The sequence below is a fragment of the Ensifer sp. VA4 genome (assembly GCF_055710065.1).
Map to the genome: position 1 here is coordinate 278576 of NZ_JBVQPO010000002.1, position 55991 is coordinate 334566.

The 55991-nt window shown below is 63.5% G+C and carries 54 protein-coding genes, 2 tRNA genes and 1 other RNA gene (1 of these 57 cut by a window edge); 22 read left to right on the forward strand and 35 right to left on the reverse strand.

Annotated features, from left to right (window positions below; all coding sequences use genetic code 11):
* Window positions 1-89 precede the first annotated feature (89 nt).
* Both AC0C6X_RS04320 and AC0C6X_RS04325 read right to left on the reverse strand, forming a co-directional pair.
* Window positions 90-623, reverse strand: a complete 534-nt coding sequence (locus AC0C6X_RS04320; protein WP_173515205.1) for a GNAT family N-acetyltransferase — start codon at window positions 621-623, stop codon at window positions 90-92.
* 2 nt (window positions 624-625) lie between these two features.
* Window positions 626-1204 carry a helix-turn-helix domain-containing protein gene (locus AC0C6X_RS04325; RefSeq protein WP_173515204.1) on the reverse strand — a complete coding sequence of 193 codons (579 nt, stop codon included), beginning with the start codon at window positions 1202-1204 and terminating at the stop codon, window positions 626-628.
* Window positions 1205-1422: 218 nt separating this feature from the next.
* Here AC0C6X_RS04325 and AC0C6X_RS04330 point away from each other — a divergent pair, with 218 nt between their 5' ends.
* Entirely contained in the window at window positions 1423-2664 is a 1242-nt protein-coding gene (locus AC0C6X_RS04330; protein WP_173515203.1) for an MFS transporter, read from the forward strand.
* 70 nt (window positions 2665-2734) lie between these two features.
* Entirely contained in the window at window positions 2735-4561 is a 1827-nt protein-coding gene (gene lepA / locus AC0C6X_RS04335) for a translation elongation factor 4 (protein ID WP_376741612.1), read from the forward strand.
* Window positions 4562-4671: 110 nt separating this feature from the next.
* On the opposite strand, the gene AC0C6X_RS04340 is transcribed toward lepA, so the two are convergent.
* The 4 genes from AC0C6X_RS04340 to AC0C6X_RS04355 all read right to left on the reverse strand — a co-directional run bounded on the left by AC0C6X_RS04340 (window position 4672) and on the right by AC0C6X_RS04355 (window position 7081).
* Window positions 4672-5175, reverse strand: coding sequence for a GNAT family N-acetyltransferase (locus AC0C6X_RS04340; protein WP_472952017.1), 504 nt, complete (start codon window positions 5173-5175; stop codon window positions 4672-4674).
* Window positions 5176-5277: 102 nt separating this feature from the next.
* The gene (locus tag AC0C6X_RS04345) at window positions 5278-5853 is read right to left on the reverse strand and encodes a sugar O-acetyltransferase (RefSeq protein ID WP_472952018.1); all 576 of its coding nucleotides are present in this window, start codon (window positions 5851-5853) and stop codon (window positions 5278-5280) included.
* Complete coding sequence (locus tag AC0C6X_RS04350) at window positions 5850-6329, reverse strand: GFA family protein (protein WP_247960292.1); 480 nt, start codon at window positions 6327-6329, stop codon at window positions 5850-5852. Before AC0C6X_RS04350 ends, AC0C6X_RS04345 begins: the two co-directional genes overlap by 4 nt.
* Window positions 6326-7081, reverse strand: a complete 756-nt coding sequence (locus tag AC0C6X_RS04355; protein ID WP_472952020.1) for a type 1 glutamine amidotransferase — start codon at window positions 7079-7081, stop codon at window positions 6326-6328. Before AC0C6X_RS04355 ends, AC0C6X_RS04350 begins: the two co-directional genes overlap by 4 nt.
* Before the next feature lie 356 nt (window positions 7082-7437).
* On the opposite strand from AC0C6X_RS04355, the gene rnk reads away from it, so the two are divergent.
* Window positions 7438-7851: a nucleoside diphosphate kinase regulator gene (gene rnk, locus AC0C6X_RS04360; RefSeq protein ID WP_173515198.1), complete on the forward strand. Its 414-nt coding sequence runs from the start codon at window positions 7438-7440 to the stop codon at window positions 7849-7851.
* Between the two features lie 122 nt (window positions 7852-7973).
* Here the strand turns inward: rnk and AC0C6X_RS04365 are convergent, their stop codons facing one another.
* Window positions 7974-8429 (reverse strand): DoxX family protein, encoded by a 456-nt coding sequence (locus AC0C6X_RS04365; RefSeq protein ID WP_173515197.1) that lies wholly within the window; start codon window positions 8427-8429, stop codon window positions 7974-7976.
* A gap of 219 nt (window positions 8430-8648) precedes the next feature.
* Here AC0C6X_RS04365 and AC0C6X_RS04370 point away from each other — a divergent pair, with 219 nt between their 5' ends.
* The gene (locus tag AC0C6X_RS04370) at window positions 8649-8930 is read left to right on the forward strand and encodes an Rdx family protein (protein WP_173515196.1); all 282 of its coding nucleotides are present in this window, start codon (window positions 8649-8651) and stop codon (window positions 8928-8930) included.
* A 68-nt stretch (window positions 8931-8998) separates the two neighbouring features.
* A complete protein-coding gene (locus tag AC0C6X_RS04375; protein WP_472952021.1) occupies window positions 8999-9358 on the forward strand; it encodes a YqaA family protein in 360 nt (119 codons plus the stop codon).
* A gap of 32 nt (window positions 9359-9390) precedes the next feature.
* Here AC0C6X_RS04375 and AC0C6X_RS04380 read toward each other — a convergent pair whose 3' ends face one another.
* Complete coding sequence (locus AC0C6X_RS04380; protein WP_472952022.1) at window positions 9391-10017, reverse strand: ribonuclease D; 627 nt, start codon at window positions 10015-10017, stop codon at window positions 9391-9393.
* A gap of 108 nt (window positions 10018-10125) precedes the next feature.
* Between AC0C6X_RS04380 and AC0C6X_RS04385 the strand changes: the two genes are divergently transcribed.
* From AC0C6X_RS04385 to AC0C6X_RS04395, 3 genes are all read left to right on the forward strand, one after another.
* Window positions 10126-10437 carry a hypothetical protein gene (locus AC0C6X_RS04385; protein ID WP_472952023.1) on the forward strand — a complete coding sequence of 104 codons (312 nt, stop codon included), beginning with the start codon at window positions 10126-10128 and terminating at the stop codon, window positions 10435-10437.
* A gap of 181 nt (window positions 10438-10618) precedes the next feature.
* A complete protein-coding gene (locus AC0C6X_RS04390; protein WP_472952024.1) occupies window positions 10619-11647 on the forward strand; it encodes a hydroxyacid dehydrogenase in 1029 nt (342 codons plus the stop codon).
* A 152-nt stretch (window positions 11648-11799) separates the two neighbouring features.
* Window positions 11800-13806 (forward strand): adenylate/guanylate cyclase domain-containing protein, encoded by a 2007-nt coding sequence (locus AC0C6X_RS04395; RefSeq protein ID WP_472952025.1) that lies wholly within the window; start codon window positions 11800-11802, stop codon window positions 13804-13806.
* Window positions 13807-13812: 6 nt separating this feature from the next.
* Here the strand turns inward: AC0C6X_RS04395 and AC0C6X_RS04400 are convergent, their stop codons facing one another.
* The 3 genes from AC0C6X_RS04400 to AC0C6X_RS04410 form a co-directional block, all read right to left on the reverse strand.
* Window positions 13813-14769 (reverse strand): adenylate/guanylate cyclase domain-containing protein, encoded by a 957-nt coding sequence (locus AC0C6X_RS04400; RefSeq protein ID WP_173515190.1) that lies wholly within the window; start codon window positions 14767-14769, stop codon window positions 13813-13815.
* A gap of 280 nt (window positions 14770-15049) precedes the next feature.
* Window positions 15050-15134, reverse strand: a tRNA-Leu gene (locus tag AC0C6X_RS04405).
* A 77-nt stretch (window positions 15135-15211) separates the two neighbouring features.
* Window positions 15212-16645, reverse strand: coding sequence for a phosphomannomutase (locus tag AC0C6X_RS04410; RefSeq protein ID WP_472952026.1), 1434 nt, complete (start codon window positions 16643-16645; stop codon window positions 15212-15214).
* Between the two features lie 215 nt (window positions 16646-16860).
* Between AC0C6X_RS04410 and AC0C6X_RS04415 the strand changes: the two genes are divergently transcribed.
* On the forward strand, window positions 16861-17391 hold the full coding sequence (locus tag AC0C6X_RS04415) for a BA14K family protein (protein ID WP_173515188.1): 531 nt from the start codon (window positions 16861-16863) through the stop codon (window positions 17389-17391).
* Between the two features lie 180 nt (window positions 17392-17571).
* Window positions 17572-18330, forward strand: coding sequence for a hypothetical protein (locus tag AC0C6X_RS04420; protein WP_472952027.1), 759 nt, complete (start codon window positions 17572-17574; stop codon window positions 18328-18330).
* On the opposite strand, the gene AC0C6X_RS04425 is transcribed toward AC0C6X_RS04420, so the two are convergent.
* Entirely contained in the window at window positions 18331-18660 is a 330-nt protein-coding gene (locus AC0C6X_RS04425) for a DUF6665 family protein (RefSeq protein ID WP_173515186.1), read from the reverse strand.
* 400 nt (window positions 18661-19060) lie between these two features.
* On the opposite strand from AC0C6X_RS04425, the gene AC0C6X_RS04430 reads away from it, so the two are divergent.
* The gene (locus AC0C6X_RS04430; protein WP_472952029.1) at window positions 19061-20653 is read left to right on the forward strand and encodes a hypothetical protein; all 1593 of its coding nucleotides are present in this window, start codon (window positions 19061-19063) and stop codon (window positions 20651-20653) included.
* An 87-nt stretch (window positions 20654-20740) separates the two neighbouring features.
* Here AC0C6X_RS04430 and rpsA read toward each other — a convergent pair whose 3' ends face one another.
* From rpsA to aroA, 4 genes are all read right to left on the reverse strand, one after another.
* Entirely contained in the window at window positions 20741-22447 is a 1707-nt protein-coding gene (rpsA, locus tag AC0C6X_RS04435; RefSeq protein WP_246304235.1) for a 30S ribosomal protein S1, read from the reverse strand.
* 165 nt (window positions 22448-22612) lie between these two features.
* Window positions 22613-23251 carry a (d)CMP kinase gene (cmk, locus tag AC0C6X_RS04440; RefSeq protein ID WP_173515184.1) on the reverse strand — a complete coding sequence of 213 codons (639 nt, stop codon included), beginning with the start codon at window positions 23249-23251 and terminating at the stop codon, window positions 22613-22615.
* On the reverse strand, window positions 23248-24081 hold the full coding sequence (locus AC0C6X_RS04445) for a hypothetical protein (protein WP_472952030.1): 834 nt from the start codon (window positions 24079-24081) through the stop codon (window positions 23248-23250). Before AC0C6X_RS04445 ends, cmk begins: the two co-directional genes overlap by 4 nt.
* A complete protein-coding gene (gene aroA / locus AC0C6X_RS04450; RefSeq protein ID WP_472952031.1) occupies window positions 24078-25424 on the reverse strand; it encodes a 3-phosphoshikimate 1-carboxyvinyltransferase in 1347 nt (448 codons plus the stop codon). The genes AC0C6X_RS04445 and aroA overlap by 4 nt, the downstream gene beginning before the upstream one ends.
* A 294-nt stretch (window positions 25425-25718) precedes the next feature.
* On the opposite strand from aroA, the gene AC0C6X_RS04455 reads away from it, so the two are divergent.
* Entirely contained in the window at window positions 25719-26108 is a 390-nt protein-coding gene (locus AC0C6X_RS04455) for a TIGR02300 family protein (protein WP_173515181.1), read from the forward strand.
* 200 nt (window positions 26109-26308) lie between these two features.
* A tRNA-Ala gene (locus AC0C6X_RS04460) sits at window positions 26309-26384 on the forward strand.
* A gap of 32 nt (window positions 26385-26416) precedes the next feature.
* Here AC0C6X_RS04460 and AC0C6X_RS04465 read toward each other — a convergent pair.
* Window positions 26417-26731 carry a hypothetical protein gene (locus AC0C6X_RS04465; RefSeq protein ID WP_247960307.1) on the reverse strand — a complete coding sequence of 105 codons (315 nt, stop codon included), beginning with the start codon at window positions 26729-26731 and terminating at the stop codon, window positions 26417-26419.
* Between the two features lie 199 nt (window positions 26732-26930).
* On the opposite strand from AC0C6X_RS04465, the gene AC0C6X_RS04470 reads away from it, so the two are divergent.
* Both AC0C6X_RS04470 and AC0C6X_RS04475 read left to right on the forward strand, forming a co-directional pair.
* The gene (locus tag AC0C6X_RS04470; protein ID WP_247960378.1) at window positions 26931-27719 is read left to right on the forward strand and encodes a YdcF family protein; all 789 of its coding nucleotides are present in this window, start codon (window positions 26931-26933) and stop codon (window positions 27717-27719) included.
* Between the two features lie 66 nt (window positions 27720-27785).
* Window positions 27786-28421, forward strand: a complete 636-nt coding sequence (locus AC0C6X_RS04475; RefSeq protein ID WP_472952033.1) for a trimeric intracellular cation channel family protein — start codon at window positions 27786-27788, stop codon at window positions 28419-28421.
* Between the two features lie 127 nt (window positions 28422-28548).
* Here AC0C6X_RS04475 and irrA read toward each other — a convergent pair whose 3' ends face one another.
* Window positions 28549-28971, reverse strand: a complete 423-nt coding sequence (gene irrA / locus AC0C6X_RS04480) for an iron response transcriptional regulator IrrA (RefSeq protein ID WP_093234322.1) — start codon at window positions 28969-28971, stop codon at window positions 28549-28551.
* Window positions 28972-29293: 322 nt separating this feature from the next.
* Here irrA and fabA point away from each other — a divergent pair, with 322 nt between their 5' ends.
* From fabA to fabI, 3 genes are read left to right on the forward strand one after another with little or no spacing between them, the layout of a single operon-like run.
* On the forward strand, window positions 29294-29809 hold the full coding sequence (fabA, locus tag AC0C6X_RS04485; RefSeq protein WP_173515178.1) for a 3-hydroxyacyl-[acyl-carrier-protein] dehydratase FabA: 516 nt from the start codon (window positions 29294-29296) through the stop codon (window positions 29807-29809).
* A gap of 47 nt (window positions 29810-29856) precedes the next feature.
* Window positions 29857-31080, forward strand: coding sequence for a beta-ketoacyl-ACP synthase I (gene fabB / locus AC0C6X_RS04490; protein ID WP_173515177.1), 1224 nt, complete (start codon window positions 29857-29859; stop codon window positions 31078-31080).
* Window positions 31081-31084: 4 nt separating this feature from the next.
* Window positions 31085-31891: an enoyl-ACP reductase FabI gene (gene fabI / locus AC0C6X_RS04495; protein WP_472952035.1), complete on the forward strand. Its 807-nt coding sequence runs from the start codon at window positions 31085-31087 to the stop codon at window positions 31889-31891.
* A 182-nt stretch (window positions 31892-32073) separates the two neighbouring features.
* Here fabI and AC0C6X_RS04500 read toward each other — a convergent pair whose 3' ends face one another.
* The 12 genes from AC0C6X_RS04500 to rimP form a co-directional block, all read right to left on the reverse strand.
* The gene (locus AC0C6X_RS04500; RefSeq protein WP_173515175.1) at window positions 32074-32295 is read right to left on the reverse strand and encodes a hypothetical protein; all 222 of its coding nucleotides are present in this window, start codon (window positions 32293-32295) and stop codon (window positions 32074-32076) included.
* 264 nt (window positions 32296-32559) lie between these two features.
* Window positions 32560-33576, reverse strand: coding sequence for a class I SAM-dependent methyltransferase (locus AC0C6X_RS04505; protein ID WP_472952036.1), 1017 nt, complete (start codon window positions 33574-33576; stop codon window positions 32560-32562).
* 80 nt (window positions 33577-33656) lie between these two features.
* A complete protein-coding gene (gene pnp / locus AC0C6X_RS04510) occupies window positions 33657-35810 on the reverse strand; it encodes a polyribonucleotide nucleotidyltransferase (RefSeq protein WP_173515173.1) in 2154 nt (717 codons plus the stop codon).
* A gap of 351 nt (window positions 35811-36161) precedes the next feature.
* Window positions 36162-36431, reverse strand: coding sequence for a 30S ribosomal protein S15 (gene rpsO / locus AC0C6X_RS04515; protein WP_173515172.1), 270 nt, complete (start codon window positions 36429-36431; stop codon window positions 36162-36164).
* Window positions 36432-36600: 169 nt separating this feature from the next.
* On the reverse strand, window positions 36601-36948 hold the full coding sequence (locus AC0C6X_RS04520) for an SH3 domain-containing protein (RefSeq protein ID WP_173515171.1): 348 nt from the start codon (window positions 36946-36948) through the stop codon (window positions 36601-36603).
* 25 nt (window positions 36949-36973) lie between these two features.
* Window positions 36974-38683 (reverse strand): sensor histidine kinase, encoded by a 1710-nt coding sequence (locus tag AC0C6X_RS04525; protein ID WP_173515170.1) that lies wholly within the window; start codon window positions 38681-38683, stop codon window positions 36974-36976.
* Window positions 38684-38868: 185 nt separating this feature from the next.
* Complete coding sequence (gene truB, locus AC0C6X_RS04530; protein ID WP_173515169.1) at window positions 38869-39804, reverse strand: tRNA pseudouridine(55) synthase TruB; 936 nt, start codon at window positions 39802-39804, stop codon at window positions 38869-38871.
* Between the two features lie 8 nt (window positions 39805-39812).
* Window positions 39813-40220, reverse strand: a complete 408-nt coding sequence (rbfA, locus tag AC0C6X_RS04535; RefSeq protein WP_173515168.1) for a 30S ribosome-binding factor RbfA — start codon at window positions 40218-40220, stop codon at window positions 39813-39815.
* Window positions 40221-40292: 72 nt separating this feature from the next.
* Window positions 40293-42980, reverse strand: a complete 2688-nt coding sequence (gene infB, locus AC0C6X_RS04540; RefSeq protein WP_472952040.1) for a translation initiation factor IF-2 — start codon at window positions 42978-42980, stop codon at window positions 40293-40295.
* 105 nt (window positions 42981-43085) lie between these two features.
* Entirely contained in the window at window positions 43086-43778 is a 693-nt protein-coding gene (locus tag AC0C6X_RS04545; RefSeq protein WP_173515166.1) for an RNA-binding protein, read from the reverse strand.
* Between the two features lie 5 nt (window positions 43779-43783).
* Complete coding sequence (nusA, locus tag AC0C6X_RS04550) at window positions 43784-45403, reverse strand: transcription termination factor NusA (RefSeq protein WP_247960314.1); 1620 nt, start codon at window positions 45401-45403, stop codon at window positions 43784-43786.
* Window positions 45404-45449: 46 nt separating this feature from the next.
* Window positions 45450-46070, reverse strand: coding sequence for a ribosome maturation factor RimP (gene rimP, locus AC0C6X_RS04555; protein WP_173515164.1), 621 nt, complete (start codon window positions 46068-46070; stop codon window positions 45450-45452).
* A 271-nt stretch (window positions 46071-46341) separates the two neighbouring features.
* On the opposite strand from rimP, the gene AC0C6X_RS04560 reads away from it, so the two are divergent.
* A complete protein-coding gene (locus AC0C6X_RS04560; protein WP_472952042.1) occupies window positions 46342-47976 on the forward strand; it encodes an MFS transporter in 1635 nt (544 codons plus the stop codon).
* A 103-nt stretch (window positions 47977-48079) separates the two neighbouring features.
* On the opposite strand, the gene AC0C6X_RS04565 is transcribed toward AC0C6X_RS04560, so the two are convergent.
* Both AC0C6X_RS04565 and recR read right to left on the reverse strand, forming a co-directional pair.
* A complete protein-coding gene (locus AC0C6X_RS04565) occupies window positions 48080-49345 on the reverse strand; it encodes a lytic murein transglycosylase (protein ID WP_247960316.1) in 1266 nt (421 codons plus the stop codon).
* Between the two features lie 214 nt (window positions 49346-49559).
* The gene (gene recR, locus AC0C6X_RS04570; protein WP_173515161.1) at window positions 49560-50165 is read right to left on the reverse strand and encodes a recombination mediator RecR; all 606 of its coding nucleotides are present in this window, start codon (window positions 50163-50165) and stop codon (window positions 49560-49562) included.
* Between the two features lie 254 nt (window positions 50166-50419).
* Here recR and AC0C6X_RS04575 point away from each other — a divergent pair, with 254 nt between their 5' ends.
* Complete coding sequence (locus AC0C6X_RS04575) at window positions 50420-52246, forward strand: hypothetical protein (protein WP_472952044.1); 1827 nt, start codon at window positions 50420-50422, stop codon at window positions 52244-52246.
* Between the two features lie 64 nt (window positions 52247-52310).
* Here AC0C6X_RS04575 and AC0C6X_RS04580 read toward each other — a convergent pair whose 3' ends face one another.
* The 3 genes from AC0C6X_RS04580 to ffs form a co-directional block, all read right to left on the reverse strand.
* Window positions 52311-52634, reverse strand: a complete 324-nt coding sequence (locus AC0C6X_RS04580; RefSeq protein ID WP_472952045.1) for a YbaB/EbfC family nucleoid-associated protein — start codon at window positions 52632-52634, stop codon at window positions 52311-52313.
* 39 nt (window positions 52635-52673) lie between these two features.
* On the reverse strand, window positions 52674-54542 hold the full coding sequence (locus AC0C6X_RS04585) for a DNA polymerase III subunit gamma/tau (RefSeq protein ID WP_472952046.1): 1869 nt from the start codon (window positions 54540-54542) through the stop codon (window positions 52674-52676).
* Between the two features lie 45 nt (window positions 54543-54587).
* An RNA gene (gene ffs, locus AC0C6X_RS04590) (signal recognition particle sRNA small type) lies at window positions 54588-54685 on the reverse strand.
* Between the two features lie 64 nt (window positions 54686-54749).
* Between ffs and AC0C6X_RS04595 the strand changes: the two genes are divergently transcribed.
* Both AC0C6X_RS04595 and nudC read left to right on the forward strand, forming a co-directional pair.
* Window positions 54750-55199 (forward strand): HIT family protein, encoded by a 450-nt coding sequence (locus AC0C6X_RS04595; RefSeq protein WP_247960318.1) that lies wholly within the window; start codon window positions 54750-54752, stop codon window positions 55197-55199.
* Between the two features lie 2 nt (window positions 55200-55201).
* Window positions 55202-55991, forward strand: partial view of an NAD(+) diphosphatase gene (nudC, locus tag AC0C6X_RS04600; RefSeq protein ID WP_247960319.1) — the 5' portion only. 191 nt of this gene lie beyond the right edge of the window; only the first 790 of its 981 coding nucleotides appear in the window; the start codon lies at window positions 55202-55204; its stop codon lies off the right edge, out of view.

Here is a 55991-nt window from a genome sequence, read left to right on the forward strand (position 1 = left end):
TTGAACAAGAGCAGGCGTACGACCTCAAGCATAGTTGAGGTCAATAGGGAGCATCGCTCTTTTCTAGGGTGAGCGGCGCGATCACGCAATCACCCTTGGAGCGCGATCCGCTTGTAGAAGAAGGTCGTGGCGCAAAGGCCGCCTTCGGGCCACATGGCATAATCGGGGATGACACCGACGCGCTCCCAGCCGAGGCGGGGATAGATCGTCTCCGCCTCGCTGCCGGTTGCCGTATCGAGCACCAGCAGCGTCTTGCCACGGGCCGCGGCCTCGCGCTCGGCCGCCTCCATCAGCCGCCGCGCCAGCCCCTTGCCGCGGGCGGCGCGATGGACGAGCAATTTCTTGAGGTCGCCGCGATGCGGCTGATTCGGCATTTGCGCGACACCCACCTGAACGGTGCCGAGAATGCGGCCCGCTTCCTCCGCCACCATCAGCAGCGTTTCGTTCGCGGCGACCGCTTCGACGACGCCACTCCAATAGGCGAGCGCGCTTTCCGGCGGATAGGGTTGCATGAAACCGACAGAAGCGCCCCCCTCGACGCAGTCGGAAAGCACCTCGGCAAGTGCCGGGATGGCGAGGCGGGCCTGGGTTTCATCGAGCAGGCGGATCTGGAAATCGGACATGTTCAAACCTTGGTGCGGCAGAGGATGACGGCATAGTGAGCCGGCTCATCATAGGGGTTGTGGAAGATGTGGCCTGCCCCCAGAGCCATGAACAGGCAGTCGCCTGGCTCGAGCGAGTGGGAGCCGGATTCGGTTGTCAGTTCCAGCCGGCCGGAAAACAGCCAGAGATGCTGGGTGATGCCCCGGTCGGACGGTTGGCGCTCGAACACGACACGGGCGCCCGGCGGAAACTCGACCTCGACGATATCGACGGGCGAGCCGAGACCATCGGGCGAAACCGAGCGGCGCAAATAGCCGGACTCAGGATCACGCCAGAGCCGCTGGTCGACACGTTTCGCAAGCGGCGACGCCTCCTTGGTGTCGAAGGCAAAAAGGGCTGAGAGCGTCGTGCTGAGCGCGCTGCAGAGCTTGGCGAGAAGCTGGGCGGTCGGGCTCGCCTCGCCGCGCTCGATGCGCGAGATCATCGCGCGGCTGACGCCGGAACTGCTGGCAAGCTCGTCGAGCGTCAGGTTCTGTTCGGTGCGCAGCGTGCGGATCCGCTCGCCGATGGCATATTCGAGAGGGTCGGTGACGTTTTCCATTATTTGAGATTGCATTTCTCATATAGTGGAGTCAAGACTGAGAAAGATTAAAATACGGGCATGCGATGCCGCTTTGGCGACAGCACGACAAAGGTCTTTCTGCTATGGTCGCGGTTTCGCGAACGGAAACGAGAAAAGCTTACACTTCAATACTTTAGACGGTTCTCATTGATCACGCCCGTGCGCCCTTCAGGTGCGCCTTCATCGACAGGTTGGACATGACAAAGCAGCCCTCCTCGCTGACCTCGATCGCCAGCATCGTCACCTCGATGACGGCGGTGGCGATCGGCAACGGCATGATGCTCGCCTATGTGCCCTTCGCGCTGACGCGCTCGGACGCGCCGGACTGGGTGCCGGGTGCGGCCGTCACCATGATCGCCTTCGGCGGGCTGATCGGCTGCGTCATCGCCGGGCCGATGATCCGCCGGGTCGGCCATGCCCGCGCCTTTTCCTGCTCGATGGCGCTCGTCATCCTCTCGGCGCTGACGATCGCGCTCGGCGTGCATCCGCTCTTGTGGGTGCTTGCCCGCGGCCTTTACGGCGCATCCGGCAACACCAATTTCATCATCGCCCAGAGCTGGCTCAACCATGCGAGCGAGAACCACTGGCGCGGCAAGGCGATGGCGCTGTTCTACATGGCCTATGTCATCGGGCTCGGTACCGGCGCCTGGCTGTTCGGGCAGATCCCGGCCGACGGCAACCTGCCGCCACTCGTCACCATCTTCTTCACTGCGCTTGCGCTGCTGCCGATCGGGCTGACGCGACTGCCGACGCCGCCGGCGCCCGCCAAGGTCAGCATCGACATCCCGATGGTCTGGCGCAATTCCCCCGTCGCCTTCATCGGCGTGCTGGCCGCCGGCGGCCTGTCGATGGTGGTGCAGGGCTTCACCCCGATCTATGCGGCCGCCAACGACGTCAGCCAGAGCGATGTCGCCAACCTCATGTTCGTGATGCAGTTCGGGCTCATCGCCATCCAGTACCCGATGGGAACGCTGTCCGACCGGATCGACCGACGGCTCGTGTTAATCGGCACCTGCCTGTTGATCCTCGCCGCCGGTTTCTTTGCGCTTTCGGCCTCCTTCGGCAATCTGATCCTGCTGATGCTGGTCTTCGCGCTCTTTGCCGGCGCGGTCGAGACCGTCTATTCGATCGCCAATGCGCACGCCAACGACCGCACGGACCCCGCGGATTTCGTGCCACTTGCCAGCACCATGCTGGTTGCCTGGTCGATCGCCGCGACCGTCGTGCCGATGCTGGTGACGCTGCTGACACCGGTGTTCGGGCAGCGCACCTTCATCTATGCGGCGATGGCCGTTGCCGCCCTCTACGCCCTCTTCGTGCTCATGCGGCTGAGGAAACGCGACGAGGTGCCGGCGGCCGAGCGCGAGAGCTTCGAGATCAGGAGCGCGCAGGTGCCGAATGCCGGCGCGCTCGTCGATGCCGAGGCGGGCGCCGAATAGGCCGATTTATAGTGAACGAAGCCTTCATTTCCCGCTTTGCGGCGGTTGAAGGCGCTGCTATATGCGGCCCATGAGCACAACATCTTCGAAGACGCCCCTTTCGCATATTCGCAACTTCTCGATCGTGGCCCACATCGACCACGGCAAGTCGACGCTTGCCGACCGGCTGATCCAGTCCACCGGCGGCCTCGCCGAGCGGGAAATGTCCGAGCAGGTGCTCGACAGCATGGATATCGAGCGCGAGCGCGGCATCACCATCAAGGCCCAGACGGTGCGCCTGCACTACAAGGCCAATGACGGCGAAACCTATGTGCTGAACCTGATCGACACCCCCGGCCACGTCGACTTCGCCTACGAAGTCTCGCGTTCGCTGTCGGCCTGCGAAGGCTCGCTGCTCGTCGTCGACGCCTCCCAGGGCGTCGAGGCCCAGACGCTCGCCAACGTCTATCAGGCGATCGACAACAACCACGAGCTCGTCACCGTGCTCAACAAGATCGACCTGCCGGCGGCCGAACCCGACCGCATCAAGGAGCAGATCGAGGAAGTGATCGGCATCGACGCCTCCGACGCCGTGCTGATCTCGGCCAAGACCGGCCTCGGCATCCCTGATGTGCTCGAAGCGATCGTCACCAAGCTGCCGGCGCCGAAGAGCGAAGGCGGCGATGCGGCTCCCTTGAAGGCGTTGCTGGTCGATAGCTGGTACGACACCTATCTCGGCGTCATGGTTCTCGTGCGCATCATCGACGGCACGCTCAAGAAGGGCATGACCATCCGCATGATGGGCACCGACGCCAAGTACACGATCGAACGTGTCGGCGTGCTGACGCCGAAGATGGTCAACATGGACGCGCTGGGGCCGGGCGAGATCGGCTTCATCACCGCTTCGATCAAGGAAGTGGCCGATACCCGCGTCGGCGATACCATCACCGAGGACAAGCGCCCGACCGACAAGGCCCTGCCGGGCTTCAAGCCGGCGCAGCCGGTGGTCTTCTGCGGCCTCTTCCCGGTCGACGCCGCCGACTTCGAGGATCTGCGCTCGGCGATGGGCAAGCTGCGCCTCAACGACGCGTCGTTCTCCTTCGAAATGGAATCGTCGGCAGCGCTCGGCTTCGGCTTCCGCTGCGGCTTCCTCGGCCTCCTGCACCTCGAAATCATCCAGGAGCGCCTGGAGCGCGAGTTCGACCTCGACCTGATCGCAACCGCGCCTTCGGTCGTCTACAAGCTGTTCATGACCGACGGCACGGAGCGCGAGCTGCACAACCCGGCCGACATGCCCGATGTCGTCAAGATCGCCGAGATCCACGAGCCGTGGATCCGCGCGACGATCCTGACGCCCGACGACTATCTCGGCGGCATCCTCAAACTCTGCCAGGACCGCCGCGGCATCCAGATCGAGCTGACCTATGTCGGCACCCGCGCGATGCTGACCTACGACCTGCCGCTCAACGAAGTCGTGTTCGACTTCTACGACCGGCTGAAGTCGATCTCCAAGGGCTATGCCTCGTTCGACTACCAGATCACCGAGCACAAGGAAGGCAACCTCGTGAAGATGTCGATCCTCGTCAACGGCGAGCCGGTCGACGCGCTGTCGATGATGGTGCATCGGATGGCGGCCGAAAAGCGCGGCCGCGAAATGTGCGAGAAGCTCAAGGAGCTGATCCCGAAGCACATGTTCAAGATCCCGATCCAGGCGGCGATCGGCGGCAACGTCATCGCCCGCGAAACCATCTCGGCCCTGCGCAAGGACGTGACGGCCAAGTGCTACGGCGGCGACGCCACCCGCAAGCGCAAGCTCTTGGAAAAGCAGAAGGCCGGCAAGAAGCGCATGCGCCAGTTCGGCAAGGTGGAGATCCCGCAGGAAGCCTTCATCGCCGCGCTGAAGATGGGCGACGAGTAAAGAGCGCGTTGCACGGCAATAGCCCTCGGGTCGGCTTGCGACTGGATCCTCGGGTCAAGCCCGAGGATGACCGTGGGCGGTTTGGCCCGCCCAGCGACAGATCTCACCCCTCAAAGCAGATACCGCTTCGAGATCCGATCCACCAAGCGCCCATCGTTCAGCGGCACGGCCTTGTCGACCTTGTAGTCGACGAAGCCCATCTTGCCGTAATAGGTGAGGCCGCCCAGGTTGTCGGCGCGGATGGTGGCGTTGAGCGCCTTGAGGCCGATCGAGCGGGCGTGGTCGCAAGTGGCCTTGAAGAGCGCGGTGCCGGCGCCGGGCACCTTGTTGCCGGGGCGGGAGAAGGTGCCGATGTCGGCCCAGTCCTCGGGTATTCCGTCCCAGCGATCCAGCGCCTGGAAGGCGCAAGGTTCACCATTCTCGTCCTCGGCGACGAAGCAGCTCACAAAGCCGGGGCCGGCGAGATAGTGGGCCACGAAGCTTTCGGGCGTGAACGGCGTCTGGTGGGCGGTGGTGCCGCCGATCCGGATGATCTCGTTCAGGAAGGCGCAGAGTGCCGGTGCGTCGTCGGGTCGCGCCGGGCGTACATGGATCGTCTTCATCGCATTCGTCATCGAAAATTGTCCTCCTGAAATCGCCCGGATCATTTCATCCGTCCGCTGGAACGATGAGGCTGATCCGGCCCTTGCAATCACGCAGTTCCGGACGGAGCCGGTTCACGCCTCTCCCGATATAGGGGCGCTGGGCAGCGGGCGCGCCGGGTTGCCGACGACGATCGCGCCGGCGGGCACGTCCTTCGTCACCACCGAACCCGCGCCGACGATCGCGCCGTCGCTGATTGTGACCCCACCGAGAATGATCGCGCCGCCGCCGATCCAGACATCCGAGCCGATCGTCACAGGGCGAGCGACTTCGAGGCCCTGCCCCCGGAGCGCGGCATCCTTGTGGTGTTCGGCGCAATAGATCTGCACGCTTGGCCCGAGCATCGTCCCCTCGCCGATCGTCACCCGACCGCTATCGAGGATGGTGCAGCCGGCGTTGAGATAGACGCGGGCGCCGAGATGGATGTTGATGCCGTAGGAACAATGGAACGGCGCCTCGATGAAGACGTCATCGGCGACCGCACCGAACAGCGCGCGCAAGGCAGGCGCCATGCTTCCACGCTCCGCCGGCGGCATGGTGTTGTGCTGGTGGACCGCTTCACGCGCCGTGAGGCGAAGCGCGTCGAGTTCGTCGTCGAGGCACGAGTACCACTCGCCAGCGGCCATCTTGTCGCGTTCGCTGGCGGTCACGCCTTTGCCTTTGCTTCCGCCGCCTCGCGTCGTGCCAGGCTTTCGGCCGGCCACATGGTCTTCATGTCGTAATAGACCTCGAAGGCCGGGGCGCCGCCCTCGAGCGACAGCCACTTCACCTTGGAGCGAGTGAAAATGTGCGCATCCGGCGGGAAGTCCGAGGGCCGATCGAGGCTGGCAATGCGAAGGAAGGAGAGCCAGCCGCGCCGGCCGTAGTCGCTCCAGAGCGCCGTCTGGCATTCGGCGCAACGATAGACGTCGTGTGGGCGGCCGCTGTCGGTGGGGAGCGTGACGACGACGGGCTCGCCCTCGGTGAGCTCGATGTTTTCGCGCTCGATGACGCCGTTGACGACGAAAGCGCTGCCGACCTGGCGCTGGCAATCGCTGCAGTGACAGCAGTTGACGAACATCGGCGCGGCCTTCAGCCGATAGCGGATCTTGCCGCAGAAGCAGCCGCCGTTCAGTGTTTCACTCATCCGCCTACCTCCTCCAGAACCGGATCCTTATTCATCCCGACGCCCTCCCGGCGTCCGATCGTCGCTACCCAGGCGCGCGCCAGCGCCAGGCCGGCAGCATCGGCCGCTCGGCCATGGCGGGCAGCGTGCTCGCGATAGCGGGCAAGCCAGGTGGGGTCGAGCCGGTTGATCGTATCCGGGAAGGCGCGGTTCCAATCCTCGACCAGGTGCGTGTCCGCCTCGAAATGGAATTGAGTGCCATAGGCGGCGCGGCCGATGCGGAAGGCCTGATGGGTGGTGACAGCGTTTTCGGCGAGGTGCACAGCGCCATCAGGCAACGAGAAGGTATCGCCGTGCCATTGGAAGATCGGGAAGCTCTGGCCGACGCTGGAGAGCACCGGGTCCTCGGCGCCTTCGCTGCGCACCTGGACCTGGCACCAGCCGAACTCCCTGGCGGCGCCCAGCAGATTTTCGGCGCCATAGGCCCGCGCGAGAAGCTGGCTTCCGAGGCAGATGCCAAGCACGGAGCGGCCGCTGTCGCCGAAAGCACGCATCAGCGCGGCCAGGTCAGGCAGATAGGGATAGGCAGCATCATCGAGCGCGCTCTGCTCGCCACCGAGCACGACGAGCGCATCATAACCCTCGGGCGTTGCAGGAATGGTATCGCCAAGATAGGCGCGATGGATCTCGATCTGCGCCTTGACCTCGCGAAGCGCCGTGCCGACCTGGCCGAGCTCGGTCTTCGCCATGTTTTCAACCACCAAAACCCGCATCGTCACCTTCCCTTCGCCGTCGCGAACCGAGATTGATCACGAGCGCGGCCGCTGTTCAAGAGGCGCGATGATCCGCACCCCGCGCTTTGCCGCGCCCCGGTACGGGTCTTGACTTCCTGGTCAAACTTTCCGACCCTTGCGGCATCATGATGTCGACGACTTCTTCCTATCACTGCTTCCGGGTGTGCCCGATCGCAGGAACCTGACCCCGGCCCGGATGTTTGCGCTCTCCGGGTGAGGGGAGCCTTTCGCGTCGACAGAAGAAATTTCAGACGCGGCTGAACAGCGCCGAATTCCCAGAAATTCGATTCCGAGCGCGCCCGCAGGCGCCACGGCCGAACACGGCAGGTCACATCATGGCGGCATCCCGCAAGAAACTTCCCTCCATCATCATCAATGCCGAGGACCACAAGCGGCTGACGGCATTGGCCTCATCGGCGCTCGATCGCGTGCCCGACGTGGCCGAATCGCTTCTCTGCGAGCTCGACCGCGCTCGCATCGGCGCGCCGGGCGCGCTGCCGGCTGACAGCGTGCAGATGGGTTCCAGCGTTGCCTTTGACGCCGACAACGGCTTTGCCAAGCAGGTGACGCTCGTCTATCCCGGCGAGGCCGATATCGAGGCCGGACGCATCTCGGTGCTGACGCCTGTTGGAGCGGCTTTGATCGGCCTTTCCGTCGGCCAGTCGATCGACTGGCAGGACCGGTCCGGGAAGGTGCATCGCATGACCATCCGCAGCGTGACGCCCCAAGCAATTCCAGGAAAAGTGTGAAACGGTTTTCTGTCCGGAATTGCGTATTCTCTGAAGGTCGACCGCCATTACATGCCGCCAAACGAAAAACGGGGAGGCCGGCTTTCGCCACCTCCCCGTTTCCCCGTTCATCGTGCGATCGATCAGAACTGCTTGCCGAGCCTGGCGTCGACCGACTGGCCGTTGGCGCCGCGGATGGCGAAGAAGAACAGGATCGCCGCCCAGAGGATCGACTTCTCGGCACCGAACAGGCCCTCGCCCTGCACGACGCCGTGGAAATAGACGGTGACGAGCAGAACGATCATGCCGGCGAAAGCCGCCGGGCGCGTCAGCAGGCCGATCGCAACCAGGATGCCGCCGAAGAATTCGGTGGCGGCGAGAAGCGGCGACCAGAAGACGCCGGGATAGAAACCCAGGCCTTCGACCATGCCGATCGCGCCGAAGGGATCCGTGATCTTGCCGAAGCCATGGACGGCCAGCAGGGCACCGGCGAGTACGCGCAGCAACGTCTCGGCAAAGCCATCGAGCGGCAGATAGATCTTTTCCAGCGCCGGCAAGATGGCGCGCGGGCGGGAACTGGAAACGGTGACGTCGGTCATGAAGGGCCTCTCCGGCGGTTGGGGTGCGACAATTTGTGCAATGCCGCATCTCTCTCCGCGCCGCCCGCTCAAAGCAAGCTACCTGCCGATAAAAACATGACTAAACTGGTTGACAATTGTGTGAGCGCGGCGTGAGCAGCTACGGTAAGCGCGACGCAGTTGTTTCCGCCAGACGCCGCCGGTATGGTCGCCGCTCCGAGACATGTCCGAGACCAAGCCATGGACCAGAAGCCGCGCATCACCATCCTCTATTGCACCCAGTGCAACTGGCTCCTGCGCGCCGGCTGGATGGCGCAGGAATTGCTGCAGACGTTCGGACAATCGCTTGGCGAAGTGGCGCTCATTCCCGGTACCGGCGGAAATTTCGAAATCCGGGTCGATGACGCGCTCGTCTGGGAGCGCAAGCGCGATGGCGGCTTTCCCGGCCCCAAGGAACTGAAGCAGCGTATCCGCGATATCATCGAGCCGGAGCGCGATCTCGGCCATACGGACAGGAGCTGATCCTGGATTTCGGAATTCTCGCCGGCGTCTTTTCCGCTGCGTTCCTGTCGGCGACGCTGCTCTTCGGCATGTCCGAGGCTGCGGTCGTTGCCGCGGCCTTGCACGGAGAGACGGGTCGATCCGCCCTCTTCGTCGCGGCGACGCTCGGCAACGTGCTCGGCGCCGTCGTCAATTTCGCGCTGGGGCGTTTTCTCATCCGCTTCGAAGGGCGGCGCTGGTTTCCGGTTTCGGCGGCCGGCCGGCAAAAGGCCGAGGCGCTCTTTGCCCGCTACGGCCAGCCCGTGCTGCTGCTCTCCTGGCTTCCCGTCATCGGCGACCCGTTGACGCTGGTTGCCGGCCTGTTGCGCATGCCGCTGCCGCCGTTCCTGCTGTTCGTCTCGATCGGCAAGGCGGCGCGCTATGCCGTTATCCTGTATCTGACGCCCTGACGCCAGGCCGCCACAGCGCTGCGGTCGCCGGCCTAGCTGTGCGCGAAGATATCCGTCTCGTCCCAGCCCAGCAGGTCGAGCTTGGATCGCGTCGGCAGGAAGGCAAAGCAGGCGTCGGCGAGCTCCAGCCGGCCGTCTCGGATGAGGCGCGCTGTCAGCTTGTCGCGCAGCGCATGCAGGTGCAGCACATCGGAAGCCGCATATTCGAGCTGCGCCGGCGACAGGATATCCGCCGCCCAATCGGACGACTGCTGCTGCTTGGAGATGTCGACGTCGAGCATCTCCTTGAGATTGTCCTTGAGGCCATGGCGATCGGTGTAGGTCCGGGTCAGCCGCGAGGCGATCTTGGTGCAGAAGACCGGCGTCGTCGTCACCCCGAAGGTGTGGAACAGCACGGCGATATCGAAGCGACCGAAATGGAAGATCTTCTGGCGGGCCGGATCGGCAAGCATGGCGACGAGGTTCGGCGCTTGCGTCTGCCCGGCGGCGATACGGATCACGTCGGCCGTGCCGTCGCCCGGCGAAAGCTGCACGACACAGAGACGGTCACGGCGGGGGATGAGGCCGAGCGTTTCAGTGTCGATGGCGATCTCGCCCGTATAGCGCGCAGCATCAACCGCGGAAATGTCGCCTTCATGGACCCGTATTGCATTCGCCATCGAAAATCCCCAGATCAAACGAAATGGTGTCGCCTATAGCGCAAGTTTGGCGCCGGCGATACCGTTACCGTGTGCCGCCAGCCGGTCGCCCGTTCGAAAGCCCTGACAATGACGTCTTTTCGCTCTGCTCTCACCCTTTCGGCCCTTGCGCTGACTTTGGGGTTCTCCGCCGTCCCGGCACCGGCACAGACCTACCGGGATCTGCCCGGCGTGCGCCAGATGGACCCGCTGAACGGCGGCGGCGACCACATTGTATGTGAGCAGACCTTCGTCGACCGCAATTATCCGTTCGAATCGACGGCTCGCGGCCGCCCCGTCTACGACACGATCTACAATTGCCGCCGCGGTGATGGACCGGTCTTCCAGGGCAGCGATCTGCCGCCGTCGCTCTATCGGCAGAAACGCGGCCTCGGCTACTAAGGCGATCCGTCATCGGCCGCCACCCGCTCGTATGCTCCGCGACCCGACGGCCGCGGCTGCCTCCGCCGACGGCGCCGCGCATCCTACCAGACGCGCAATGGTCGCTCTAGCACTTTGAATTGCTGCGTGTTTTCATCCTTCAATCAGTTACGATCAAAGGAAACATGCAGTGGGAGGAACCATGTCCGATACGAAGCCGCTCGCCATCAGCGCACCCGCTCCGCGCACGCTCGACCTGATCTTCACGCCGGAGGCGTTGAAGGACCTCAATCGGCGCTACCGGATCGTCGAAGCCGATCCGGACGACATCGCCGGGCTCGGCGACGCTGTCTTGTCTGAAGCGCGTTACATCATCGGCCAGCCGCCGCTCGATCACGCCACGCTGCAGCGCATGGGCCAGCTCCGGGCGATCCTCAACGTCGAAAGCAACCTGATCAACAACATGCCCTACGAGGTGCTGTTCGAACGCGGCATCCACGTGGTGACCACCGGCCAGGTGTTTGCCGAGCCTGTCGCCGAACTCGGCCTCGCCATGGCGCTCAACATCGCCCGCGGCATCGTCGACGCCGACCTTGCCTTCCGCGAGGGCCGCGAACTCTGGGGCGGCGACGGCAACCGCTCGGCGCGGCTTCTCTCCGGCGCCGACATCGGCATCATCGGCTTCGGCGACCTCGGCAAGGCGCTGAACCGCGTGCTCTCCGGCTTTCGCGCCAGGATCCGCGTCTTCGACCCTTGGATGCCGGCTTCGATCCTTAGGGACAACGGCGTCGAGCCGGCATCGCTCGATACGGTCCTCGGCGACAGCGACTTCGTCTTCGTCGTCGCCGCGGTCACCAGCGAGAACGAAGGCTTCCTCGGTGAGAAGGCCTTTGCCCGTATGCGGCCGGGTGCCGCCTTCATCCTGCTCAGCCGCGCCGGCGTCGTCGACTTCGACGCACTGATGGCCGCCGTCGCACGCGGCCATATCGTGGCGGCCAGCGACGTCTTTCCGCAAGAGCCCCTGCCGCTCGACCATCCGGTCCGGCGCCTGCCGGGCTTCCTGCGTTCGGCCCATCGCGCCGGCGCGCTCGACAGCGCCTTCAAGAAGATGGGCGACATGGTGCTCGAGGACATGGACCTGATGGACCGCAACCTGCCGCCGATGCGCTGCAAGCGGGCCGAGCGGGAAACCGTCGCCCGCATGCGTTCGAAACCTGTCACGGTGAACTGAACCACCGATTTTTCGCAGTGCCTGCCGGCGGGGCGTGCATCCCGCCGATTAACGTGTTTTATGGGATTCGCATTTAACTTTCCTTGCACACACGACCGCCCTTGCACGTTAAGGTGGTCGCCGATTGATCGGTACGGAAGCAGAGATTCGCAATGACAGACACGGCGCGCGGCACTCGGCAAAGCAGGAAGCACGATGGCTGGAACAGCTCGTTGCGATCGCTGTTCAGCCTGGTCATGGTGGCGATGCTGATCGTCGTCTCCGCCACGCTCGTCGGGCTCGATTATCATCGCTCACGCAACGCCGCCATCGCCGACGCCGAAGCCAACATGCGGGGCTTCATGGGCCGCCTCGTCGACCGGCTGGGGGTTCTCTCGGGTGACACGACCGCCCTCGTCAATCTCGTTTCCTCGGTCGCCAACTCCTTCCTGGTACCACCGCCGGAACGCATGAACGACAAGGTCGCGGTCCTGCGCGAAGGCATCACCCGCTCGCCGCACATCGACGGGGTCTATGTCGGCTATCCCAACGGCGCCTTCTTCCACGTGGTCGACCTCAAGCAGATCGCCTGGCGCATGGCGCTCGACGCGCCGCGGGGTGCCGCCATTGCCGTGCGCTCGATGGAAAAGGATGCAAGCGGCACGTCCCTCCAGCGCGTGCTCTTCCTCGACAAGGACGGCATGCAATTCTCCGAACGGCAATTGCCGCCCACCGGCTTCGATCCGCGGACCCGTCCGTGGTACCGCGCCGCGGTCAACGGAACGGCCGCGGTTTCGACAGGCCCCTACGAAAGCGCCACGACCGAAACGCCCGGGATGACGATCTCGCAGGCACATCGCGGCAATCCGAAGATCGTCATCGGCGCCGATGTCGTACTCGACACGATCACCGATTTCCTCGCCCGCGAACGGCTGACCGCCGGCTCGGTTTCCTTCATCCTCGATTCCGTCGGGCGCCCGATCATCCATTCGGACCGCGTGACGATGCGACGCATCATGGCGGCGAAGGACAAGGATGGCCCGATCGTGCAGGCCGAGAGCGACCCGCTGATCCAGAGCATTCGCCTCAAGCCGCCGGCGCCCGGCAAGGCCGATTTCGTCGAGGTCGGAGACCGAACCTATCTCGTCATGGTGACGCCGCTCGAATCCGCACTGCTTCTCTCCGGCAACCGCGCCGTGGTGGCGGCACCGCTCGACGAGTTGATGGCCGAGGCCAACCAGACGCTCGTGCAAGGTCTCGCGATTTCCGGCTCGGTCGTCGCGCTCGCGGTTCTCGCCTCGCTGATGCTCGCGCATTTGATCACCAAGGGGCTCAACCAACTGACCGCCAGCGCCAACCGGCTGCAGGATCTCGACTTCACGACGCCCATCGACGTTTCGTCGCATGTCAGCGAAATCTCCACGCTCGGCGGCGCCATGAACCGGGCGCGCGATGCGATCTTCACCTTCGCGCTCTACGTGCCCAAGGAACTGGTGCGCAAAGGCATCGAATCGGGCCAGTTCAGCGGCCGCTCCGCCTGGCGGCAGGAGGTAACGGCACTCTTCACCGACATCTACGATTTCACCACGCTCAGCGAAAAATATCCGCCGGAAGAGGTCGTGGCGATGCTGTCGGAGTATTTCGACATCTTCAGCGAGACGGTGGGAGAGCACGAGGGAACGATCATCCAGTTCCTCGGCGATTCGGTGTTCGCCATGTGGAACGCGCCGGCCCCGGACGAAAAGCATGCCGAACATGCCTGTCGTTGTGCGCTGGCGGTCGAGGAGCGCCTCAGCGCCTTCAACGAAACCCAGCGCAGGAAAGGGTTGCCGGAGTTTCGCACCCGTTTCGGCATTCACACCGGCACCGCCGTCGTCGGCAATGTCGGCGCCAAGGAGCGGCTACAATATACGGCGATGGGCGACACGGTGAACGTTGCCTCCCGCCTTGAGGGCATGAACAAGAACTACGATACGACGATCATGGCGAGTGGCGCCGTCGTCGCCCAGGCCGGCACCGCGATCCGCTTCCGGCCGCTGGGCTCGGCACAGGCGAAGGGTCGCGCCTCCGCGCTGGAGATCTATGAGGTGCTCGGCGCCGAACCGGAAGAAATGGCACCCGTGGGCACTCCGCCGATCAGCCCGGAAGAGGCCGAGGGCGGTTCTCGCGAAAGCACGTAACGTTCCTCATGGCCCGATGCTGCGGCGCTGGCGGGTCACCCAGCGGATACCGGCGACGACGGCAAAGGCGAGCAGCGGCCAAACGGCCCAGAACACGCCGCGCCACGTCAGCAGGTTGATGGCAAGGATCACCAGCCCGGCAAGGGCCAGCACGCCGATGCCGCGATCGACCCACGGATTTGCCTTGAGCCAGGCGAGGCCCGACAGGGTGCCGAACCCGAGCAGTGGCCAAGCGGACCAGAACGCACCATTCCAGGTAAGGAGGTTCAGCGCGACCAGTCCTGCGACGATGACAGCGAGCACGGGAAGAGATCCTCGCTTGGCCGCCGCAACTGCCCCCTCGACACCCTTTGCCTCCGTCCCGGATCGGTCGGGATCTCCGCTCGCTTGGCCAGCGGAGCGTCCGAGGGCCTGAACGCCGGGCGCCGGGCGTGCCTCGGCCGTGCCGATGCGCACCGCGTAGCTCGGCACGCCGCCATCGATGTTCTTCACTTCAAGCGGTCCCAGAAAATCAAAGCCGACGGCGACCTTGTTGCGCACCTGGTCGTAGACCGTGCTGGAGATGACGATGCCGCCGGCGGGTGCTGAGGCCTGCAGGCGCGCCGCGACATTGACGCCGTCTCCATAGAGGTCGTCTCCCTCGGCAATCACATCGCCAAGATTGATGCCGATGCGAAAGAGCATCTGTTCCTCGGCAGGGCACTTGGCGTTGCACCCCGCCAGTTCGTTCTGCACGTCGATCGCCGTCCGCACGGCTTCCACGACACTCGGGAACTCGGCGATCAGACCGTCACCCCAGGTGTTGACGACACGCCCCTCATGCGCCTCGATCAGCCGCGCCATGGCGTCGCGATAGCGCTTCAACGTGGCGAGCGTGCCCTCTTCGTCGGCACGCATCAGCCGAGTGTAGTCCTGGACATCCGCGGATAGGATTGTCGTCAGCTTGCGACGCGTCTCAGACATCGCCTTGTCCTCGCTTGAGTTCCGCCGGCACGGCGGACAATTGCATGGTACCGCGTTTGCACGGCCCGCACGCCTTGCGTTGCGGATAGAATATCAATGCTGACGGTCAAGGCTTCAAGGCGCGTTGCGCGAAAAGAGCGACGGCGTACAACCAATGTGAGGGAAAGAGAGTGCCGCTCGGCGGGAAACCAGTTCGACTTTCAACCAAATGCCAGAAACGAAAAAACCCCGTGTAACCGGGGTTTTTCAAAACCAAATCAAGGATTTGGCTTAGGGAATTTGGTGCCCAGAAGAGGACTCGAACCTCCACGCCTCGCGGCACAGGTACCTGAAACCTGCGCGTCTACCAATTCCGCCATCTGGGCGACGAGCGGGGGTGTAAAAGGCCAGAGCTGAAGTGTCAACAGGCTTTTTGAAGTTTTCGTGTCGGATTGCAAAAAACTCAGTTCGACGCGGTTTCAGCCCACCGACGGATTGTGGATAGACCTCTTGAGAGCAGCGCTTCGGCAGCCTCCGACGACTCCGCCTCGACGTAGCATCGCATCTCCGGCGCATTTCCCGAAGGCCGGAAATGGATGATCCGGCCATCGTCGAGCGTCAGCCTCAGTCCATCGATGTCGCTGACGGCAGAGACGCCGCCGATCGGCGACAGGAACTCCACAAGATTTGACTCGTCTCCGCGCAGATAAGCCATCAGCCGGGTGCTTGTTTCGACCGGGAAGTTTTCGAGCCTATCGCTGAGCGCCACAGGCAACCGGTAGGAAGCAGCGAGCGCGGATAGCGAAAGCTTGGCTTCGCCCGCGGCGGCAAGTGCGGCAACGATCGGGAGAAAGCTGTCGCGCGTTGGCAAAGCCTCGAGTGTAGCGCCGTTGACGACGAACGGGCTCGCGGTCAACGTGCCGCCATTGGCCTCGAAGCCGGCGACCTTCTGCGCCCCCTCTTTCAGCGCCTGCTGCATGCCGGCGATGACGAAGGGCGAGCCGACGCGGGTGCGCAGAACCGAGAGCCCTTCCCTGCCCTCCAAGCCGGAATTCGAGGTGACCGGAGTGACGGCAAGTCTGGCACCGAGGAAGCCGCACGCCATCAGGCCCAGCAGGTCGCCACGCATGGGCAGCCCGTTTTCGTCGGCGACCAAGGGCCGGTCGCCGTCGCCATCCGCGGACACGATCGCATCCAGGCGATGTTCGCGAGCCCAATCCCGAAGCCGCTCGATCGTCTCCGCCGAAACCGCCTCGGTATCGACCGGAACGAAGTGTTCCGAGCGCCCAAGGGCCACGACATCGGCACCAAAGTCAGCCAGCAGTTCGGCGATCAGGTCGCGGGCGACGGTGCTGTGCTGGTAGACACCGACCTTGAGGCCGGACAGCGCACCGGCCGGCAGCAATTGCCGATTCCTTTCCATGAAGAGCGCGGCAGCCGGGGCCGCGTAATCCTCGCCGGTCCCGGCATCGGCGACCGGGGCGATCTGGTTCGCAATACCGTCGGCGATGCGGCTGATCGCAACCTCGTCCTGCTTGTCGATCTCGCCGTCCGGGCGATAGAACTTGATGCCGTTGCGATCGGCCGGAATATGCGAGCCGGTGATCATCAGCCCCGCCGCCTTGTTGGCGAGACCGTAAAGCGCCAGCGCAGGGGTCGGCACCGTGCCGCAATCGAAAACGCGCAGCCCCTCGCGCGACAGGGCAGCGGCGCAAACGGCCGCGATCTCAGGGCTCGAATCGCGAAAATCGCGGGCGATCAGGATGGGATCGCCGGGCCTGCTGTGCCCTGCCGCCATCAGGTGCCGGGCAAAGGCGGTCGCATAGCGGGCGGAGGGCTCTCCCTTCAGTTCCTCGGAGAGGCCGCGCAAACCACTGGTGCCAAACTTCAATTGCATCGCGTACCTCGTTGAAACGGGAATTGGTCATGAAAGAACCGCAGTCACACGGCCGAAGCATCGGCGCATCATGCTGCGGGGGGATGAGCGAACAGAAATCCAGTAGTTCCAGTAGCGACCCGCGACTTCCGCCGCCATGAATAAACCAAGAAAAACAAACGTAATAGAGGCCGGGACAAAAGCGGAAGGCATGGCCTTCTGAAAGTGAGGACAAAATGACGGGATTTCGCAATTTCGTTATCGGCTGCAGTTTGGCCGCCACCTCCCTGATCACCCCCATCGGGCCCGTTCAGGCAATGCCTATCCAGGCGCCCGATCTCCAGATCAAGGCACAGAGCGACGTCCAGAATGTGTACCACCGGCGCCACTGGCGCGGCGGTTGGGGCCATGGATGGGGTTCCGGCTGGGGACCCTACTACCGTCACGGTTGGGGCGGACCGTACTATGGCTCGGGGCTGAGCTTCTACTTCGGCTCCGGCGGCTACTATGGTGGTGGTTATTATGGCGGCTACTACCCCCGCTATGGCTACTACCCGCGCTACGGTTACTACCCGCGCTATGGTTACTACCGCGGCTACTACCCGCGCCGCTACTACGGCGGTAACTACTACTATCGCGACCGATACGTGCGCGGCGGCTCACATGTGAGCTGGTGCATGTCGCGCTACCGCTCCTACGATCCGGCAACCAACCGGTTCCTAAGTTACGGTGGAACCTACAGGGTCTGCTACTCGCCTTACCGATAGGCGAAACCTCGGCAACGCCGCGTGAGGGCGATTGCGGCTCACGCGTGTCTCCGTGCGCGATCGCGGAGACAACTGCGTGTGCCAGACCCGCCCCGATTTGTGGGAGACCACGGTTAAACCGTCATTAACCGCAACGACCTAACTTTCGGAAAGCTCCACGATGCTGTCCGGGGATGAAACATGCTGCTTCCGACCCAGCAATCGATCGCCACCGCAACGACCAGCTTGGTCGGCTCGATCGTCAAGGACATCGAAAAGCGGCAGGCGGAAGAAGAAGAAAAGGCCAGAGGTGCCAAGGACGACAAGGTTCTGAAGGCGCAGGTCCAGTCCGATGGCGCCCGCAAGGCGGCCAACGACAAGATCAACGCCCATTTCTTCGATCGCACCCAGAACGACCCCAACAGCAATCGCGCGGCTCTCATTCGCCAGGTCGGTGAGTTCTTCGACCTCGACCGCGAGACGTTCAAATCCGACGCCGCCTTCGCCAGAGCGCTCGAAAACGAGATCAAGGCCCTGGATCCCAGCGATATCGCCAAGGTCGAGAGGCAGCTTGGGCTGGATAAGCTCGGCGTCTCCCTCACCGAACTGACGGAGGCGCTCAAGAACCCGGGCGGCCGGGAAAACGAGACGTTGAAGGCGGCGCTTGGAGAGACGAGCAGCAATGGGTCCCAAAGCCAGGCACAGGCTGCCAAGGCGGCGGATCGGCTGAAGAGCGCAGCGGAATCCGGGTCGCTCGAGGAAGCCCAGGTCGACAGCCTGCGCAACGATCCCACCCGCAGCACCGACAAGCAGTCGCTGGTCGAACAGAACGAGCAGTTACGCGCACTCCGCCTCAAGGATGAACTGAAGAATGTCGCCGAGCGCCGCGAAACCGAGCTGCAATCTTTGGTCCGCTTCGATGAGAACGGCCTGTACAGCCTGACGGCGCAGAGCTTCTGACTATTTCCTGCGCACGATCCCCAGCCGCGCCATGACCTCCTTGGGGATGCCGTAGCGGCGAACGGCATCGCGGCTGTCACGCAGCCCGCAGATCTCGCGCTGGATGAAGAAGGCCCAAACGGCATCGGCAGCTTCGTCGAGAAGCCGCTCGCGCAGATCCGGAGCCACCTCCGCCTTTAGCTCCGACAGCGCGTCAAGTGCCTTTTCCACCTTCAACCCGTGCCGGCCGAGCGCATCGGCGCGCTCGGACATGAGTTCATATTCGAGCACGTTGAAGGCGCCGGTGGTCGAGAAGGTCGGGCCAAGGGCTTTTGGGGGACGAACGGTCATCCGGAACTCCTCAGAAGTGCTGAAGATGGCGCTGTTGACGCCCACAGGCAAGGGCGGTCGACCGCTGCAGCCATCGAAACATGGTTAAGAATTCATAAACCTCTTTCACCTAACCTCGGACATCATGCCGATTCCCCATCCGCGACGTTGTCGCGGTCGTCCGGCCATTGGCCTGCTGCATGTTTCTTCAAGAACATGCAGCAACCCAAAGAGCGACAGCGACCTTTGCGCGTCTCACAGGACGCGCGGCGCTGTAGACGCGCATGAGGCGCCGACCCGTAAGTGACGAAGAAAACAGTTCGCACGCGAGCCGGAAATCGGCCCGTGTCCAGGCGTGCAACCGCGTTTCGTCGGCCAACGACGATTGGTCAACCCGAGGTCAAGCGAGATGGAGACCAGAATGCTGATACCCATCCAGACGGGCCGAGCGGCGGCCACCTCCGCAGAAGACACGAGCACCAAAGCGCAGCAGCCGTCAGCGCTGTTGCCCGCCTTGCAGCGCGGCGAAGCCATACAAAAGATTCTGGACGCGCTGACCCGACATCTCTCGGGCCGCGAAATCCTCTCCAAGGACGCGCTGGTGCGGCTGATGGAGGACCTGGCGCGCATCCTGAAGTTTCCGCCCCTGCCGCAGGAAGGCGGGCGGGATTTCGTTCGCCGCCTCGTGGCCTTCCTCGAATCGATGCCTGCCTCCGATCGGCTGCTGCTCGAACGCCAGCTCGGCGGGCGCAGCCTCGCCGTCCGGGTCGGCTTGCTTGCAGAACTGCCGGCGATCCGCAATGGGACGAGCGCGCCGGGCAGCACCGCCACGTCGATGCCCGCCCAGGTGCGCGACGTCATCCTGCGCAACCCCTCTCTCCAGCCGGCCATGCCTCTCAACCCGGTTGCTGCACGCATGCCGGTCGCCGGCGAGGTCGCGCTGCTGCAAACAGTACTGCGCAAGACCTTTGGCGTCGGCGACGACACCGACGTGCGCGACCCCCGGGGCGATGAGCCGGACCAGACCGGAACGACAGAGGCACCCTCGAAAGGCCGAAACGCAGCACCGGTTGAGCGAAGCGAAACGCGTGCGACAGGCAAGCCCACGTCCGCGGAAGGCACGCCGGTCGAAAACGCCGCCGCCCTGCTCGCAGGCGAAGTCGAGGAAACACCTCCGCAAACGGCCTCCGGGGCCGAGCCTGAGCAAACCGTCCCATCGGCCGGTGCCGGGCATGTCGAAAGCGAGGCGTCCGCCAGCGAGACCACGGCGGCGCTGGCCGAGGCCGATGCGACGGCCGAATCCGCCGAAGACGCGGATCCGGATGGCACCTATGGGCCGATGCCGGATGCCGATGAGGAGAATGGCGTCAAGACAGCAACGGCGGCCGGACGCGGCAATCCCGAGACCCGGCCGGTGCGGGTGCTTTTCGAGGCAATCAAGACGCTCATTCGCGACAGCGTCACCCCGCCCGGAAGCACTGCCGGCACCGAGACCAAGCCGGTGGCCGAGCACGCCGACGGAACGGATGCGCCGGCGCCAGTTCCGGCAAAGGACGCCGCACCGGCACGCGAGATCAAGGATGCGTCCCGCTCGCGCGAGGCGCCGGATGGCGGCAACGCCTTGCCGTCCTTGCTCGACGAGCAGGCGGAGGACGCAAAGGCCACTCAGCGCACGCCTGCGGACACGCTGCCGCAGCGCGTAACCGACGAACAGACGATGCGGCAGGTCATCGCCAGGCTGGTCGAAAACGGCCTGCCGCGCGAAGCCATCCCCTTTGCCATGATCCCCTACCCGCCGGCCGCCAGGGATGCGGCGGAAACCGAAAACCTTAGCCATGAAATGCCTGGCGGATCGGAAGACGAAACACCGGACGAAGAGCAGGGCGCAGAAGAGGGCGACGACCACGATCAAGCGGACGGGGCGGAACCAACTGACGAGGCCGCGCTCGACCACAGGGCGGCAGAAGCATCCGACGCCTACGATCTTTATCGCAGGCTCGGCGGCCTCGGCTGAGAGTCCAAACCGAACAAGCATTCGGCCAAAGAAAAACCCGCGGAGATCGCTCTCCGCGGGTTTTCCAGTTCAGATGTCAGGCAACGATTACTCGTTGTTCTGGCGGTTCTTCAGAGCCGCGCCGAGGATGTCGCCGAGCGAAGCGCCCGAGTCGGACGAACCGAACTGAGCAACGGCTTCCTTCTCTTCGGCGATTTCCAGAGCCTTGATGGACAGCTGGATCTTGCGGTCCTTCTTGGAGAAGTTGGTGACGCGCGCGTCGACAACCTGACCAACCGAGAAACGCTCCGGACGCTGTTCGTCACGGTCACGCGCGAGGTCAGCGCGGCGGATGAACGAGGTGATGTCTTCGTGGTTGACGAGCTTCACTTCGATGCCGCCATCGTTGATCGCGATGACTTCAGCCGAAACAACGGCGTTCTTGCGCAGTTCGCCGGAAGCGGCGGCGTCGCCGACCGAGTCCTTGCCGAGCTGCTTGATGCCGAGCGAGATGCGCTCCTTCTCGACGTCGACGTCGAGAACAACAGCGCGAACGACGTCGCCCTTGTTGTACTCTTCGATGACCTGCTCGCCCGGACGGTTCCAGTCGAGGTCGGAAAGGTGGACCATGCCGTCGACATCGCCGTCGAGGCCGATGAACAGACCGAATTCGGTCTTGTTCTTGACTTCGCCTTCGACTTCGGTGCCAGCCGGATGGCTATGCGCGAATGCCTGCCACGGGTTCTCGAGCGTCTGCTTGAGGCCGAGCGAGATACGACGCTTGGTCGGATCGACTTCGAGAACGACGACGTCGACTTCCTGGCTCGTGGACAGGATCTTGCCGGGGTGTACGTTCTTCTTGGTCCAGGACATTTCGGAGATGTGGATCAGGCCTTCGATGCCCGGCTCCAGCTCGACGAACGCACCGTAGTCGGTGATGTTCGTGACGGTACCGGAGATCTTCTTGCCGACCGGGTACTTCGCACCGATGCCATCCCACGGATCCGACTCGAGCTGCTTCATGCCGAGCGAGATGCGGTGGGTTTCCTGGTTGATGCGGATGATCTGAACCTTGACCTGCTGGCCGATGTTCAGGATCTCCGACGGATGGTTCACGCGGCGCCATGCCATGTCGGTGACATGGAGCAGACCGTCGATGCCGCCGAGGTCGACGAACGCACCGTAATCGGTGATGTTCTTGACGACGCCTTCGACAACCTGGCCTTCTTCGAGGTTCTGAACGATTTCAGAACGCTGCTCGGCGCGAGACTCTTCGAGAACCGTACGACGCGATACGACGATGTTGCCGCGGCGCTTGTCCATCTTGAGGATTTCGAAGGGCTGCGGGTTGTGCATCAGCGGGGTGACGTCGCGGATCGGACGGATGTCGACTTGGCTGCGCGGCAGGAAGGCAACGGCGCCGTCGAGATCGACGGTGAAGCCGCCCTTGACCTGGTTGAAGATGATGCCTTCGACGCGTTCGCCGGCTTCGAACTTCACTTCCAGGCGCTGCCAGCTCTCTTCGCGGCGGGCCTTTTCGCGCGACAGAACGGCTTCGCCGAGCGCGTTTTCGATGCGCTCAACATAGACTTCGACTTCGTCGCCGACCTTGAGCGAGCCGTCCTTGGCCTTCGCGCCGAATTCCTTCAGAGCGATGCGGCCTTCGACCTTCAGACCGACGTCGACAACGGCGACGTCCTTTTCGATGGCCGTAACGATGCCCTTGGCAACATAGCCTTCGGCGAGATCGGTCTTCGCGAAGGATTCTTCGAGAAGGGCGGCGAAATCGTCACGGGTGGGATTGGTAGCAGACATGAAATCTCCTGCATGCATCTCGTTCGAGACGCACATGCGCCGGGGGCTGGTGTTGAACAGGCCTGAACCCAGTCCGCTCCATTTGAAGGAGCAATCCGGCGCGTGGACGGAATTTCAGGCTATGCAAGAGGAGCGATCCTGACAGCGTCGGAGATAGGCTCTTCTTCAGATCTTCTTCATCAGCGCCGCGTCGATCAAAGTCTTCGCGGCCTGAAACGCCGCCTCTATACTCATTTCGGACGTATCAAGCAAGTGCGCGTCGTCGGCAGGCCGCAAAGGACTGTCGGCGCGGCCCATATCGCGTTCGTCGCGCTTCTTCACGTCCTCGAAGATGGCCGCATAGTCAGCCTGTTGGCCGTTGCCGACGATCTCGTCATAACGCCGCTTCGCCCGCACTTCCGGCGAGGCGGTGACATAGAGCTTTACCGGCGCATCGGGGCAGACGACCGTGCCGATGTCGCGGCCGTCGAGAACGGTTCCGGGCTCGCGCAGCGAAAAGGCGCGCTGCGCCTCGACCAGCGCCCGCCGCACCGCCGGCATGACCGCGATCTTCGACGCTGCCTCGCCGATCGCATGGGCGGAAAGGACTGAGCGGTCGAGCCCGGCGAGCTCGACCTCGCGCGCCATCTTCTCGGCCACCGCCTCGTCGTCGAGCGGCAGGCCCGCATCCAGCAGCGCCTTGGCGGTGGCCCGATAGGTCAGCCCCGTATCGAGATGGTGAAAGCCGTATTCCTCGGCGATCCTTCGCGAGAGCGTGCCCTTGCCGGCCGCAGCCGGCCCGTCGATGGCGATGGTGAACGTCATTTTCCAACCTGCATATGTATATGGTCGTCGTGCCTGGCGGCCCTGCAACCCTGAAACCTAATGGACTCGGCCTCAACGCCAAGTCTTTGCGCCAGATGCGGCTCCACGAATATCTTCTCGATACCGAAGCTACTCCCCTCACCGGAGAGCCAGCGGAGCGCCTCCCTGGTCCGGCCTTCCTCCAGCGGCAAGGACCGCCACAACGACTGCAAGAAGTCCAAGTCCCACCGCAAGGTCAAGAGGTCTTCGCGATCCCGGCATGGAAGAATGCTTCCCGGGCGCGGCTGCTCGAAGGCGAAATAGCCGACCGGCGAACGGGTCGCCGTATCCAGGTAGTTGCCAGCGGCATCCTGATAGAAGAACGCGATATCGAGCTTCCGGCCATCCGAATGGGAGAGATGCGGAAACAACGGAAATCCATTGAAGAAGGGAAAATTGGCATCCAGCGCCAAGGTCGTCGTTCCGGGAAATGCCTGCCCCATATGCCGCGACAGGGCAGAGGCCGCTTCCCTCAGTTCCGGAACGACATATTGACGGTTCAGGACACAGAATAAAGGCGACTGCATCTTGAGCCGCGACGTGCCGTCGTCGAAACAGGGCAGCGGAACCCGGCCGAAGATCGGTGCCACGGCATGGCTAAGCGCGCTTCCCGCAGCATAGAGACCCAGAAAGAGTGCAAGAAACACGGGAATGCCTGCTCTTCTTCGGCGCGTAAGACCAAGAGCAACAAGCCAGACAAGGCCGCCGAGCTGCGTCAGCAGCGTCAGGAGGACGACGACTGCAATTGTCAGCAGCCATTTGAGCTTTGCTGCCGGCGTCGTCGGCTTCACGCGATCTCTGCCCCCAGCCCTGTCATCAGATCCGTGAACCCCGGAAAGCTCGTCGCAATCATCGACACATCATCGACCTGAACCGGGTGCTCCGAGGCAAGCCCCAGGACAAGGAAGCTCATGGCGATGCGATGATCGAGATGGGTCTTCACGACCGCGCCTGAAGCAGCGCCTAGTCCTTTGCCGCCAGGACGGCCGCGGACAACAAGCGAGGATTTGCCCTCATCGCAATCGACACCGCTGAGTTTCAGGCCCGCGGCGATGGCGGCGAGGCGATCGGACTCCTTCACGCGCAGCTCATCGAGGCCCCTCATGACGGTCGCGCCTTCGGCAAGGGCGGCGGCAACAGCGAGAACAGGATACTCGTCGATCATCGAGGCCGCACGCTCTTCGGGCACCGTGACACCCTTCAGTTCGGAATGGCGCACCCTCAGATCCGCCACGTCTTCTCCGCCGGCCTGCCGGATGTCGATCACCTCGATGTCGGCACCCATCTCCTGCAAGGTCAGGATCAGGCCGGTGCGGGTCGGGTTCATCAGCACGCTGCGGATCGTGATGTCGGAGCCCGGAACGACCAGTGCCGCAACCAGCGGGAATGCCGCCGAGGACGGGTCGCCCGGCACCTCGATCTCCTGGCCGACGAGCCGGCCACGACCTTCGAGCCGGATGGTGCGGACGCCGGCGGCATCGGTCTCCACCGAGAGTTCGGCGCCGAATCCGCGGAGCATGCGTTCCGTGTGGTCGCGGGTCAGCACCGGCTCGATGACGGTGGTGATGCCCGGCGCATCGAGACCGGCGAGCAGCACCGCCGATTTCACCTGGGCGGATGCGACCGGCACCCGATAGGTGATCGGCGTCGGCGTCTTCGGTCCGCGAAGTATCACCGGCAGACGATCACCGGCAGCCGCCTTTACCTGCACGCCCATCTCGCGCAAGGGGTCGAGCACGCGCGCCATCGGCCGCCGGCCGAGCGAGGAATCACCGATGAACGTCGTTTCGAAATCATAGACGCCGGCGAGACCCATGATGAGCCGGCAACCCGTGCCGGCATTGCCGAAATCGAGCGGCGCTTCCGGCGCAAGCAACGCGCCGTTGCCGACGCCGTTGACGATCCAGGTGTCGCCGTCCTTGCGGATCCCGGCGCCCATGGCCCGCATCGCATGGCCCGTGGCGATCACGTCGTCACCTTCGAGCAGGCCGGTAACGCGCGTCTCGCCAGCGGCAAGGGCACCCAGCATCAAAGACCGATGCGAAATCGACTTGTCCCCGGGAATGCGGGTCGACCCCTTGAGGCCGTCGGATTTGCGGGCGGTGGCGGGGCTTTGGCCCAATCCTTGCGACATGCAGTATCCTCGAAACATGCAAGACAGTATCGCGCGCTCGAAGGCCCGCCAAAGTCGCGGCAGCACATGAACGGCTGCCCGCTTTTATTCTTAGATCGATAGGATTGAAGAAAACAATGCAGCGCGTAAGGCATCCTTGCGGGCCGGCGCCAAGGCGCTTGCAAGTTTTGTCTTTGACAGATGCTGTCAAGATGATTATGGGGACCGGCTAATCATCATAAGCTTGATACCCTTTCCACCCGCCGGTTTTTCCGGCAAGCGCCGGCACGGCCGGCCATTCAAGAGGCTTTGACTGTGGCAAAACCGGAACTTGGAACAAAGCGCATCGACCCGGAAACGGGGCGCAAATTCTACGATCTGAACCGTGATCCGATCGTTTCGCCTTACACCGGCAAGTCCTACCCGCTGTCCTTCTTCGAAGAAAGCTCGGTCGCCAAGGTGCTCGAGAAGGAAGAAGAAGAAGACGTCACGGAAGTCGATGCGGAGAACACCGAAGTCGAACTCGTTTCGCTCGAGGATGCCGATGATGAGGCAGCGGGCGGCGACGACCTGCCGGATCTCGGCGACGACGATGTCGAAATCGACGGTGACGACGACGACACCTTCCTCGAAACCGACGAGGACGAAGACGACGACGACATGAGCGGTCTCATCGGCGTTTCCGACGACGAAGAAGACGTCTAAGCGCTTCAAATGACATAGGAATGCTCCCGTCCTCGGCCTTTACGGCCCGGACGGGAGAAAATCGGCCCGGACTGCAAATAAATCCACAGGCCACGCATTTTTCGGCTTGCCATCCTCAAAAAGGGGAAGTAATAAGCCGCCACTCGCCGGGCACAACAGCCCGACGAACTTCCCGGACCGGTCTAGCCGGAACCCGATATGGGGCTATAGCTCAGCTGGGAGAGCGCTTGCATGGCATGCAAGAGGTCAGCGGTTCGATCCCGCTTAGCTCCACCAAACTTCTCCTTCGATTGAACGTTCTTGGACCTTCAAGGTCCCTCGCTGCCCCCCAATTCGTCCAGCGAGTCCAGGATCATGGTCAGCAGCCGGATGATGTCGGCCGACTCGAGCAGGGCGTTGCGGATTTCGCGTTCCGACCGGTTCGGCACGGAAGCGGCAATGTCGAGCAGGACATTGGTGACATCGGGCGCTTCGGTGTTCGGTTCCATGCCCGTCTGTTCGCGCATGCAGCGGATCAACGCCACTGCGCCTTCGAGCAGCTGTTGTGCCTGTAATGGGGTGAGCTCATGGACCTCATTGGCGGCACGAAACAACTGGGATCTGAAGCCCGATATCGTGGTCATCTCCCGGATGATACTCCTTTCGGGTTCAAATGAAAGTGGTGGCCGCAGCCATCCGTGCAACGTTCGGATGAGCATGTTACGCGCGCGACCTTCTGCGAACGCGACCGCCGATCCGCACAGTCACACATCGGTACGGCCCGGGCCCGCTCCGATGCGCGTTTATGATTTGTTAAGCATCGAAACGCAGAAGCTGATGCCCATGTTCCTGATCTCGAAAATCTTCTGGCTGGTGGCGCAGCCGCTGTCGTTCTCGTTCTTCACAGTCTTTGCCGGACTGCTGGCGACAGCCGCGGGCTTGCGCCGCGCCGGTATTGTCTTTTGCGGCCTCGGCGCGCTGGTACTCTTTGTTTCGCTATTTACCACTGCCGGCCCCTATGCCCTGCAAGCGCTGGAGGATCGCTTTCCCCGCCCGGCGCCACCTGCCTCGCTCTCCTGCATCATCGTGCTCGGCGGCGCCTTCGAGAACGAAGTGATGGCAGGCCGCGGCGGCACGGAGTTCAACCAGGCGGCGGACCGTTTCATCGAGACCCTGGCGCTCGCCAAGCGCTATCCCGAGGCGCGTATTCTCGTGTCCGGCGGCGACGGCTCGTTCAGCGGCGCCTATGCCGGAGATGCCGAGGCGTCGGAAGGCTTCCTCGCGGCGTTCGACGCCGGCGGCGAGCGGCTGATTCGCGAAGTGCAATCGCGCACGACCTTCGAGAACGCCCGCAACACCAAGGAATTGCTGGAGGCGAAAGGGCTTTCGAACTGCGCGCTCGTTACCTCCGCCTTCCACATGCCGCGTTCGGTCGCGCTCTTCCGCGCCCTCGATATCCCCGTCATTCCCTGGCCGACGGATTACCGCACCAGCGGCAAGCTTGGCCTCGGCTTCGACTTCACCCAGCCGTCGCTCAACGCCCAATTGACGACGACGGCGGTGCGCGAATGGATCGGGCTCATCGGCTACTCCCTCGCGGGCCGGACAGCCTCGATCCTGCCGGCGCCCTGAGAGTTGACGCCGGGGCACGAGACAGCCAGCTTCAAGGAGAACCGCCGATTCTAGTCCGGAGCGCCCATGCCGATCCTCGAAATCCTCGACTATGCCGGTGTCGCCGTCTTTGCAGCGACCGGAGCGTTGTCGGCGTCACGCAAGCAGCTCGATATCATCGGCTATCTCTTCCTCGCCTCGGTGACCGGCATCGGCGGCGGCACCATGCGCGACGTCGTTTTGGGCGCGACTCCGGTCTTCTGGGTTACCAATCCGACCTATCTGCTGGTCTGCGCCACGGTGGCGGCCATCCTCTTCTTCACCGCCCATCTCTTCGACTCGCGCTACCGGGTCCTCGTATGGCTCGATGCGATCGGCCTTGCGGCCTACTGCGTCATGGGTGCTGCGAAGGGATTTGCGGCTACGGGTTCTGCGGGTGTCGCGCTCGTTACCGGCATGCTGACGGCCACCTTCGGCGGCATCCTGCGCGATCTGCTCGCCGGAGAGCCTTCGGTGCTGCTCAGGCCGGAAGTCTATGTCACCGCCGCATTGATCGGCGCTGGCGCCTTCGTTCTGGCGACGATGGCCGGCTTGCCGCTTACGGCGGCATCGACGCTCGGCGTGATTTCGGCCTTCATCGTGCGCGGCGGCGCGCTCAAATACGGCTGGACGCTGCCGACGGGCAAGGCGCTGCCGGGCCGAGATCCGGACGATGTGATGTGACTTGGGGCACGATCGACACGAAGGCCGAGCGATCAACTTATCTTGAAGATCGCCCTGCGGGCCAGTTTGAAGCTATGCCGTTCCGGACGGAATACCGCTTCACATTTTTCCCGCAACTGCGCCGATGTCAGCGGCCGTTCTTGCGACGCAGACGGATCACCACGTCGACATGCGAAATCTCCATGCCCTCGGGCGGCTCCGGGAGATTGTCGATCTGGATGTTGCTGACGGGGATATCGAGAACCTCGTTCTGACCCTCGACGAAGAAGTGATGATGATCCGACACGTTGGTGTCGAAATAGGTCTTGGCACTTTCGACCGCCAGGACACGGATCATGCCGGCTTCGGTGAACTGGTGCAGCGTGTTGTAGACGGTTGCCAGCGAAACCGGCACCCCGGCCATCACGGCTTCTTCGTGCAATTCCTCGACGGTCAGATGGCGATCACCCTTGGCAAAGATCAAATCGGCGAGGGCAACGCGCTGACGGGTCGGACGGAGGCCTGAGTGGCGCAGCCTTTCTTCCGAACTCACTTCTGTTGCTTTCGTCATAAAGGGTCGTTCCATGTATCCCGGCGAAATTCACAATACTTCCGTTGCGATATAACTTTTGCGCCCCGCGCTTTCAATAGATTCTCATCCAGACATGCGTTGCAAAGCCTGAAAAACCGGTCAAACTCGGGGAAGGTTGGCAATTAACTCTGGTCGCGCCCACATTGATCCTGTAAGCGACGGCGGAACGAAAATGCCATCTGAGGCGGCGGTGACCGGGCCGGAAACGAGAAGATCCGGGTTCCCCGCGCTTCATTTCAAGCCGAACTTGCTCTAAAGCAGATCGGATAACACGTTAAGTCATTCGGGGAAGCACCTATTCATGACCACCAGACAATCCAGCTTCAGCTACGAGGAAATCCTGGCCTGCGGCCGTGGCGAGCTGTTTGGCCCCGGCAACGCGCAACTGCCGCTGCCGCCGATGCTGATGGTTCATCGCATCACCGAGATTTCCGAAACGGGCGGCGCCTTCGACAAGGGCTTCATCCGCGCCGAATACGACGTGCGTCCCGACGACTGGTACTTCCCCTGCCACTTCCAGGGCAACCCGATCATGCCGGGCTGCCTCGGCCTCGACGGCATGTGGCAATTGACGGGCTTCTTCCTGGGCTGGCTCGGCGAGCCCGGCCGCGGCATGGCGCTCTCGACGGGCGAAGTGAAATTCAAGGGCATGGTTCGCCCCGAAACCAAGCTGCTGCAGTACGGCATCGACTTCAAGCGCGTCATGCGCGGCCGGCTCGTACTCGGCACTGCCGACGGCTGGCTGAAGGCCGATGGCGAGACTATCTATCAGGCAACCGACCTGCGTGTCGGGCTGTCGAAGGATAAGGCCGAGTAAGGACCAGGCCTGCCTGCACCGAACGAAATAAAGAAAAGGTCAGTATCATGAGACGGGTTGTTGTCACGGGCCTCGGCATCGTTTCCTCGATCGGAAACAACGCCGACGAAGTCACGGCGTCGCTGCGCGATGCAAAGTCGGGCATCACGTTTTCTCCCGATTTCGCGGAAAACGGCTTCAAGTGCCAGGTCTGGGGCGCTCCGTCGCTCGACCCGACCGAGCTCGTCGACCGCCGCGCCATGCGCTTCCTGTCGCAGGGCGGCGCGTGGAACCACGTGGCGATGAAGCAGGCAATCGCCGACTCCGGCCTCGAAGAGTCGGTCGTTGCCCGCAACGAGCGCACCGGCATCATCATGGGCTCGGGCGGCCCGTCCACCCGTACGATCGTCGACGCCGCCGACATCACGCGCAAGAACGTCAGCCCGAAGCGCATCGGCCCGTTCGCCGTTCCGAAGGCCATGTCGTCCACGGCTTCCGCAACGCTCGCGACCTGGTTCCAGATCCACGGCGTCAACTACTCGATCTCTTCGGCCTGCTCGACCTCGGCGCACTGCATCGGCAATGCGGCCGAGATGATCCAGTGGGGCAAGCAGGACGTGATGTTTGCCGGCGGCCACGAGGATCTCGACTGGACCATGTCGAACCTCTTCGACGCCATGGGTGCCATGTCCTCGAAATACAACGAGACGCCGGCGACGGCTTCGCGCGCCTATGACGTCAACCGCGACGGCTTCGTCATTGCCGGCGGCGCAGGCGTTCTCGTGCTCGAAGAACTCGAGCACGCCAAGGCCCGCGGCGCCAAGATTTATGCCGAAATCGTCGGCTATGGTGCGACCTCTGACGGTTACGATATGGTGGCCCCTTCGGGCGAGGGTGCGATCCGCTGCATGCGCCAGGCGCTTTCGACGGTGAAGGGCGACGTCGACTACATCAACACCCACGGCACCTCGACTCCGGTTGGCGACAGCAAGGAGATCGGCGCGATCCGCGAAGTGTTCGGCAGCAAGATGCCGCACATCCAGTCGACGAAGTCGCTGACCGGCCACTCGCTGGGTGCTGCCGGCGTGCAGGAATCCATCTACGGCCTCTTGATGATGCAGGCCGGCTTTATCGGCGAAAGCGCGCATATCAGCGAACTCGACCCCGAATTCGAGGGCGTTCCGATCGTTCGCAAACGCATCGACAACGCCAAGATCGATACGGTTCTCTCGAACTCGTTCGGCTTCGGCGGCACCAATGCCACGCTCGTTTTCCAGCGCTACAACGGATAACACGATGACGGGACTGATGACTGGAAAGCGTGGCCTCATCATGGGTGTGGCCAACAACCATTCCATTGCCTGGGGCATCGCCAAGGCGCTTGCGGCGCAGGGTGCCGAACTCGCCTTCACCTACCAGGGCGAAGCCCTTGGCAAGCGTGTCAAGCCGCTGGCCGCCGAGCTCGGCTCCGACTTCCTGCTTCCCTGCGACGTCGAAGACATCGAGTCCGTCGATGCCGTGATCTCTGCGATCAAGGAGCGCTGGGGCAAGCTCGATTTCGTCGTGCACGCCATCGGCTTCTCCGACAAGAACGAGCTGAAGGGCCTCTATGCCGACACCTCGCGCGACAACTTCAGCCGCACGATGGTGATCTCCTGCTTCTCCTTCACCGAGATCGCCAAGCGCGCGGCCGAACTGATGAACGACGGCGGCTCGATGCTGACGCTCACCTATGGCGGCTCGATGCGCGTCATGCCGAACTACAACGTCATGGGCGTCGCCAAGGCCGCGCTCGAGGCTTCCGTGCGTTACCTCGCCGCCGATTACGGTGCGCGCGGCATCCGCGTCAACGCGATCTCCGCCGGCCCGATCCGCACGCTTGCCGGCGCCGGCATTTCCGACGCCCGGGCGATGCTGTCCTGGCAGCAGAAGAATTCGCCGCTGCGCCGGACCGTCACCATCGACGACGTCGGCAATTCGGCTCTCTATCTGCTGTCGGATCTGTCGCGCGGCGTCACCGGCGAGATCCATTACGTCGACTCCGGCTACAACATCACCTCGATGCCGTCCCTCGACACGCTCAGGACAGCCGACGCCGAGTAAGGCGCTCAGGGTAAGGCGTTCAAGCGGAAACGCACGACAAAGCCCACGGATCAGCCTGCTGCATGTTTCCTCAAATCGACCTCGATTTAAGGAAACATGCAGCAAATCAAACTGCTACAGCGCCGCGCGTCTGATTAGACGCGCGGCGCTGTAGTCCGTGGGCTTCGTCATTGATGGGCGGTTCAAACCAAGACGAACAGCACGAACAAGGCGGCGATGACCGCCAGCACGACAAATCCCGTATGGGTGCGCCGCCCCGGATCCAGCGGCAGATGATAAAGGCTTTTCAGGAACGACATGGGCACTTCGGAGGTGGCTCCATGTCCCTCGGCATGCTTGATGTCCCTGGCGACAGCCTCGGCCGCATCCTCGGTCAAGGGCGGCCTGTTCACTCCCGACGTCATCGCACTCATCCTCCGACGAGAAACACCGACGGCGTCATGGTGGGCCCGAACAGGGGTGATGGCAACAGGCAAACTGTCGCTGCCCGCCGGCCGGAGCGACGGGCCCAGAAAGCAACGAGCCGGGCGAATGGCCCGGCTCGTTGCTTGATCCTTAAAGCGCGTCGCGATCTTTCAGATTCGCTCCTTGTGCTTTAAGCCTTTGATATTTCGCATGTCGTTATCGCAAAACCGCTGCGCACTTTTGCGCGAATGCTTTAATGGTCTTCAGCGCTTCGCCCAGAGCACCTTGAAGCGGGCGTTGCGGCAGGTTTCGCCGTATTCCTTGGCGTTCTCGGCCAGTACCTGCTCGTAGGGCAAGCCGCGATTGGCGACCAGCATTAGCTTGCCGCCCTGCTTCAGCGCCTTCAGCGCCGTCTTGATGATGGCAATGCCGAGCGCCGGCTCGGCGGCGTGGGCCTCATGGAAGGGCGGGTTCATGACGATGAGATCGTACTTGTCGCGCGGCTCTTCGCTCGTCAGATCGAACCAGTAGAAGCGCGCCGGCGTCGAGGGGGCATTTGCCATCATGTTGACGCGGGCAGCCTCCAATGCCTCGTGATCGGCCTCGAAGAGATCGACGCCCTTGAGGCCCGGCGAGGCTTCGGCGAGCTTGACGGCGAGATAGCCCCAGCCGGCGCCGAAATCGGCAGCATGGCCGTGGAAATCGTTCGGCAGGCGCGAGGCGAGCAGTTCCGAGCCCGCATCGATGCGATCGTGCGAGAACATGCCTGGTGACGCCTCGAACAGGCCTTCGACACGTACCGGCACCTTGGCGAGCTTGTGTACGGCATCCGTGACGTCGTCCGGGCGGGTGAACCAGAAGGCGACACCGTGATATTTCGGCAGGTGGTCGCCGTCCCAATCGAACTTGGCGATCCGCTTCCTCAGCGACTGGATGCCGTCTTCCTTGCCGCCGGCAACGACGATCAGGCCGCCCTCACGCGTGTGCTTCAACGCCTCGGCGATCCGGTCCTCGTTCTCGCCCTTGTGCTTGCCGCAGAGCACCAGCGTGACGTCGTAGTCCTCCCCGGTGATCTCCGGCGACACATCGGCGCGTACGGCCTCCAGGGCGCGATAGAGCGGCCTCAGCGGCTGCACCGCCGCGATCGAGGCTTCGAAGCCCTGGGGCAGCCTGTAGCCAGCCTCGGCGCCGAGAAAGAGAACGCGCTCGCCTTCGCCCGGCGGGTCGATCACGCCGCTATCGAACGGGTAAAACAGGGTCTTCAACGCATCTCGGCTCATCGGTCTATCCGTCTCTTCCTACAAGAAAGGGGCGCGGAGCGATCCGCCCCGCGCCCCGAATGCATTCGGGTGAAGCCTGCTTATTCGGCGGCTTCGCCGTCGCCCTTCTTCTCAGACTTCTCGGCAACGATTTCCTTGCCGGTCGCCTGGTCGACAACCTTCATCGACAGGCGAACCTTGCCGCGCTCGTCGAAGCCCATGAGCTTGACCCAGACCTTGTCGCCTTCCTTGACGACGTCGGTCGTCTTGGCAACGCGCTCGGCGGCGAGCTGCGAGATGTGGACGAGGCCGTCACGGGCGCCGAAGAAGTTGACGAAGGCGCCGAAGTCGGCGGTCTTGACGACCGTGCCTTCATAGATCTGGCCAACTTCCGGCTCGGCGACGATCGAGTGGATCCACTTGCGGGCCGCTTCGATTTCCTTGCCGGACGAGGAGGCGATCTTCACGGTGCCGTCGTCTTCGATGTTGATCTTGGCGCCGGTCTTTTCGACGATTTCGCGGATGACCTTGCCGCCGGAGCCGATGACTTCGCGGATCTTGTCTACCGGGATGTTCATGACTTCGATGCGCGGAGCGAATTCGCCGAGCTGGCCGCGGCTTTCGGAGATGGCCTTGGCCATTTCGCCGAGGATGTGGAGACGGCCGCCCTTGGCCTGGTTGAGCGCGATGCCCATGATCTCTTCGGTGATGCCCTCGATCTTGATGTCCATCTGGAGCGAGGTGATGCCGGCTTCCGTGCCGGCGACCTTGAAGTCCATGTCGCCGAGGTGGTCTTCGTCGCCGAGGATGTCGGAGAGAACGGCGAAGCGCTCATCTTCCTTGATCAGGCCCATGGCGATACCGGCAACCGGCTTTGCCAGCGGAACGCCGGCATCCATCAGCGCCAGCGAGGTGCCGCAGACGGTGGCCATCGAGGACGAGCCGTTCGACTCGGTGATTTCCGAGACGACGCGCAGCGTGTAGGGGAACTGTTCCGCCGTCGGCAGCATCGGGTGGATGGCGCGCCAGGCAAGCTTGCCGTGGCCGATTTCGCGGCGGCCCGGAGAACCCATGCGGCCCGTCTCACCGACCGAGAAGGGCGGGAAGTTGTAGTGCAGCATGAAGTTTTCCTTGTACATGCCCGTCAAGGAATCAACGTACTGCTCGTCTTCGCCGGTGCCGAGCGTGGCAACGACGATCGCCTGGGTTTCACCGCGGGTGAAGAGCGAGGAGCCGTGGGTGCGCGGCAGGACGCCGACTTCGGCGACGATCGGACGAACGGTTTCGAGATCGCGGCCGTCGATGCGGCTCTTGGTGTCGAGGATGTTCCAGCGAACGATCTTGGCCTGCAGGTGCTTGAAGACGGCGCCGATTTCTTCAGCCGTATGGGCCGGGTTCTCGATGCCCTCGGGCAGGAAGTGTTCCTTCACCTTGGCCTTGACGGCGTCGACGGCAGCGTAGCGGGCAGCCTTCTCGGTGATCTTGTAGGCGTTGCGCAGCTCGTCTTCGGCGATCGAGAGCATGGCGTTCTCGAGGGCGGAATGGTCTTCCGGCTCGAATTCGCGCGGCTCCTTGGCGGCAACTTCAGCAAGCTTGATGATCGCGTCGATGACCGGCTGGAAGCCCTTCTGGCCGAAGACGACGGCGCCGAGCATGATGTCTTCCGGCAGTTCCTTGGCTTCGGATTCGACCATCAGCACCGCGTCCTGGGTGCCGGCGACGACGAGGTCGAGGGTCGATTCGTCCATCTCGTCGAGATGCGGGTTCAGAACGTACTGGCCGTTGATGTAGCCGACGCGCGCGCCACCGATCGGGCCCATGAAGGGGATGCCCGACAGCGTCAGCGCAGCCGAAGCGGCGACCATCGACAGGATGTCCGGATTGTTCTCGAGGTCATGCTGCATGACCGTGACGATCACCTGGGTGTCGTTCTTGTAGCCTTCCGGAAAGAGCGGGCGGATCGGACGGTCGATCAGGCGCGAAACCAGCGTTTCGTTTTCGCTCGGACGGCCTTCGCGCTTGAAGTAGCCACCCGGGATCTTGCCGGCGGCGTAGGTCTTTTCCTGGTAGTTGACGGTCAGCGGGAAGAAATCCTGGCCCGGCTTTGGCGCCTTGGCCGAAACGACGGTCGCGAGAACGACGGTTTCACCGTAGGTGGCGAGAACGGCGCCATCAGCCTGGCGGGCGATCTTGCCGGTTTCGAGCTTGAGCGGACGCCCAGCCCATTCGATTTCAACCTTGTGGGTATCGAACATGTTCTGTCCTTCGTGTGCGGCGGACCTTTCCGCGGCTGTTGCAGCGCGGGTGGTCGAGGGGCCGCATGAAATGGCGCATCACGGGCAAGACAACGGGAGGCTTCACGCTTGAAATCGGCTTGTTTCCGCTTCGCCGGACCGCTCATCAGCGGCGTTCCGGCAAGCAGGGCCGAAGCATCCTGCAATCCTGCCCCATGACGGGCCATCGGTTGATCCGCGAAACCGGCCCATCCGGTTCGCTGGATTCTCTCCTGAAGCCACGCTTCCTGGGCGGCCGGAGAGTTCATTCGTCGAGCGTGCACCGCTCCATAAAAAAGCCGGCGGGCCGCAATGACCCGCCGGACAAGTCGCTTAGCGACGGATGCCCAGGGCACCGATCAGCTTGCTGTAGCGCGCTTCGTCTTTCTTCTTCAGATAGTCGAGGAGCGAACGACGGCTGGAAACCATCGCGAGCAGACCACGGCGGGAATGGTTATCCTTCTTGTGGCCCTTGAAGTGTTCGGTCAGGTTGTTGATCCGTTCGGTCAGGATAGCAACCTGGACTTCCGGGGAACCGGTATCGCCTTCGACGGTTGCAAATTCCTTGATGAGCTGAGCCTTACGCTCTGCAGTAATCGACATCGGATGATCCTTTCGATTTCGAGGATTTCGGGACGCCTTCAGCCGGGATGTCGTCCAGCTGCGGCCGTGAACGCAACGGGCATGCGCCTTTTGCTGGCGTGCCTATAAACGAAATGGATGAAAAAGGAAAGGGTCATGAGCCGGCCCTCCTGGAGGCCGGCAGGACGCATCAGTTGCTCGTCGGGCGCGGTCGCATCGGTGCGGATTTCTGCGGGTCGCGATTGACCGAAACGCAATCGAGATAGGCGGAGAAAGCCCAGCCAAGCGCGCCGGCCTCGTTGGCGACCAGAGACCAGCGCTTGCCTCCGAGATTGCGCTCTCCGGTCCTCTTCACCCTCGTTCCGTTCGACAACGTCATCACGACCCGACCGTTCGGCGCGTCGCGGATGTTGAGCGGCGTCCCGGTCGGGTCCGCGACGGTGCAAGCGATTTCTATACCGCGCGCCGGCCCACCCGTTGACAGGAGGAGCACCGGGATTACGGCCAGCACCAACAGACGACCGAAAGACGGTTTCATCGCGAGCGCTCTCCTCCGTTTGCCTTCATGCCTCTTCTTCCTTCTCGTCGCGGGGAATGGTGATCCGCCACTCAATGCCGTCGGCATGCATTATCCGCTCCAGGGCGGCGTTCAGCGCCATGCCGAGCATGCGCTCCAATACCAAGGTCCCGAAGCCCTTGCGGACCGGATCCAAAGGCTTGCCCGCGAGATCCGCGCCCTCCTCCCGCCAGCGAATGGCAATGCCGTCGTCCTCCAGCGACCAGCTCAGCTTGACGACCCCGGTGGTGTTGGCAAGCGCACCGTATTTGGTGGCATTCGTCGCAAGTTCGTGCAGGGCCATGCCGAGCGTCTGGGAGATCTGCGTGTCGAGCCTCAGGGCGGGGCCGGAAAGGATCAGGCGTTTCGGATCGTCGGGCGTGAACGGCTGCAATTGGTTCTGGGCGAGCTCGCGGAAATCGACGCCTTGCGCCGCATTTGCAATCATCAGGTCCGTCGAGCGCGCAAGCCCGGCAATACGCTTGCGGAAGGATTCGGCGAAGTCGGCGGCACTCTCGGCCGAATAGACCGATTGGTTCAGCATGGACTGGATGACGGTCAACTGGTTCTTCGAGCGGTGGGCCACTTCGCGCATGAGGAAGCGGATCTCGTTTTCCGCCTTGCTGCGCGCCGCGGCGGCGCGTGCCAGCGCCGTCGAGACCTGCTCGACCTCGGATATCATGTGCGGCCGGGATTCGATCCGCTCGCCGGCGCCGAGACGGCGCGCATCCTGCGCCACCAGCTTGACGCCCTGCGACAACAGCCGCGCGATCGCCAGCGAGCCGGCGATCGCGATGCCGGCGAAAATGATGCCGCCGAGCGACAGCCAGAGAAACGACCAGACGGCCGGCGCATCGACGGTTGCGCTCGGTGCCCAGGCAATGATCCGCCATCCGGTGACGACGGAGAACTCGGTCGCGACGCGATATTCCGTGCCGTTTTCCTTGATATTGCTGACGCCAATGCTGATCGCCGGCACCGTGTCGAGGAAGAACGGTTCGCCGGCCTTCACGGCTGCGTCCGACGAGATGATGACCTTGCCCGCGCTATCGACCAGCGCCGCATTCCAGCCGGGGGAGAGCGTATCGCGGTTAACGGCCTTGGCCATGTTCTCGGCGTTTTGCGTCAACGTCAGCACATATTCCTCGCCGGTCGACAACTTCGCCGGCAGGTAAACGTTGAACACCCATTTTCCCGCGGTCTGGCCGAAGAAGACGTTGGAGACGAGTGGCGCACCACTGTTGGTGAAGGCGCGCTCGACGGAGTCCGGATCCGAGGCCTTGTTGAGCTGTGCGCCGAAAGGCACGCGCGTGTTGAGCAACTGGTTGTGCTTGCGATCTATGACGATCAGGTAGGAATCCGTCTCGGCAAGCGCGGTCGAGGCCCTGCCGTAGAAGGCCTCCATGTTGCCGTCTTCGATTTCTTGTGATGTCGACAGCACCTTCAGCGTGGTCAGCATGCCTTCGATGTCACGCTCGACGATACGGGTGACCGACCCGGTCGAGGCCTGCAGCAGCGCCGTGATCACCTGCTCCTGCTGATCGACGCTGCGCTTCAGCACCACGAGCGAAAAAATGAAGGCCGGAACGATGGCTACCAGGAGCAGCGACGTCAGGTAAAAGCTGAAAGGCCGGGTCAGGCGATGACGAAGGAGATCGACGATCGCCGACAGGCCATTCGCCGTCCTTCGTTTTCCTTCTTCCGACACGCCCGTCACCTCAGCCGTCCGTCTTCATTGCGAGCCAGCGGGCACAGCCGCGTTCGGCGGACGCTGTCGAAGGCGGCGTGATCGCCATTCGGGTCTGGAGCACGGCAAGGAAACGGAATCACCTCGGATGGATTAGAAGCCCATGCCGGGGATCATGCGTCAAGGATGGGGCAAAGGCAAACGCTTCCGGGCGTTTAGCCGGTGGCGAAAACACGCTTCGGCCGGAACTCGCCCTCGGCGATCTCGCCGATGGCAACCAGCTTGCCGCGTGCCGTCGCATAGGCTTCAGGCGTCGCAAGCGGGGCATCGCGGCCGCGCAGAATGATCGGGTTGCCCATTCTCAGGCGATGCGCCTGATCGTCGTTGACGGCGACATGCGGCAGGTTGGAAAGCGCTTCGCCGGTTTCGATCAGATACGCGTCGAGCGCAGCAAGGCGGTCCTCGTCGCTCTCGATTTTTTCCAGCGCCACCAGATCGGCGAGCGGCACCATATCCTCTTCGCCAAACGGCGCGACGAAGGTGCGGCGCAACGAGGCGATATGGCCGAAACAGCCGAGGTCGCGCCCCATGTCGCGGGCGAGCGAGCGCACATAGGTGCCCTTGCCGCATTCGATTTCGAAATGCGCGAGATTGGGGGTGGCCCCCAGGAGCGTCAGGCGGTGTACCTCGACCTCGCGGGCCGGGATCTCGACCGTCTCGCCGTCGCGGGCGAGATCGTAGGCGCGCTCGCCGTCGATCTTGATCGCCGAGAATTGCGGCGGCACCTGGCTGATGACGCCGGTATACTTCGGCAGCAGCGCGCGGATCGCCTCTTCGTTCGGCCGTTCGCTCGACGAGTGCGTGACCTCGCCTTCGAGATCGTCGGTCGAGCGTTCCTCGCCCCAGGCAACGGTGAATTCGTAGATCTTGCGTCCGTCCATCACGTAGGGGACGGTCTTCGTCGCATCACCGAGCGCGATCGGCAGCATGCCGGAGGCCAACGGGTCGAGCGTGCCGGCATGGCCGGCCTTCTGGGCCTTGAACAGCCACTTGATCTTCGAGACGGCTTCGGTGGAGCCGAAGTCGAGCGGCTTGTCGAGGATCAGCCAGCCCGAAATCGGGCGGCCCTTGGGCTTACGCGGTTTGGACATGAAATCTACTATTCTTCGTCTTCGCTGGTCTGGTCGAGATCGCGGCTGACTTCCGGCGAGCGCAGGAGGGCGTCGATCTTCTTGTAGTTGTCGAAGCTCGTATCGTCGCGGAAACGAACGTCGGGCATGTATTTCATTTGCCGAAGTTGCGGGCCGAGGCGGCCGCGAATGTACTTGGCATTGCGGTTGAGCGCCTCGATGACTTCGGCATGATTGGGCACGCCGAGCGGCGTGACATAGGCCGTGGCGATCTTCAGGTCGGGCGACATGCGCACTTCCGAGATCGCGATGACGGTCTTCTCGATCACGGGATCGCGGACCTCGCCACGCTGCAGAACCTGGGTAATGGCGGCACGCACCTGTTCACCGACGCGCAGCATGCGCTGGGAAGGGGCAGAGGATGTGGCTTTGCTCATGGACGGTACCTCAAAAAAATGCGAGCGCCGAAGGATAACCCGGCGCCCGCATAATCTCTAATCGGACGGATCTTAAAGCGTCCGCGTGATGTGCTCGACGCGGAAGCACTCGATCGTATCGCCGGCGCGGATGTCTTCGTAGTTCTCGAAGGCCATGCCGCATTCCTGACCGACGTTGACTTCCGAGACCTCGTCCTTGAAGCGCTTGAGGGTCTTGAGCTTGCCTTCGTGGATAACGACGTTGTCGCGAACCAGACGGACGCCGACGCCACGCTCGACCTTGCCTTCGGTGACGCGGCAGCCCGCGACCTTGCCGACCTTGGTGATGTTGAACACCTCCAGGATCTCGGCGTTGCCGAGGAAGGTTTCGCGACGCTCCGGCGAGAGCAGACCCGACATCGCCGCCTTCACGTCATCCACCAGATCGTAGATGATGTTGTAGTAGCGGATCTCGATGCCGGCACGCTCGGCAGCCGAACGGGCCTGCGCATTGGCGCGGACGTTGAAGCCGATGATCGCGGCATCCGACGCTTCAGCAAGCGAGATGTCGGACTCGGTGATACCGCCCGCACCCGAGTGCACGATGCGCGCACGCACTTCGTCGGTTCCGAGCTTTTCGAGAGCACCGGCGATCGCTTCGATCGAACCCTGCACGTCGCCCTTGATGACCAGCGGGAACTCCTTGAGACCGGAGGTCTGGAGCTGGCTCATCATCTGCTCGAGCGAACCGCGCGAGCCGGACTGGCGAGCAACCGCCTTCTCGCGGGCAAGCCGCTGGCGGTATTCGGAGATCTCGCGGGCGCGGCCTTCGTTTTCGACGACGGCGAACTTGTCACCGGCAGCCGGCGTGCCCGAAAGGCCGAGAACCTCGACCGGCATCGACGGGCCAGCTTCCTTGACGTGTTCGCCCTTGTCGTTGACGAGCGCGCGCACACGGCCCCACTGATCACCGGCAACGATGATCTGGCCGGGCTTCAGCGTGCCCTTCTGGACGAGGACGGTCGCAACCGCACCGCGGCCACGATCAAGCTCGGCTTCGACCACCGTACCTTCGGCCGTCCGGTTCGGATTGGCCTTGAGGTCGAGAATTTCGGCCTGAAGCAGAATCGCTTCCAGGAGCTTGTCGAGGTTGGTGCCGTTCTTCGCGGACACTTCCACGTCGAGAACTTCACCGCCCATGGATTCGACGAAGACTTCGTGCTGCAGCAGTTCGGTGCGAACCTTCTGCGCATTCGCCGTCGGCTTGTCGATCTTGTTGATCGCCACGATGATCGGAACGCCGGCAGCCTTGGCATGGTTGATCGATTCGATCGTCTGCGGCATCACGCTGTCGTCAGCGGCAACCACCAGGATCGCGATATCGGTAGCCTGGGCACCGCGGGCACGCATGGCGGTGAACGCCGCGTGGCCGGGGGTGTCGATGAAGGTGATCTTGTTGCCGTTCTGCTCGACCTGGTAGGCGCCGATGTGCTGGGTGATGCCACCGGCTTCGCCGGCCACCACGTTGGCGTGGCGGATCGCATCGAGCAGCGAGGTCTTGCCGTGGTCGACGTGACCCATGATCGTAACGATCGGCGGACGCGGCAGCATCTCCTCTTCGGCATCCGAAACGTTGAAGATGCCCTCTTCGACGTCGGATTCCGAAACGCGCTTGACCGTGTGGCCGAATTCACCGGCGATGAGTTCTGCCATATCGGCGTCGATCAGATCGCCGGGCTTCATCATCTGACCTTCCTTCATCAGGTACTTGATGACGTCGACGGCACGTTCGGACATGCGCTGTGACAGTTCCTGAATGGTGATGGTCTCCGGCAGGACGACTTCGCGCGAGATCTTCTCGCGGGTTTCCTGCATCTGGCTGCGCTTGAACTTCTCCTGGCGGCGACGCATGGCCGACAGCGAACGGCTGCGCTGGCCGCCGTCCTCGTCGACCGCAGCCGTCAGCGTCAGCTTGCCCTGGCGGCGGCCGTCGTCGCCCTTCGGGCGGGCCGGAACCTTGGCCGGTTCAGGACGCACGACCTTGCCGCGCGCCGGGCCGGCATTGCTGCGCGAGCCGCGATCATCGTCTTCGTCATCGCTGCGGCGACCACGGGCGGCAACGCCCGCAGGTGCCTGCGGTGCGGCAGCCGGTGCCGGACGCGGCGATTGCGGACGATTGTCGGGGCGACGCTCGGCGGCGGGCGCCGGTGCAGCGACCGCGGCAGCAGCCGGGCGCTCCGCGACCGGTTCGGCCGGCTTCTCGGCAACGGCGCGCGCAGCTTCTTCGGCGGCGCGGCGCTCGGCCTCTTCCTTCTCGCGAAGGATCCGTTCTTCTTCCTCGCGCTTGCGGCGGGCTTCGTCCTCGGCGCGGCGCTTGGCTTCCTCGGCATCGCGGATCTGGGCTTCGGCCAGGGCGCGACGACGGGCCTCCATCTCACCGGCGGAGAGATCGTTCAGGACGACGCCGACGCGCGGGCGGTTCTGCTCCTGGCGCGGCTGATGTGCCTGCGGCTGCGGCGCCGGACGGCCCGAAGGCTGCGGCTGCTGAGGGCGCTGCTCTGCCGGACGTGCGGCGGGAGCCGCGCTCACGGGCGTGATCGGGCGCTCGTCCTTGTGCCGATTGAAAGAAGTCGGGCGCTTTCTGGTCTCGACCACGACCGCTTTGGTGCGGCCGCGGCCCATGTCCTGACGCACCGTTCCCTGCTGAACCCCATGGGGCTTCAGGGTCAGCGTCTTCTTGCCTGCTACGCTGATGGTCTTGTCGTCTTTGTCGTCGGTCATTCCGTTCCGTTCCTAGCGATCAGGCCCGGATGCGTATCACCCGACCCCGTCTTCCAATTTGTCTCAAACAATACCCGCGATGCCGGCACTCGCCGGTGACGCGCGTCATTGCTGTGGCTTGCCAGCGCCGCCTTCGGCCCGGACCGGGACGGATCCTCGGTACTTTTCGAGCATGATTGCGCGCTTCACTACACCCTCACCCGCCTGCCCTGCAAGCGCTGCGGCATGGATAAAAGCATTACTTCCCAAAAGGCCCTCCATTTCCGCCCCGGTGAAGGGACGGAACGAAGGTATTTCCGTTTCGTCGTCGGCCACGAAGCTCATCGCCTTGCGGGCCTGGTCTATCTTGCGCACGCCGTCGGCCGCAGCATCGGCCGCATGGAACACGGCAAGCGCCGCAAGTCCGCGCACGGCCTGCTCCGTCTTCGTCGCGCCGGAGATGAACTGGGCGGCCTTGCGCGCCATGTTCATCATGCCGGCCAACTGCTCGGCGAGCAGCCGGTCGACCTCGTCGGCAAGCGTCGCGTCGGCCTTGACGTCCGCCTTCAGGGCGCGGGCGAAGAACTTCTTCGCCACCGCCTTTTCGACGAGCGCCCGCTCGGCCTTCACCCAGCAGCCGCGTCCCGGAAGCTGCCGCTTCAGATCGGGAACGACGCGACCGTCGGGCCCGGCAACGAAGCGGATCAGTTCGTCGGGCGAACCGCTTTCACGGGTGACGATGCAGGTCCGCGTGCTGCCGTTCCGATCCTTCGGCCCCCTATCCGAGGGCAGGGCGTCGGCATCATCAGAGGCGATCATCGTCCTTAGGCGTCCTGCTCGGCGCCTTCGGCAACGTCGATCGGCTCTTCGCCTTCGGCCTCATCGCTTGCCAGATCCTCTTCCGTGATCCAGCCGGCCGCCAGACGGGCCTGAACGATCATGGCTTCGGCCTCGGCGCGCGAAACGTCGAACTTCGAGAAAGTGCCCTCGAAGCGCTTGGTCTCGCCGTCCTTGCGCTCGCTCCAGCCGACGAGATCGTCGGCGGCGCAACCGGCAAAGTCCTCGATCGTCTTGATGCCTTCTTCGCCCAGCGCAACGAGCATCTGGCTCGTCAGGCCGTCGATCGAGCGCAGTTCGTCGGCAACGCCGAGCTCCTTGCGCTTGGCATCCATTTCCGCTTCGAGCTTGTCGAGGTACTCGCGCGCACGGGTCTGGATTTCGGTTGCGGTCTCCTCGTCGAAGCCGTCGATCGACGAGATTTCGTCGAGATCGACATAGGCAAGCTCCTCGACGGCGGCAAAGCCTTCGGAAGCCAGAACCTGGCCGACCATTTCGTCAACGTCGAGTGCTTCCATGAAGAGGTTGGTGCGCTCGGTGAATTCCTTCTGGCGGCGCTCGCTCTCTTCCTGTTCGGTGAGGATGTCGATGTCCCAGCCGGTCAGCTGCGACGCGAGGCGAACGTTCTGGCCGCGACGGCCGATGGCGAGCGAAAGCTGCTCGTCCGGAACGACCACTTCGATGCGCTCGGCATCTTCGTCGAGAACGACCTTGGCCACTTCCGCCGGCTGCAGCGCATTGACGATGAACGACGCCGGATCCTGCGACCACGGAATGATGTCGATCTTTTCACCCTGCAGTTCGCCGACGACCGCCTGAACGCGCGAGCCGCGCATACCGACGCAGGCGCCGACCGGGTCGATCGACGAGTCGTTCGAGACCACCGCGATCTTGGCGCGCGAACCCGGATCACGGGCAACCGACTTGATCTGGATGATGCCGTCGTAGATCTCGGGCACTTCCATGGTGAAGAGCTTCACCATGAACTGCGGATGGGTACGTGACAGGAAGATCTGCGGGCCGCGCTGCTCGCGGCGAACGTCGTAGACGAAGGCGCGGACGCGGTCGCCGTAGCGCATATTTTCGCGCGGGATCATCTCGTCGCGGCGGATGATGCCTTCGCCACGACCGAGGTCGACGATGACGTTGCCGTATTCGACGCGCTTGACCGTGCCGTTGACGATTTCGCCGACGCGATCCTTGAACTCGTCGTACTGGCGGTCACGCTCGGCTTCACGGACCTTCTGCACGATGACCTGCTTGGCCGACTGGGCGGCGATACGGCCGAAGTCCATCGGCGGCAGCGGATCGGCGATGAAATCGCCGAGCTTGGCATCCGGATTGCGATCGCGAGCAAGCTCGAGCGGAATCTGCGTGGAATAGTCGTCAGCCTTCTCGACGACTTCCAGGAGTCGCTGCAGGCGGATTTCACCGGTCTTCGAGTTGATGTCGGCTCGGATGTTCGATTCCGACCCATAGCGCGAGCGGGCGGCCTTCTGGATCGCATCGGCCATTGCGGCCAGAACGATCTCGCGGTCGATCACCTTTTCACGCGCGACGGCATCCGCGATCTGCAGAAGCTCGAGCCGGTTAGCACTGACTGCCATGTCTTGTCTCCGTTTGGGTTGCAGGGGGCTTCACGCTCCGCCCGACTTATTCCTCAATAGGTGAATCTTCGTCTTCGAAATTCTCGTTCGCGGCGCGCGCAGCCTTTGCCTTCTTGTCGGCCGTCAGCGCATCGCGGATCAGATCGTCGGTCAGGATCAGCCGCGCTTCGGAAAGCGTGGTGAACGGGATGACGACGACAGGTTCCTCGCCGTACGCGGGCTGGTCGCGCTCGAGCCGGAAACCATCGTCGTCGACGGAAACGATCTTGCCGCGGAACCGCTTGCGGCCATCGACCAGAACCGACGTCTCGCATTTCAGCAGGTGACCCTGCCAGCGGAAGAAGTCGGACTTGCGCACCATCGGGCGGTCGATGCCCGGCGACGACACTTCGAGATGATACGCCTTGTCGATCGGATCTTCCACATCGAGCACCGGCGAAATGGCCTTGGAGATCTCTTCGCAGTCCTCGACGGTCATGGTGCCGTCGTTGCGCTCGGCCATGATCTGCAGCGTCAGCCCGTTCTGGCCGGACATGCGCACGCGCACCAGGCGGTAGCCCATCGGCACGATGACCGGCTCGATGATATCGGCAATGCGCTGGTCGAGACCGGTTTCGGTGATCAGGCGCGGTTCATTTGCATTTTCAGCCGTTGTCGTATCGGACAAACGATCATCTCCTCATCGGACCGGCTAATAAAAAAGAGCGGGTCCTGACGGGCCCACTCTTCATCTACCGATCAAGAATTTGAGGCTCATATACGCTTCATCGCCGCAAATTGCAAGGCGTTGGGCCGTGCGCTCCAAATGCCTCGATCCGCGCGCAGCCAAAGATCGTCGACGACAAGGTCAGTTTCAGCGGGTGGCACTTCGCGTCCTCCGGCCTATAACAGGAATCGAACCGCTTCGAGACGACATCAAGGACAAGAGAGACGACGAGGTGCCCCACCGTATTTCGCCGCTTGCACCCTTCAAGCACGACAACTTCCGCACGATCTGGATTGCCAGCCTCGCATCCAACTTCGGCGGCCTCATCCAATCGGTCGGCGCCGCCTGGCTGATGACCTCGATCTCCTCATCGGCGAACATGGTGGCGCTGGTGCAGGCATCGACCTCGCTGCCGATCATGCTCTTCTCGCTCGTCTCGGGCGCGCTTGCCGACAATTTCGATCGGCGGCGGATCATGCTGGTGGCGCAATGTTTCATGCTGTTCGTCTCGGCGCTCCTGACGATGTGTGCCTATGTCGGGCTGATCACCCCCTGGCTGCTTTTGCTCTTCACCTTCCTCATCGGCTGCGGCACGGCGCTCAACAACCCATCCTGGCAGGCCTCGGTCGGCGACATGGTCCCGCGTGACGATCTGCCGGCGGCCGTGGCGCTGAACAGCATGGGCTTCAACATCACCCGCAGCGTCGGCCCCGCCATCGGTGGCGCGATCGTCGCCGCGGCCGGTGCTGCGGCCGCCTTCTTCGCCAACACGCTCAGCTATTTCGCGATCCTTTTCGCGCTGCTGCGCTGGCGACGGGAGGTACCGGCCAACACCCTGCCGCGCGAGACGCTGGGCCGCGCCATATCCGCGGGCCTGCGCTATGTCGCCATGTCGCCCAACATCGGCAAGGTGCTGCTGCGCGGCTTCCTCTTCGGCCTGTCGGCAAGCGCGATCCTCGCACTCCTGCCGCTCGTCGCTCGCGACCTCGTTCAAGGCGGGCCGTTCACCTACGGCCTGATGCTCGGCGCCTTCGGCCTCGGCGCGATCGGCGGGGCGCTGCTCAGCGCGCGCCTGCGAGAGAAGCTCACGAGCGAAGCGATCGTACGCATCGCCTTCACCGGTTTTGCCGCCAGCGCCGTGATCACGGCGATCAGTACCTATGCGTGGCTGAGCTGTCTCGTGCTGCTCGTCTCCGGTGCCTGCTGGGTGCTGGCGCTGTCGCTCTTCAACACCACCGTGCAGCTTTCGACGCCGCGCTGGGTCGTCGGCCGGGCACTGTCGCTCTACCAGACGATGACCTTCGGCGGCATTGCCGGCGGCAGCTGGCTCTGGGGCACGACCGCCGAACAATACGGCGCCGCCAACGCGCTGATGGGCTCCTGCCTGCTGATGTTCGCTGGCGTCGTGGTCGGCTTCCGGCTGCCGTTACCGGAATTCACTTCGCTGAACCTCGATCCACTCAACCGCTTCATGGAGCCGCCGCTCGAGCTGGATCTGAAGCCGCGCAGCGGCCCGATCGTCATCATGATCGACTACGAGATTGCCGATGACGACATCCCGGAATTCCTGACGACCATGGCGGAACGCCGGCGTATCCGCATCCGTGACGGCGCGGGACATTGGGCGCTGATGCGCGACCTCGAAAACCCGACCACCTGGACCGAGACCTACCACGTGCCGACCTGGGTCGAATATGTGCGCCACAACCAGCGCCGCACCAAGGCCGACGCCGCCGTCGGCGACAAGCTGACGGCGCTGCACAGCGGCGCGGCACCACCGCGGGTTCACCGGATGATCGAGCGCCAGACAATCGTGCCGACCCACTACGAGCGCTACAAGCGCCAGGTCAATGTCGATATGCACTGACAGGTTCGCCAGCGCCTGCAACGAGATCGACGGAGACAAGAGAAAGAGGCCTTGCGACGCAGGGCCTCTTTCGTGTCGGCGGCAGTTCCGCGGCTGGAATGACTTAGCGCAGCTTCGACTTCAGCGAAGCATCGGGGAAGCAGGTCGCGGCAAGGCCGCTCTTCGCCTGCCAGTCGCCGAGCGAACGACGGGTCTTGTAGCCGGGAAGACCGTCGACCTTGCCGACATCATATCCCTTGGCAACGAGCGCCTTCTGCATGGCGAGAACGTCCGAGCGCAGCATGTTGCCGACGTCGCCCCAATTGCCACGGAAGGCTCCGCCGCCGGTGGCTATGCGGTCGGCGAGGTTGCCGATGAACAGCGCGTAGAGGTCGGAGTTGTTGTACTCCTTGAGCACGTAGAAGTTCGGCGTGACGATGAATTCCGGCCCGTGCCGGCCTGCCGGCACCAGCATCATCGAGGATGCCGAAAGCTCGTGCGACGGGAACCCCTTGCCGGAGATCCGCGTGATGCCCTTGTCGGCCCAGTCCGAGATCGGCCGGGCAAGGTCCGGCCCTTCCTGCGCGCAGGAAACGGCTTCGGGGATCGACACTTCAAAACCCCAGTCCCGGCCGCGCTGCCAGCCCTTCTTGACGAGATAGTTGGCGATCGAGGCCAGGCTGTCCGGCACCGAATTCCAGATGTCGCGGCGACCGTCGCCGTCGAAATCGACGGCATATTGCAGGAAGCTCGACGGCATGAACTGCGGCTGGCCCATGGCGCCGGCCCAGGAGCCGCGCATTGCGGCCTCGTCGACGTCGCCGCTATCGAGAATATGCAGCGCCGCGATCAGTTCACGCCGGAAGAGGTCGGGCCGCGTCGACATGAAGGCCTTGGTCGCCAAGACATCGACGACCGGATAGGGGATCTTGGCACGACCGAAGCCGGATTCGCGGCCCCAGATCGCCACGACCACCGAGGCCGGGACGCCATAGGTGCGCTCGATCTTCTTCAGGGTCGAGGCATGGGTGGAGGCAAGGCTGCGGCCGGTCGCCGCGAGACCCTGCAGGCGCTTTTCCGAAAAGTAGCTGCCGGGCGAGGAGAACTCCGCCTGGCTCTGCTTCTGCTCCTTCGGCTTCGGAAAACCGGGCGGCGCCAGATCCGGCAGATCCCAATTGAGCTTCACCTCGGAAAACGCCGCCTTGAACGAGCTGGCGGAAATGCCTGCCTGCTTCGCTTCCGGCCAGAGGTCGTTCTGCAGCCAGGTGCGGAATTGAGCTTCAACATCCGCCTTGGTGGCGGCGTGAGCGGGAAGGCAAAGAGCAAGGAACGCGGCGACGGCCGCGACGAGGCGCGCGGGGCGCTTACCCCCCTCTGCCCTGCCGGGCATCTCCCCCACAAGGGGGGAGATTGACGGACGGCAACCGCTTTGGTTTGCGGGAAGACTCGCGTCTGTGGAACCCACGTTGTCGAATTGAGCGCTCGCTCCAACCTGATCTCCCCCCCTGTGGGGGAGATGCCCGGCAGGGCAGAGGGGGGTGGCGGCTCGTGCACGACTGGCAAAAAGTGAGCGAACAAGAGATTCCAAACGCATCTGCATCCCTTCAGATCGACGTGCGGGCGCGAAGTGCTGCCGCCAGCGTGCCTTCGTCGAGATAATCGAGCTCGCCGCCGACAGGTACGCCATGGGCGAGCCGGGTAATCTTCACTTCCATGCCCTCGAGCTGGTCGGTGATGTAGTGCGCCGTGGTCTGACCCTCGACCGTCGCATTGACGGCGATGATCAGTTCGCGAACGCCGCCATTGGCGACGCGCTGGACGAGCCCCTTGATGTTGAGATCGTCAGGGCCGACGCCGTCGAGCGGCGAAAGCGTGCCGCCGAGCACATGGTAGGCGGCATTCATCGCCCCCGCACGTTCCAGTGCCCAGAGATCGGACACGTCCTCGACGACGATGATGACCGACCGGTCGCGACGCTCGTCGGAGCAGACGGTGCAGGGATCGATCGTATCGACATTGCCGCAGCAGGAGCAGATCCGGACCTTGCGGTGCGCCTCGCCCATCGCATCGGCGAGCGGGCCCAGCAACTGGTCCTTCTTCTTGACGAGATGGAGGGCGGCGCGCCGGGCCGAACGCGGCCCGAGCCCCGGGACCTTTGCCAGGAGCTGGATCAGTTTTTCGATTTCGGGGCCGGTGACTCGTTTTGCCATGCCGCGCTTTTAGCTCATATCGCGTGCGAACGGAATCGTCTTCGCAGTGTGGTGATGCGATGCCAGCAGCCCCGTCAGCGTGCAGCGATCACCGGCGATCGTTGCCGCGCTCGTGCAGACGCACGGCCCTGCGGCCCTTTGAGGAAGGGACGCAAGGCCAGTGCCCTCTTTCGGTCGGCGGGTCAGAAACCACGAATCGGCGTGCACTCGGGCCTGGTACAATCTATTGTTGATGGCAGCAGATGGAGGCTACGATGACCGATACGCCTTTCCGCTATGCCGCGCCGAGCGATGAATGCGACCTGATCATGAAAGGTGGCATCACATCAGGAGTCGTCTTTCCCCGCGCGATCACTGAGCTCGCGACGCGCTATCGCTTCATGCATATCGGCGGCACGTCCGCCGGCGCCATCGCCGCTGTCATGACGGCCGCCGCCGAATACCGGCGCCAGAGCGCGGCCGCGCCCGAGGAAAAGAACGCCGGCTTCGCGCTCATCGATGCGATGCCGGCGGAGCTTGCCGCCAACCTCCCCACCTTCTTCCAGCCGTCGCCGGAAACTGCGCCGCTGTTTCACATCGGCATGGCGATGGTACGGACGAAACGGAGCAAGGCAGCGGCCGTGGCCCTCGAGGCTGTCAAGGTGTTTCATCTGTCGCTGCTGCTCGCCGTCCTTCCCGGTCTCGCGCTATTCGTCGCAGGCGTCGCAGCCGCCAACCTCGCGCTCGGCATTCTCGGGGTGCTCATCGCGCTCATCGGCGCGATCGCACTGCTCGCCTACCAACTCTATCGCGCGGTCGCCGTCGTGCTGCCGGCCAATGACTTCGGCCTCTGCAGTGGCCTGACGCAACCGGGCAGCGACAAGCCGGCCTTCACCAACTGGATCACCGAGCGGATCGAAGCGATTGCCGGCTCCATGCGCCCGGACGGGGAAGCCCGACCTCTGACCATTGGCGACCTCGAACGCTACGACATCACGCTGAAGTGCGTCACGACCGACCTCTCCTCGCGCCGCCCTTATGAACTGCCCTTCGGCGATCGGGTGCACAATTACCGTAGGTCGGAATTCGAGAAGCTGTTTCCCCCGTCCGTGATGAGCTACCTCATCAAGGAGAGCAAACCGCGGGACATCGCCGCCGCGGACGGAACGCGGGATTTCTACCAATTGCCGCCGGCAAGCAAGCTGCCGGTGGCGATCATCGCCCGCATGAGCCTCAGCTTCCCAGGGTTGATCCGCGCCGTGCCGCTCTATCGCTACGACTATTCGCTCCGGGCGGCCACCCGGCGCGACCCGTCGACCCATATCCGCTGCCTGTTCTCCGATGGTGGCATCACCAGCAACTTTCCGATCCACATGTTCGACGGACTGCTGCCCGGCCGGCCGACCTTCGGCATCTCGCTCACCAGCTACGATGCGAGGCGCCACGGAGAGGACGAGGATGGTTCGGGCGGCAGCCGCGTTCACCTGCCGCGGCGGACCGCCGAGGGCAAGGCAACGCCGGTCTATCCGATCGAGGGGCTCTTCGCTTTCGTCGGCGCGATCCTCGACACGGCCCGTAACTGGCAGGACACGTTGCAAAGCCAGTTGCATGGCTACAGCGAACGGATCGTCGAAGTGAGGCTCGATGACGCCAAGGAAGGCGGTCTCAACCTCGACATGAATGCGGAGACGGTGAATTTCTTGAGCAGGCTCGGCGACAAGGCAGGCGCCGTGGTGCTGACGAATTTCGACTTCAACGAACACCGATGGCGCCGGGCGATGACGATGCTGCCGACGCTCGCCGAGCAGTTGCGCAAGCTCTCCAATCGCTACATGGAGCCGGCGACGGAGCACAGGATCGACTATCCGGCGATCCTTACCGAATACGATCCGACCGGCCTCGTCGGAGTCTCGAAGGCCGATCGCGTGGCGCTTGATGAACTCACCCGGAAGCTCGCAGCGCTCGGCGCCGAACTCGACCGGCGTCCGATCCCGCCGGCATCGAGCCAGAAGGTGGACCTCAGGATTACCGCCAGCATGGATACCAATCCGCGCGGCGCGAACCCGCCACGACCGGACACTCCGCCGAGCCCTGATCCATGAACGGGACGAGGAAAAAGTGAGTGCGGTTTTCTTCCCGCATCCCGCTCGAAGCCGTTGGAATCGATCAGAACGGCAGCTTCATGCCGGGCGGGATCGGTAGGCCGGCGGTCAGTTCGCGGGTCTTTTCCGCCTGGAGGGCTTCGGCCTTGTCCTTGGCGTCCTTGTGGGCGGCAACGATCAGGTCTTCGAGGATCTCGACATCATCTTCCTTGAAGAGCGAGGGGTCGATCTTCAGGCTCTTGAGGGTGCCCTTGCCGTCGAGGCGAACGGTCACCAGACCACCGCCGGAAGTGCCGTCGACTTCGATTGCGGCGATCTCCGCCTGCATCTTCTCCATCTTGGCCTGCATTTCCTTGACCTTGCCCATCATCCCCATGATGTCGCGCATCGTCGTCTCCTGTTGTTCTGTTTCTACTCGCAGACGGGACTATTCGATGTCGTCGCCAGGGACGATATCGCCATCGGCGGATTCGGCTGTCGCCGGAGCAACGCTCTCGGCCTCTTCCTCGACCGTGCGAATGCGCACGTCGGTGATCTTTGCGCCCGGGAACCGGGCAAGAATTGCGGCAACGTCCGGATCCTGGCGCGCGTCGTTGACGCGCTGCTCCTGTGCCCGCTGCTCGGCCTCGATCAACGTCGGCTCGCCCGGCTCGCGGCTGTAGCTGACGATCCAATGGATGCCGGTCCATTCCTTGAGCTTGACAGCCACCTCGCCGAGCAGCGTCTTCGGCGCGTCGTCGGAGACGTTGACGTCGAGACGACCGGGCTCGATATGCACGAGCCGCAGGAAGCCCCGCACCAGCGTCTTCAGCTTGATGTCGCGGTTCTTGGCACAAAGCTCGGCGATATCCGCGATCGAATTGACCGGCACCGACGGCTGGGGCTTGGCGGCCGCAACTGCCATCGGCCTTTCCTCGATACGGCCGACCGTGATCGGCTCAGATGCCGCATCCGGCACGGCGCGCAGCATCGTCGCGCCATTGCTCGTCGGGCGCTGCGCCGGCATCGCCTGGCTGGCCTGCGCCGAAACCGGGCCTGAGGCCGAGGCCTGCGCTCCGCCGCCACTGCCGCCGGCCGGTCCCGGGCGGGCACCGCCGCCTTCGCCACCGGAAAGCTCGAGCAGACGCCGCGCAGCCTCTTCCGGCGCCGGCAGATGTGCGGCATGCGCCAACCGGATCAGCACCATTTCGGCCGCACCCGCCGGGCGCGACGAACTTTCGGCTTCCGGGATGCCCTTCAGAAGCATCTGCCAGATGCGCGAGAGCGCCGTAACGGCGACGCTTTCGGCGAAGACGGCGCCGCGGGTGCGTTCGATCTCGCTCAGCGACTGATCGTTGACCGCATCCGGCACGTATTTCATGCGCGTAACGAGGTGGGTGAAATCGGCGAGATCGGTCAGCACGACCGTCGGATTGGCGCCAGCCTCATACTGTGCGGTGAATTCCTGAAGCGCCGCAGCAACGTCGCCTTTGACGATATGGTCGAAGAGATCGACGATACGGGCGCGGTCGGCAAGGCCGAGCATGGAGCGCACGGTCTCGACCTCGACCGCGCCGCCGCCGTGCGCAATCGCCTGGTCGAGCAGCGACAGGCCGTCGCGCGCCGAGCCTTCGGCGGCACGCGCCACCATCGCGAGCGCCTCCGGATCGAAGGAAACGCCTTCCTTGCCGAGAATCGTCGAAAACAGGCCGACGAGATCGGAGGCGCTGATGCGGCGCAGGTCGAAGCGCTGGCAGCGCGACAGGACCGTGATCGGGACTTTTCGGATTTCGGTGGTGGCGAAGATGAACTTCACATGCTCCGGCGGCTCTTCGAGTGTCTTCAACAGGCCGTTGAAGGCCTGGGTCGAGAGCATGTGCACTTCGTCGATGATGTAGACCTTGTAGCGCGCCGAAACCGGGCGGTAGCGCACCTGCTCGATGATCTCTCTGATGTCATCGATACCGGTGTGCGAGGCGGCGTCCATTTCGATGACGTCGACATGGCGGCCGTCCATGATCGCCTGGCAATGCTCGCCCGGCACACGCAGGTCGATCGTCGGCCTGTCGGTGTCCGATGTCTTGTAGTTCAGCGCGCGGGCGAGGATGCGGGCGGTGGTGGTCTTGCCGACCCCGCGCACCCCGGTCAGCATGTAGGCCTGCGCGATGCGCCCCGTTTCAAAAGCGTTGGTGAGCGTGCGCACCATCGGCTCCTGGCCGACCATCAGGTCGGAGAAATCCTTGGGGCGGTACTTGCGCGCCAGAACACGGTAGGCGGCCGGTTTCTCAACGGATGAAATGGACGTGTCGTCGCTCATCGACCCTGCCGCTGTTCGAACTCTTGTCCCGACAGGACGGAAAAGGTGGGAGGCTGGCACGATGACCCGTGCCGGGGCTCGTTAGGGCTGCTTCCTTCCGGACCTGACCCGGTTGGCGAGTGGCTCGTCCACCACCAACCTCCCGGCTTCCATATCGGCAATATCGAAAGCAAATGCAAGCCAAGCCATCAAAAAACTGATATCGATATGCAAAACAAGGCGAATCCGTTGTGTTTGCCCGAGGAGAATGCGTTGGCGACCTTCACCCTTGACGACCGGCTCGAACGCGACGGCATCCCGATCGCCTCGATCGGCCTTTGCCAGATGCGGCTGATGAACGACCGCCGCTGGCCCTGGCTCGTGCTCATTCCGCAGCGTGAAGGCATTTCGGAAATTTTCGACCTGACCCCGCTCGACCAGACGATGCTGACCTTCGAGACGACGATGGCGGCAACCGCCCTCAAGAAGGTCACCGGCGCCGAAAAGATCAATATCGGCGCCTTGGGCAATATCGTCCGGCAGCTACATGTGCATATCATTGCCCGCAACGACGGCGACCCGAACTGGCCGGGGCCAGTCTGGGGCTTCGGCAAGTCGGAGCCGTGGGACGAGAAAGAACATCAGGCCTTCGCAGCGCGCATTCTGGAAAACCTCTGAACATGACGAAATCGATCTTTGACCTTCGTAGCCCACATCCGGAGCCAAGCACCCTCGTCGCCTTTTCCGAAAACCACCTGGACCGCCAGTCCGAGCACCGCGCCGACGATTGCGTCGAAGTGGCGCTCAAGCACCCGGGCGCCCATTTCCTGGCCTTCTCGGGACCGAAGCTGATCGTCAAGCACGACGAGAAGATCATCGATCCGCTGTTCGCCCCTTACGAACTCGAAGGGCTCGAGCCGGTGCTCGACGAGACGATCCTGCTCGGCTACCTGCCGAACGGCGAGCCACGGCTTGCGGTGCCGACCGGCCTCACCGAAGAGACGATCGGCGAGCCCTTCAAGATTGCCGACGGCCGCACGCTCTACCGCCAGCAGATGCTGCCGGAGGAATTGCTCGGGCAGTTCGCGCAGGCCTCGAGCCTGATTACCTGGAACGCCAACAACCGCTTCTGCGGCCGCTGCGCCGGCCCGATGGAAGGCAAGGCCGGCGGTTACCGCCGGGTCTGCACCGCCTGCGGCCATATGGTCTTCCCGCGGACGGACCCGGTCGTCATCATGATGACGATCGACCTCGAACGCGATCTCTGCCTGCTCGGCCGCAGCCCGCATTTCGCGCCGGGCATGTATTCCTGCCTCGCCGGCTTCGTCGAGCCCGGCGAGACGATCGAAAACGCGGTGCGGCGCGAAACGCACGAGGAATCCGGCATCCATATCGGCCGGGTGCGCTACCATGCCTCGCAGCCCTGGCCGATGCCGCACACGTTGATGATCGGCTGCTATGCCGAGGCGA

Coding starts and splice junctions, on each gene's coding strand:
- rnk (WP_173515198.1), top strand. CDS start 7,438: ATGGCGGCATCCCGCAAGAAACTTCCCTCCATCATCATCAATGCCGAG.
- pnp (WP_173515173.1), bottom strand. CDS start 35,810: ATGTTCGATACCCACAAGGTTGAAATCGAATGGGCTGGGCGTCCGCTC.
- AC0C6X_RS04575 (WP_472952044.1), top strand. CDS start 50,420: ATGACCGATACGCCTTTCCGCTATGCCGCGCCGAGCGATGAATGCGAC.
- truB (WP_173515169.1), bottom strand. CDS start 39,804: ATGTCCAAACCGCGTAAGCCCAAGGGCCGCCCGATTTCGGGCTGGCTG.
- AC0C6X_RS04595 (WP_247960318.1), top strand. CDS start 54,750: ATGCAAAACAAGGCGAATCCGTTGTGTTTGCCCGAGGAGAATGCGTTG.
- AC0C6X_RS04520 (WP_173515171.1), bottom strand. CDS start 36,948: ATGAAACCGTCTTTCGGTCGTCTGTTGGTGCTGGCCGTAATCCCGGTG.
- AC0C6X_RS04410 (WP_472952026.1), bottom strand. CDS start 16,645: ATGCAATTGAAGTTTGGCACCAGTGGTTTGCGCGGCCTCTCCGAGGAA.
- AC0C6X_RS04430 (WP_472952029.1), top strand. CDS start 19,061: ATGCTGATACCCATCCAGACGGGCCGAGCGGCGGCCACCTCCGCAGAA.
- cmk (WP_173515184.1), bottom strand. CDS start 23,251: ATGACGTTCACCATCGCCATCGACGGGCCGGCTGCGGCCGGCAAGGGC.
- AC0C6X_RS04415 (WP_173515188.1), top strand. CDS start 16,861: ATGACGGGATTTCGCAATTTCGTTATCGGCTGCAGTTTGGCCGCCACC.
- AC0C6X_RS04330 (WP_173515203.1), top strand. CDS start 1,423: ATGACAAAGCAGCCCTCCTCGCTGACCTCGATCGCCAGCATCGTCACC.
- AC0C6X_RS04470 (WP_247960378.1), top strand. CDS start 26,931: ATGTTCCTGATCTCGAAAATCTTCTGGCTGGTGGCGCAGCCGCTGTCG.
- infB (WP_472952040.1), bottom strand. CDS start 42,980: ATGACCGACGACAAAGACGACAAGACCATCAGCGTAGCAGGCAAGAAG.
- AC0C6X_RS04500 (WP_173515175.1), bottom strand. CDS start 32,295: ATGACGTCGGGAGTGAACAGGCCGCCCTTGACCGAGGATGCGGCCGAG.
- AC0C6X_RS04380 (WP_472952022.1), bottom strand. CDS start 10,017: ATGGCGAATGCAATACGGGTCCATGAAGGCGACATTTCCGCGGTTGAT.
- AC0C6X_RS04465 (WP_247960307.1), bottom strand. CDS start 26,731: ATGACCACGATATCGGGCTTCAGATCCCAGTTGTTTCGTGCCGCCAAT.
- rpsA (WP_246304235.1), bottom strand. CDS start 22,447: ATGTCTGCTACCAATCCCACCCGTGACGATTTCGCCGCCCTTCTCGAA.
- AC0C6X_RS04580 (WP_472952045.1), bottom strand. CDS start 52,634: ATGCGCGACATCATGGGGATGATGGGCAAGGTCAAGGAAATGCAGGCC.
- AC0C6X_RS04370 (WP_173515196.1), top strand. CDS start 8,649: ATGGACCAGAAGCCGCGCATCACCATCCTCTATTGCACCCAGTGCAAC.
- AC0C6X_RS04390 (WP_472952024.1), top strand. CDS start 10,619: ATGTCCGATACGAAGCCGCTCGCCATCAGCGCACCCGCTCCGCGCACG.
- recR (WP_173515161.1), bottom strand. CDS start 50,165: ATGGCAAAACGAGTCACCGGCCCCGAAATCGAAAAACTGATCCAGCTC.
- AC0C6X_RS04375 (WP_472952021.1), top strand. CDS start 8,999: ATGTCCGAGGCTGCGGTCGTTGCCGCGGCCTTGCACGGAGAGACGGGT.
- AC0C6X_RS04355 (WP_472952020.1), bottom strand. CDS start 7,081: ATGCGGGTTTTGGTGGTTGAAAACATGGCGAAGACCGAGCTCGGCCAG.
- fabI (WP_472952035.1), top strand. CDS start 31,085: ATGACGGGACTGATGACTGGAAAGCGTGGCCTCATCATGGGTGTGGCC.
- AC0C6X_RS04325 (WP_173515204.1), bottom strand. CDS start 1,204: ATGGAAAACGTCACCGACCCTCTCGAATATGCCATCGGCGAGCGGATC.
- AC0C6X_RS04475 (WP_472952033.1), top strand. CDS start 27,786: ATGCCGATCCTCGAAATCCTCGACTATGCCGGTGTCGCCGTCTTTGCA.
- fabA (WP_173515178.1), top strand. CDS start 29,294: ATGACCACCAGACAATCCAGCTTCAGCTACGAGGAAATCCTGGCCTGC.
- fabB (WP_173515177.1), top strand. CDS start 29,857: ATGAGACGGGTTGTTGTCACGGGCCTCGGCATCGTTTCCTCGATCGGA.
- AC0C6X_RS04320 (WP_173515205.1), bottom strand. CDS start 623: ATGTCCGATTTCCAGATCCGCCTGCTCGATGAAACCCAGGCCCGCCTC.
- AC0C6X_RS04420 (WP_472952027.1), top strand. CDS start 17,572: ATGCTGCTTCCGACCCAGCAATCGATCGCCACCGCAACGACCAGCTTG.
- AC0C6X_RS04350 (WP_247960292.1), bottom strand. CDS start 6,329: ATGAGTGAAACACTGAACGGCGGCTGCTTCTGCGGCAAGATCCGCTAT.
- aroA (WP_472952031.1), bottom strand. CDS start 25,424: ATGTCGCAAGGATTGGGCCAAAGCCCCGCCACCGCCCGCAAATCCGAC.
- AC0C6X_RS04425 (WP_173515186.1), bottom strand. CDS start 18,660: ATGACCGTTCGTCCCCCAAAAGCCCTTGGCCCGACCTTCTCGACCACC.
- nusA (WP_247960314.1), bottom strand. CDS start 45,403: ATGGCAGTCAGTGCTAACCGGCTCGAGCTTCTGCAGATCGCGGATGCC.
- lepA (WP_376741612.1), top strand. CDS start 2,735: ATGAGCACAACATCTTCGAAGACGCCCCTTTCGCATATTCGCAACTTC.
- AC0C6X_RS04505 (WP_472952036.1), bottom strand. CDS start 33,576: ATGAGCCGAGATGCGTTGAAGACCCTGTTTTACCCGTTCGATAGCGGC.
- AC0C6X_RS04340 (WP_472952017.1), bottom strand. CDS start 5,175: ATGACGAATGCGATGAAGACGATCCATGTACGCCCGGCGCGACCCGAC.
- AC0C6X_RS04385 (WP_472952023.1), top strand. CDS start 10,126: ATGACGTCTTTTCGCTCTGCTCTCACCCTTTCGGCCCTTGCGCTGACT.
- irrA (WP_093234322.1), bottom strand. CDS start 28,971: ATGACGAAAGCAACAGAAGTGAGTTCGGAAGAAAGGCTGCGCCACTCA.
- AC0C6X_RS04395 (WP_472952025.1), top strand. CDS start 11,800: ATGACAGACACGGCGCGCGGCACTCGGCAAAGCAGGAAGCACGATGGC.
- AC0C6X_RS04545 (WP_173515166.1), bottom strand. CDS start 43,778: ATGATCGCCTCTGATGATGCCGACGCCCTGCCCTCGGATAGGGGGCCG.
- AC0C6X_RS04400 (WP_173515190.1), bottom strand. CDS start 14,769: ATGTCTGAGACGCGTCGCAAGCTGACGACAATCCTATCCGCGGATGTC.
- rpsO (WP_173515172.1), bottom strand. CDS start 36,431: ATGTCGATTACTGCAGAGCGTAAGGCTCAGCTCATCAAGGAATTTGCA.
- AC0C6X_RS04585 (WP_472952046.1), bottom strand. CDS start 54,542: ATGAGCGACGACACGTCCATTTCATCCGTTGAGAAACCGGCCGCCTAC.
- AC0C6X_RS04565 (WP_247960316.1), bottom strand. CDS start 49,345: ATGCCCGGCAGGGCAGAGGGGGGTAAGCGCCCCGCGCGCCTCGTCGCG.
- rbfA (WP_173515168.1), bottom strand. CDS start 40,220: ATGAGCAAAGCCACATCCTCTGCCCCTTCCCAGCGCATGCTGCGCGTC.
- AC0C6X_RS04365 (WP_173515197.1), bottom strand. CDS start 8,429: ATGACCGACGTCACCGTTTCCAGTTCCCGCCCGCGCGCCATCTTGCCG.